A 44,274-nucleotide genomic window follows, 5' to 3' on the forward strand; every position below is an offset into this window, starting at 1 on the left:
AATATTTAGGAAACAAGGCCTATCTAGGGTCTACTCTATCATTTAGAGGTATATCGACTTCATCAATTATTGTAGAGTAGCTGCTCTTTTCGATTGAATCGAGTCTATAAATGACATCGTTATTTTCTATATCAATTGATGAAATTTTTTCTATTTGCTCAAATTGAGCATTATTTAACCCCATCAAGACAATATTCTTATCACCATCCATACTTAGATATTTAATTATTCCATTACTTAAATTAGCTGGCATTTCACCCTGCTCGTACGTGACTATGTACTCTGAGATTGTATTCTCATCAGATAAAACTTGTTCTGCGTGAGCATTAAATAAAGAAAAAGCACTTAAAAATAAAATAGTTTTATTATACAAAATTGACACCTCTTATTATTTAAATTTACCGTCAATAAATTTAGTATCAAAAATAAAAAACCACATCAACAGAAAATAAAGAAGGGCAAAATCAAATCCTTTATGAATTAAAAATAAAATCAACAAGTTCATGAAGGTGATAGGTGAAAATTAATTAAATAATATTCAATTAATTTACCTAAACACAGATCAAAGAGCGTAAACCTGTAAAATTTTACAGTGACTTTATACAGTTATACTATTAAACATAAATAGCCCCTTATGGGTAGATTCTAGGCGTATGGGTTTTATATTAGACAGGAGATTTCCTAGAGCGACTTCAATAATGGGTCCATTATTAGCTATCAATAATTTATCGTTCCCAGGCTCAAAAAGACGATGTATGTGATTGTATGCACGGTGTTGTAGCATACACTTTCCATTGTTCAGCCTTATCAATCAGATAGGAATTATCATCCATTATATTTGGTATTTCATTTGTTTTCTTAAACTGTGGGAAAATGGAAAACTTGATTAGTATCTTTGTTTTTACAATTATCTTCGATGTGGGAGTTTGATGCAATCAATTCAACATTCATTACTAATAAAATAGATATAAATACAAAAACCTTCTATTTCAAACCTTCAGCTTTGTTGAGTATTACAAAACAAATGACACCATTCAGGGGGGGGGAATATAGAATGAAAAATTAAAAATCAAAAACTTTTCTTGAGGTTAAATCAAAAAACAACTTATTATATAATAACAACCATGGCAAACGTAAAAATATAAATTCACATTTATTATGTATAATTATTTATCATTTAAGTAATTAACTTTCAGCATAAAAATCATCATCACTGCCAAAGCGTACTTGGTTCCTTCCATTGCTTTTGGCTTGAAACAGTGCCATATCAGCCTCATCAAACAACTGTTGAATACTGATTGATCGAGTGTTACTCCAACATGCTCCGCCTATGCTGACAGTCACAAACTCACATTCAGCCGCTCTATGAGGTATTTCCAATTCACGTACTGCACTACAGATGCTTTGAGCAATGCTCTTTGCGCTTTCTAACTCTGTATTTGGCATTATGATCGCGAACTCTTCTCCACCTATTCGAGCAAGTAAAGTGTTTTTAGCAGACAATTTTGACGATAATGCCTGACAGACATTTTGCAGACAATAATCGCCAAGTTGGTGCCCGTAATGATCGTTATATTGCTTGAAATTATCTACATCGATGACTAACAAACAAAACTGCTGCTTTAGCTGACGACTTTTTTCAAATGTATCTTGCAAAACTTGCTCATACACTCGCCTATTGGGGATCCCTGTTAATGGATCTAGACTCGCAAGGCGTAATAGCTCATCTTCTCTTGCTTTAAAATGTCGGCTTGTGTGATCTAAAAGGTAATTATAGGTCATGCATAAAGAGGCATTATTTGAACCGTGATCAACATTGAGGTGCTGCGGATTACTTTCATTTTTAGCAATTTTGTCAAATTGTTCCATTAAATCAATGAGTTCATCCTTCATGCCATGCTCACCGAAATTTAGTCCAATTGTTTCGGTCTGTGCTGATACTCGCAATGGGTGAACACGATTAATTAGCCACAAAACACTAAAGCCAATGAGGCAAACCCAAGCGGCGCATACGCCAACACCGAGCAGTTGCACCAAAAATTGCTCTGTGTGTGATTCATGTTTTAATTTTTCAAGAGGCACGAACAAAGCGATTGCCAGAGTGCCCCAGACACCACCGCCAAGGTGGATTGGCACCGCACTTACTACATCATCTATTTTATATTTCTCTAATAAATCACCGAGTAAAACACTGACACAACCTGCTATCGCACCAATCACGATAGCAGATGGCAAGTTAACCAAGTCAGCACTGGCGGAAATGGCCACTAAACCAGTAAGCAGACCATTTAAAACATAGCGTATGCCTTGCATAGAATGTAAGTTCCATGAGAGCAACAGCGCGCTAACACCACCCGCGCAGGCAGACAGCGCAGTGTTCGAAAATACTCTTGCAAGCTCTGAACTAGGTGTATGAACACTTCCGCCATTAAAACCAAACCAACCGATAAAAAGTAAAAATGTGCCCAGTGCAGAGAGCGGTAAGTTTTGACAGTATAATTCTTTCGGTTCACCTTCACTGGTAAAACGACCTAATCTAGGCCCAACGATTATCAGTGCAACCAATGCAATCCAACCACCAACACTATGTACGACTGTTGCGCCAGCAAAATCAATAAAACCGAGCTCTAATAACCAGCCAAGAGGCGCTTGCTCAAAGTGTTTACCATGCCAGATCCAATGCCCAACAATTGGGAATAAAAGTGTTGCAGTTACAAAAGCACAGATAATATAACCAGAAAACCGCATTCTCTCAGCAACTGCACCCGATAAAATTGTTGCAGCTGTGCCGCAAAACATCATCTGAAACAGAAAGTATGCCAATACCGATGGGTCGTCGTAACTATTAAGTGCGAACTGATCTGTCCCAAAGAAACCATTAGCGCTGGCACCGTACATGAGGCCATAACCAATAATCCAAAAGCACACGCCGCTAATGCAAAAATCTGCGACGTTTTTTAGAGCAACATTAATATTATTTTTGCTTCTTACTAGGCCACTTTCAAAGCAGGTGAAGCCCGGTTGCATGAGTAAAACCAACGCTGTGCACAGTAGTATCCACGTAATAGAAATTATTTGTTGGTCTATTTCAATATTTACCAAAGATATTCCGCGTGATAAAGAGTTTCATATAAGGAGCTTAGACAAGCTCTTTATAATTCTCCAAATTAAAATTATGGGACACAATTGAATTACGAGTACTAATTCAGATCTAACATGACGAATAAGGTCTCGTCTTAAAAAACTTAAATTAGATAATTAGACCTGATTTCAGATAATAAGTGCGACAGTCATAGAAAGGGATAGAAGAGGAAGCCAACTGCCGAAAGTGGTATGCTCTTCTCGCCAAAGAAACAAGCGATACTACTATTAGATATCAGCAGTTGACCCAGGAAAGAAGTACCAGATTTATGCCCTTTTGGAACTAGGGGTTTCAACCTCTGAGGTAGCCAAAAAAGTGAAGTGCCACCGTGCAACGGTGTATCGTAAACTGAAAATAAATCAAACGCATGGGCAATATTGCCCTCAGAATGCCCATACTTATTTTGTTAAAAGGCGTATTGCTGCTCGCAAGTATCTGATACCGACTCAGCGCATTGAATATGTTTGCTTTTTACTTAGTATCGATCAGAGTCCTTAGCAAATTCCCAATGTGCTTACAAGCTAAGGCGAAACCGCCAGCCATGAGTGGATTTATAGTTATGTAGCTTGAGATAAATGTCGAGGTGGTAAGCGATATCGTAGAGGCCGAAAAGATAAAGGCGCCAACGATTAAAAATGCGGTAACAATTGATGAGCGTCCAGTAGTTGTTAAAAGTCTGGAGCGATTTGGCGATTGGGAAATTAACACAGTGTTAGGTAAACATGGCGCAGGTGCGATAGTGACCATCTTAGAGCGAAAAGTCGGTTTTATTTAGCGAAGAAAGTGCCATCAAAATCGGCGGAAGCAGTGACAAAACGGTATGGATGTAAGAAAAGTAACAGATGAAGACATTCTGTTCGCTCAATCAAGGATTAACTACCGACCCAGAAAGTGTTTGGGGTTCAAGCCATTATTTTTAAAAAACAAGGTATGGCTGCTTGATATTAAAGAGTGTCACACTTCGGAGTTGAATTCGGTAATTATGAAATAAAAGCTACTATTGCTTGAAAAATTTAAAAAACTTCAAAACAAAGCAGCTCTAAAATCTTTACTATCTGTTTTTAAGATTATGAGAATTATACAATACGGCCATTTTCATCAACAAGCACGATACTACCACCTCCACGGCCGCCACTGACTTTATCCAGTATTTTTTTTGATTTTAAACTTTCAACGTTAGATTTAAAGCTTGCTTTGTTATTTTGATTTTTTAACATAAAAAATTATCCTTAAGATTATTAAAGTTAGAAAGGCCAAAAAATAGCGTTTTATTCGACCTCTCAAGACCATAACATCTTTAATTTTTTTAAGTTACTTTTTAAAGTTATCATCTATAACAATATTGAATCGATAAATTTGAAAAATGATAGATTCAAATCTAGCTATAATGCATATTGTATTGGATTATTATTAAATTTATAAACACCAACTTTAACTAAAAATAAAATTAATTTGTTAACTCTTAAATTTATTGAAAACAAGCCTTTTTCATCTCTGGTCCTGTATAGCTAGCCAATACAAAAAAGCCCTAACATTCTTGCTAAGGCTTTTTTATTTCGATATTAATTGCTATTTACTAGTTATTCTGTAATACACTCTCATAAAAAGCAGCTACACCGAACTAGTGTACTTGATACATTGCAGATGTCGTAGAGATAAGCAAATTAAGCTCACCTTTATCATCTAATCTAACCTTTAACGCATCTTTTGAAGGGCGTCCGAGTAAACCCGGGCTACGACTTATTTTATTACCATTAGAATCTGTAAAAACTATGTTAGAATGTGTGCTTTCGCTCCAGCTATCATCACTTTGCGTCGCGAATATCAACTGTTGATAATTAGTACTCGTTGGGGAAACAGAAAAATCAACAACATACTCGTTAAGTGATTTTTTGTGTACCTATTCCAGATTATCTCCATTCACTTCGTAAATAATGAGCGATGTATTGCTAGTTAAATAATGCGCGTTTTCATCATACAAACACGCAATTTCTAGCTCTGCATCACTGTCTAAATTAAAATACTCTACCTGAACACACCTTTGGTCTAATTTACTTTTCTCAGAAAAACCACCATCGGAGAATGTAAGTAAAGTTAATTCATCAGACGTTACGACCATATTTACAGTATCATTCTCAAAGAGACTAAAATCTTTTATCTGACTTGAAGCTGTAAAATTGGATAATAAAGATTGGTTATTAACATCAACAACTTTAACATAGTTTTGAGTGCTATAAATTGCATCAGCAATGTTATCACCATTAATATCAGCAGCATTCACACTAATAAGTTTGTCATTAGAGTCAATTGGCAACGAATAAGAAATATCATATGTACCAAGATCCATGACGCCTAATGCTGTGCTGTGAGTTTCTGTGTTAGGAACCAACAATTCAGAAATACCGTCGTTGTTAAAGTCCGCCGTATTTTCATTTCTTCCAGCGCCCACAAATAGTCTCCAGTTAAGTTTAAGGCATTACTTTTACGCCATCAGAACCGTAGTAATAAAGGTTCACTGTTTGTGATTTGTCAGTTGGGTGTCCGCCTTACCAAAAGAAAGAAAAGTCCTGAGCACTTCTCGCTGTTTTGTTGTGAACATTTTTCAAGAAGTTATAAAGGGGCATATAATCAGAAGTGATCCGGGTTACACGACTAACATCATATCTATTATCATTGGTATATATTTGACCACCAGAGCGCTTAAGCAAGCCTAACCCTTCTGCATAGGTGCTTATGTAAGCCCTAACGGTTAGGTTATCGAGTATACCTGATGAGTAGTTGCGATTTATCTTAAAGCTAGCTGAACCTATACGCTCGCCAACATAACCTTGTGTATCATGAATTACAGCTTTATACATATTTCTCATAGCACTGCCATCTTCCGTTGGATCTACAGAGTTTGATGTGGTGAATAGAACAAACAGCACACCACTGCCATCCAAATAGATATCCTTTAAGTATGTTGCCTGCAAATGGCATGAGACATTGACTAAAGTACAGTGTCAGAATTTCGGACCTCGCTACGTCTTTAGAAAATCTCCATTATTTAAGCTATAGCCTATTTGAGTCCAAACTCTTCTAATAATCTAACTAACTCTGCGGATTGTCCCTTCAACTTATTCGCCGCGATTTCTGCATCTTGTGTATCGGATAATGACCGTTTACTAGAATCATCCACTTTTACAATCTCTTTCGACATGTCTTCTGCGACTTTGGCCTGCTCTTCTGTGTCTGACGCTATTGATTGAATCATCACTGCAATTTCTTGAGCCCCACCGACAATTTCGTTTAGAGAGCCGCCAGCTTGTTGGGCCAAGTCAACACTATTGTTAACTTGTTCTACACTGACATTCATCGCATTGACGGCAACTTGAGTTTTATCCTGAATTGCTTGCACGGTAGAAGAGACCTCACCGGTCGCTTTTGTCGTACGCTCTGCAAGCGTTCTGACTTCGTCAGCAACAACGGCAAACCCTCGACCTTGTTCACCCGCTCTTGCGGCCTCAATTGCAGCATTTAAAGCAAGTAAATTGGTTTGTTCGGCAATACTACCAATCACACCAATGACATCCCCTATTTGCGCACTTAAATCGCCCAGGCTTGTTATTGTATTCGCTGTTTTTTGTACCTCACTCGCTGCATTGGTAATTTCTTCAACGGTATGCTTAACGACACTGCCCCCTTGATCAGCCAAATCTCGAGCGCTTTCAGCTTGTTCGGCAGCTTCTTGTGCACGCTGAGCGACTTCAGCAACGGTTGCGCTCATGCGTTCGATTTCAGCTGCAATGACTGTCGATTGCTCAGAGCTACTTTGGCTTAAATTGGCTATTCTCAGATTTATTTCTGCGATGTCTTCACCTGACAGTTCAACATTATTGGCCACCTGGTCGACATTGCGTATTAGATTACTCAGAGACGCAACCATTTCATTGGACGCACTGGCCAAACCATCAATTTCATCTTTACCCTCATGTTCCAAAGGCTGCAAAGATAGATTGCCTCGTGCTGTCTGAGTCGCAACATTCAAAACATTGGTAATTCTCGAAGAAATTGAGTTACTTAAAATAAATGCGACCACACCACTACCAACAGCAGCTAAAGTAGTCAGTACAAAAATGACTGTCAGCATGCCGCGCATGTCTTCATCAAGTTTAATCAATGCGCTTTCAGCATCTGCCTTTTCTTCGTTTGTCGACTTATCTAAAATCGCTTCCATTTTTTCGAACAAAACCACTTCGAGCTCATGCACAACGGCAATTGATTTTGTTTTTGCACTCGGGTCAAAACGTTTAAAAACCTCATGCGCTCCCTCATACAGTTCATCGTGAAGCTGTTTGATTTTGTTTAGGTTTGTCACTTCAACTGGTTTTGTCTCTAATGGCCTTAGCAACTCTAAATACTTTATAAACCTTTTCGATCCTTCTTCAAATGCTTCTTTTTCATCTAGCTCCCCAGTCATAAACTCAGTGAGCGATGCTAACATATCGCCTTTTTCATCGACCATTTCCAGGTATAAACGTACACCGGGTAAATCATCAGACACTGCTTCAACAATATCTGTCGTCTTTAGCGCATCGGCAAACTCTTCTTCTTTAAGCCTATCAAGTAATATCTCAAGTTCAGCGCCTACTGAGTTTTCAAGTTCGTCAACAAATTTAAAAGCCCACCTTTCGGTAACTGGGTCATAGACATTGAAAACTTCCCTTTCGGCTCTCGACTTGAATTCGTTAACTATGCGCTCTATCTCTGACATTTTAGCTCTGTCAGACTCAGTTGCTGACTCTAGCGGTTTCAAACTTCTATACACATCCATAAATTCATTGTAATTATCATAAAACTCCGCTTTTTTGCTTTCGTTCCCTACCACATAGTCAAGTAACTCAACATGCATATCACCTATTTCATCCATCAATTGAAGATAGTAAATCGCAGCGGGGACATCATCACTATGTACTTCCTCAGTGACTTCAGACAGTGCGGTAACTTGCATCCAAGTTACCGCACTTGAGATAACCATTAACATAACGATGATGCCAAATGAGAGGTAGAGTTTTTTATCTAGTTTCATGAGATGCAACTTTATTTATATTGTCTAAAAAGACTTCTCACCATAAAAAAGTAACATTAACGAAGGGTATCCTAACCTACTTGCCTTGTGTGACATTAGATAACACGAGTAAAAGCGTCCATGTCGAGTAACTATGCTCGCCATTGTTGTATGAGAGAAATCAGTCAGCCGAGATACATAAAACTTAGTCTAAAAACGCAATGTTTCAAGATCCTAGCTTTTTTAGCAGTTAATTGATGCAGCGAGGAATTAAGAAGATTAACCAGTTGGGTACAAAGCTGAGTATTACAAGAGAAGGGACTTGTGTTCCCTTCTCCCTAATTTTGACACTTAAGTGAGTGCTTTAATGTATTTCCCTGTCTAAGAAGACCTCTATTTTACTGAGAAGTGTTTACTGATACCGAATAAACATCTGAATTTACATAATGAATTGTGTTATACAAAAGCTTGTCATCTTGCCAATCAAAATCACTTGTATCTGATGTAATAAGCAACTTTTCAATTTGTGTTTGCTCATCATAACGATATAGCTGGTATCTACGAGCTTTAGCTTTCTGCCAAAGCCAATTTTTGGCTTGTTTGTCCAAATTAAATCTGTTTTGAACAATAAATGGAATAGCTTGAACTTTTTCAGATGTAACAGGTTTAAAGTCCAATCCGGTAAAATATTTTCCGTTAACATCTTGCCATATTATGTCTTCAGACACTTTGGAAAATGATACAAACTGCCATTTAGGATCTGCACTCAACAATTTATCATCACGAATATCATAATAGTGAACTCGCCACTTTTCAGCGCCTTTTAAGCTAAATGCAATCGTATGAGCATCTTTAACTGACAAGCCGCTAATATCCGCTTGCGGTATTTTTAACTGCTTAACAAGGCCGCTGCCTATAGATATTTTAAACAGAGCATTCTGCGTTAGCGCAAATATAAATTGACCATCATAAGACCACTTTAGGTCTATGAAATATTGAGCCTCCTTAAACTTGGAAAGTACGGCTCTACGCTGGGTTTTAAAATCATATAGCCACACCTGCTCTCTACCCGTAGCTAAACTGACATACGCTATGCTTTTATTATGATGAGAAAATCGTGCGAGGCGCTCGTCTACCGAGGTTGCAGCTATTGTTTGTTCAATATCACTGTTCATAGAGTAATAAGTAATATTACGATCTCGTGCCCCCGTGCTAAACAAATAGCCCTTGCCATCGGAGTGACGACTTAAGCCAAATAATGAATGACTGTTTGAGTAAAGTACGGCTCTATCGCGACCTTTCAAATCGTAACTGACAATTTCATTGGCAGGATAGCCTTCAAGTAAAATAATTCGATTACCCGAATGTTCCCAAACCGCACCGCCTTCATTTTCGAATAAGTGATAAAATTGATTTTCATCTATATCAATTACATACAACCCAGTAGACAATTGCTTGTCCACTGCACTGATCAACAGTTTATTTTCTGTGGGGTGCAAATCGAATTGACTGTAGCCACCTAGTCCAATTAGCGGTTGCTGAAGCCTTGTCGTTTTCCCGCTAGACAGTTGAAAGGTATATAAATAGAAAGGCCCACCTGGGTATGCCGATTCATTAAAAACAAGTAGATCCTCATCATGGGTGAATATAATTTTCCCATAACTACCTGTGCGACAATTGTGTATTAATTTCGGTGCGCCTAACTGTCCATTTTCAAAGCGTCTCATAAAATACTGGCAACTATTTTCGGTGGTAGCTAGATAAACCAGCGCTTTTCCATCTTTACGCCAAACACCGGGCCCCTCCCAAGTTTCTGGGCCATGATCTATGGCTTCTACATCTTCGGTATACAGTGTTTTTAATTTTAAGCTGATATTTCCGTTATGTACTTCTGTAAATAGCAAGTAATTTCCATCAGAAGATAAATGCGGGTTTAACTCTAACCCTGGCTCACGAGTCATCGCATTGACATTTGTTAAGAGTTCAAGTGTTGATTTTTGGTTGTTTTGGAATGTTAGATATATCGCGGTGAGTAAAATGAGTATGAAAACACCTGATACAGGCAACAAAATACTTTTATAATCATTAATCTGAACAGCAAAGTCTTTAGCTTGCGATTGATTAACAGCAATATTTTCTAACATTCTGACAGGCGCAATAAATTGATAGCCTTTTTTGGGATAAGTAACAATATAAATAGGGTTTCTAGGGTCGTCTTTAAGTGCTTTTCTTAATTTTGTGATCACACGATTAACTGCGTTATCAGTCACTATTCGCCCTTGCCACACCTGCTCGATTAACTCATCTCTAGAGACCAATAAATTCGGTTTTGTACAAAAAAAGCGCAACACTTCCGAGACCATAGGTTCAAGCTGTATCTCGTTATTATCAATATTCAAAGTCAGAGTTTTATCACAAAACGTAATTTCATCAATTTGCCAATGCATCACATCTCTTTATTATTCTTAAGTGATTGTATTTTAAGATTAATATTTTTAGGCATTAAAAGTCATAAAAAGTTTTCTTATTATCAGTACTTTAAAAATGTCGAAAAATAAACTGATTTCAATTATTAAAAATTAGGAAATCAGCAATGTGCATTTTATCTAAAATTATTGCGAAAGTAATTGCTTTAATCGCCATTTTATTAGCGATGGCTTTGCCTTGTTCAATTCAAGCTATGGAAGAAGAAAGCATTTCGTTGCCAACAAGTCTTGTAGACTTACTATGTGCTGATGATATAAATATCACTCAGATTACCGATTCGGAATTGTTTTTCAGTCAATTATTACCGTTAATTAAACAACTGCCCAATGAGATAATCTCAAAACAATCAAACAGGATTAGAATAAACTTAAACTTAATTCTACAAGATTCAGAGGCTTTGAACGCCCAGCTACTTGATGCTGAACAGCATGCCAAAACGAACTTCACCGAATATCAAAAATGGTACATTACACAGATACAAACAACTCCCCCTTTGACACTAAGACAATTAATCTCAAACAAACTAAATCCTTTTAGCAATGCGGCACTCTACCGATATGAAAACGACCTGAATAACGCATACAAGCAAACCCGTCAAAAATTTACGCGCCTAATCAATGAGGTGAGGAACACAAAAACACTCAATAACCAGCAATTAATCCAAATTGCGTCGAGTGCCATGGACCTCAAAATTATTAAAAGCGTCTATGTCATTGCACACCCATTAATTCAAAAAAAGTGGCAAGAGGATTTCATAATCGAGCCGGCACGCTTAATCAAGACCGTTCAGGGAGTTGAACACACAGCGACAATCGTAAGACCGAAAAATATCGATAAATCGTACACAACTGCATTTCAATTCACGATTTATGCTGATGAAAGTCGGCATATTAAAACTGCCAAATATGCAGCTTTACGTGGCTATGTTGGTATCGTTGTAAATTCTCGTGGTAAGCGACTAAGTAAAAACAAAATTGAACCATGGGTCAATGAAGGGATAGACGCACATAGGATCATAGATTGGATTAGCAAACAAAGTTGGAGTGATGGTCAAGTGGTGATGTATGGCGGAAGCTATAATGGCTATACACAGTGGGCGGCAGCAAAGTATAAGCACCCTGCATTAAAAGCCATTGCCCCTTATGCAGCAGCGCACCCTGCCCTTGGTTTACCTATGGAAAATAACGTATTTCTTACCGCTAACTACCAATGGGGATTTCATGTCACAAACAATAAAACCATGGATAATAGTGAATATGCTAACAGAGCGCATTGGAGCAACTTAAACAAAACGCTATTTACCAGTGGCCGCGCTTTTAAAGATATAGATAAAATTGAAGGACGCCCTAACCCGTTATTTCAAAAGTTTTTAAGTCACCCGAGTTTTGATGATTACTACAAATCCATGGTCCCTTATGGTGAAGAGTTTGCTGACATCACTCTTCCAGTACTCTCAATCACAGGCTATTTTGATGGTGGGCAAATATCCGCTATTCATTATATGAACGAGCACTACAAATATAATCCAAGAGCCAATCATAGCTTACTCATTGGCCCTTATGATCACTGGACTGCGCAAGCTTTACCAAACAGCCATGTTACAAACTACAAACTTGACCCAGTAGCATTACAAAAAGACACTGAAAAAGTGGTATTTGAATGGTTTGACCATGTTTTAAATAATGCACCAGTCCCCGATCTTGTAAAAAATAAAGTTAACTACCAACTGATGGGAAATAATACTTGGCACCACGTTGACAGTTACGAGCAACTAAACCAGCAAGGTATAGATTTTTACTTAGGCAACCCCTCTAAGAGCAAGTACCAGTCTTTAGTAAAACAAAAGCCAAACCCTATCGCGCAGCATACTCAAGTTGTTGACCTTGCTGATAGAAAAGTACAGCATAATATTGACTATATGAACGTGATACTACCAGAACTGCCTGATGAAACTGGGGTTGTGTTTGTTTCTGACGAATTTGAGCAAGATATGCAATACGCTGGTGCACCGTCAGGCCACGTATTTATCTCAATTAACAAAAAGGACGTAGATATTGGCTTTAATCTTTATCAACTTATGCCTGACGGTCAAACATTTCATCTGGCCCATTATCGAAGTCGAGCCAGTTATGCAAATAACAGCTCAAAACGCCAACTGCTAACACCAAACCAAAAAGCCAAACTCCCGTTAGTGAATACTCGAATGACTGCAAGAAAGTTAATAAAAGGCAGCAAATTAGCACTGGTACTGGATGTGAATAAAAATGAGCACGCTCAAGTCAACATGGGAACAGGCAAGGATGTCAGCGTCGAAACCATTGATGATGCAAAAGAGCCTTTGATATTAAATTGGTTTACAGATTCAAAAATCCACCTTCCCATTACCCTTATGAATAATAGCTCAAAGTAATTAAGGAAGACTAAGGCATGCCTATTGATGCATGTGTATAGAAAAGAGTAAAAGTGAGTCACAAAAAACACCGTATATTTCAATATAGAGGTGATAAAAGAGCCTCAATCTATTTCGTTGAGGCTATCACCGCTTGAGGTCATTTTGGTAATTATTGATATAGCGCTTTTGGTGATTAATACATTTCAGAGTGTATATATGGCGTGCAGCTTTTCAAGTAAGAGAGTAATATTTAGTAGTTGTACCAATAGCCACAACGCTTCTTGCTCTCAAAACGAGAGTTTTTTCCCGTTTTTCTATCAAATTCATACAACGAAACTCGATTTTTTCCTGTCCAATCTTTATTTAAGTTTTTTCTGCGTAAACTAAACATATCAATTAAGTAAGATCCGTCATTAAATTGAACAAACTCACCTGAATTTAATGAACGAGTGTTTAAGTTCATATCAGCAGAAACATGCACTTTGAAAACGCCAGCTGACTTCGAAAAGTTCAGCTTTTTTTCATCGCTCAGTGTTTCCCAGTTGTCTTGGAACGTCTTTGAAATTGAATCAGGTAGCGTGTAACAGATTGAAGAAGGTTGAGCCACCTGAATCACAGGCTCTTTTTTGCCATCTATGGTCAACATCCCAGTATAGATGCGATAAAAGCCTGACTGGTAGCGGTTTATTCGCTGCGCTTCGACTGTTTCATATGGCACTCTATAGTTAATAAACTCATAATATTTTCTATCCATCTGTAGAGTTTTATCAGCGGTCACTTCAGTAAACTCAACGGGTTTAAACCTTGAGCCTGTTAAATTAGGTAAGCCGCACGCCTTGAGCTCTTCTCTCGGAGTGCGATTCAGTACTTTTAAAAATGCTTCGCATACGGTGTAACCTTGGCCTTTGGTGATCCTAAAGTTTGTTAACGGCGCTTTTTGGCCATTAATCTCCGAAATTCGTGCTTGATACACCTTTATTAAGCATTTTATAGTTTGGCATTTGTTACGTACCTGCTTTAGCCAGTTACGCTGTTTTACTAAATAGTTTTCTCTTTCAACACCATATAAAGGCGCACGCATATTGCGATATGCAATACTCATATCTTCGTCTAACTGGAGCAGCGCCTTATCACTACAAATGAGTTTTTCAACCTGTGAAGTCGCTGTGTTGCAATCCAGTTCCGCTGCCATACCTTGGCTGCTGAGCAATAATAACGCCAGCCCAGACATCAGTTTTTTCATTAGAGGTAAATCCTTGAGAGTATATCTATTATTTTAAAGTAGCTTGTATAAATGATAACACATTGAATTATATGAACTAGTCATCTTAAAGATTATCAATAAAAAGTGGTTCAATAGACCATATCAATCCATTTATGAGTGAAACTATGTGCTGTTTTATACGTAAAATAAATAGGATGGACTCACAATCTGAATAAACTCTAAGTGTGCTGGTCTAAGAGAAAATGTAAAAAGGAAAGTTATAGATTAAGATTTGTATCAAAAAGGAGTTACCTCCCTTTTGATACGGTAATTATCAAACGGTTGTCAAAGACACGACCACCATCAAAAAGACCAGTGCAGCAACTAAATATGAAATTATCCCTGCAGTCTTTTTGAAAAACTCCGGCACTTGAGGCCATATTTTTTCTTCAACAGTGGCATGCTTGTAATAGTCATGGCAAGCAATTTGTGCACATATAACATTAGGCACTACCCAAAAAATTACAGATGGAAATTGGAAGCCCAAAAGACCTTGGACTAAATAAAGCAGGCCGTTGAACATCCAAATACTCGCAATTATGAAACCAGCTTTCATCCACATTTTCTTGATAAGATAATAAAGCGGCCCAAAAAACAACACAAAGAAATTTAGCGAAACACTGATCCGCTCTGCGTTTGACAACCCCTTAAACTCAGGGGTTTTCATAATTGAAAACATAGATTGTGAATCAGCACCTAGTTTTTTGAGTAATTTAAAACGTTTTAACCACTTTTCTGACAATTTATATTGCTCAAACTCTGACGATGACTCTGGTGCTGCAGTCGTAGATTCCGGGTTTGTCGATTCTGTGTTTGTTGTTTCACTCATTAATTTCATCCCTTTAAAGTTAACTCTGAAATATTGAATTGCCAGCAGGCAAAAGAAGCACGACGCTCAAAGTTGAGTAATACACGCAATTCCATTTGCTTGTTTTAGATCTGACAGTAGTGATTTCGGCCCTGTGAAGTTCGCACGCCTTTGTAGACGCCTACTTCTATATGAAATCAAAGTTAAATGTACACAATTTAGCCATGATTTTATTAATAAATGTACGAAAATTATGATTTACTTGCATAATTAGATACTTTTCAAGCATTCGAATATAGCAATCTGTGCTTAATAAAAATGTTAAGTTTCTAGGCCTTAAGTAACATATCCAAAAATGCCACGCTTTATAATTACTTGTTTTTTCCATACGCTTGAAACGCCCATAAAGAAGTTTTTTTGACCCCTTGATAATAGAAACGTATCAAGGCTCTAGTTTTTAGCTACTATGACATTTATGAACTATTTTACGTGTATGTTGTTCTTCAAGCGCTTTAATTAATTCGACAAGTATTTCTGATGGTTTTGATTTTTAAATGATTTGATCTTTTTTGAGATTACCTTAAGCATGCTACCCCTATGCCAAATAACAGCAACATCAAGACCCAATTATTTCTTATCCACATTGTAATTTATCATCTAACTTAGAATATTGGCATTACCGACGTGAAATCAAAGGCTCTTATTACTTTAATTTTCACACCTCCCTATATTTTCAGCTTTTGCTTTGGCCAACTATTCCAATATGGTTGGCAAGTAGTAGGCTCTCCCAGCTCCTCAATTTCCCCAAAAGAATATTCAGCGTACTCATACCCAAACGTTTCAGACTTATGGAGCCAGCTTATTCCAACTTCTTTTTCACCAGTACAAGCATAAAAATCCCCTACCCAAGCAGCAGCTTCAGGATGTTTATTTTCTGCGGCCCATAAATAATATTTAAAAGTGTCACTAGAGTTCTTTTTTTCTAAAATTATTCCTATTTGATAACTTGACTCAGAACTATTGTGCATTTTCATAGCTTGCTGTAATAAAAAAACACTTTTGTCAGTATCTTTTTTTATTTTTAAATGTTCCACTCCTAGTTTTAATGATTTATGTCTGTAATGATAATACCATCCTAGAGAGAAAACACTTGCTAAATCTAATAATTGCTGCTCACTTAATTTTTTATGTTCTTGATAGAGTGAGTCAACATTGAGAGTAAAATCTTCCTTACTTGGAGTTTTATTAAGTTTATTTAATAATTCTTTTGCATCTAAAAAATTTTGATCACTTAGTTTTTTAGCAAAATAAATTGCTTTTTCTTTCTCGGCTTCGCTTTTAGCTGTAGTTGCAGTCGAGACTGCATAAGCACTAGCGATTGAATACATAGCATAGGAATAGCCACTATCGGCTGATTTATTCACCCAGTATTTTGATTCTTCTCTCACTTCTAAACTCGATATTTCATCGTAGGCGATATCTAATACGAACTGGCCCCATATGAACATAGCTTGAGGGTCTTCGTTATCAACTTGTGACTTTAAATAAATAGCTTCAGGTGATGGATTGTCTTTGCTTCCAAACTTATGGGTAAAGTGTGTACCAAACAATAATGCCATATCCATTTTACCTTCTTCAAAAGTAAAACAAGTATCAAGAATCATTTTGACATCAGTGCCTTTCAAACTTTTTAAACAGTCACTTTCGGCATAAGCATCAACCGGAAAAAGCCATAGTGAAAAAATAGCAAGGTATTTATACATTAATAATCCGTAAGGGTAAGGGAAGCTAATATCACAACATTACAATTCAAATAGGAAACCTTATAACTTAGTCGCACTATCCCTATATGAATTCTTTAACATTATATTGCCAATTCATGAAGGCAATAAGCAGCAATTGTACAACATTAAACCTCAAAAAAAGAACCCCATCATTATAATAAAGTCTAATATATATTAATATTTTCTTTTCCTGCTAATTTTTTGGGTTTTATGAAATAAAAGACTCGCTTGCCTATGCAAAATCAACTTAATTCTTTCCATTCATATACCATCGTTGCAATGCTTGAAAGTCATATAATGTCTCGCTCTTTGAATCAAAGATTTAAGGTGTTCAATAATTTATCAAGCCGTGACTATCGGTTCGTCTTTAATAGCCGTTAACCCATTACATATTTTTCATACGTAGTTAAGATCGCCTGCTAATAATATGCTTTGAGCAATTGGGACTAAATACACAAAAAACCTCAGCTTTTGCTGAGGTTATCTTGTTATCTAAGACAGGATTGTTACTACTCACCTAAATCAACAACAACTACTTTTCGAATACACCTTGCTGCCTTAATCACAAAAGCGTTAAATAAGCCGCTTTTGTGTCGATGCTAGTACTGAGCTGCACTTTTGTACTAAAGCCTTAATTGTTTTAGTGATGGTTCGTTTACACCGTCAAGTTCAAGTGAAGTCAACGACTTTGATCCTTTTGACGCAACACAGCCCACAAACAGATCTAGTTATAATTACGACTAACTACGGTGCAAGTATAAAGCCAAGGGGCTGAGACACTCACGTTTTTACAACTATGCACCCAAGAATTTGGGTGAGCTGCTCGTGCCCGATCTGCAGCATCATCAACCCCTCTTGCGTACCCTATCCAAGTAGAAGTCCCAGCGAACACATTGGCTGAAAATAATACAGCAAGACTAGTTAATGTAACTTTAGATAAAACGGTTTTTTTCATGGTCATTCCTTTATTTAATGTATTGAACTCAAATTAATTGCTCTTAATGAACATTCACTCAAACCTAGAGTGAAGCTCAATCATAGCAACCAAAAATAATAAGTCCAACATTTTTACTTATTATCGAGGTTAATAAAGAAACCATCGAAACCACCACCAAAAACTTAAGAAACTGATTTATAACAAAAAAAAGGTATAGATTTATCTAAAACTCATAGCAGTAATGAAGCAACCAATCTAAAATATTTAACTTTCAGTACAGATCGCACGTAATCGGCTATAGCTTTAAATCAGCGACTCTGAACATTTTTGGTACTAATTACCCTAATAAAAAATGCACAGGCCGAAAAGCATGTGCATTTATTACTTTCAAAGTAGGTTATAATTATTTATGAGCGCTTTTGTTCTTCAATCCAAGTATTCACTCGTCTTTCAAGTATCGATAATGGCATAGCACCGCCACCTAAAATTGTGTCATGGAAGCCTCTTATATCAAATTTTGCACCAAGTTCATCTTTTGCATGCTGTCTCAGTTCAAGAATTTTTATCATACCCACTTTGTATGAGGTAGCCTGTCCTGGCAAAATCATATATCGGCGAATTTCTGAACGCGCAGCGGTCTCGTTGATTGGCACATTATTCATAAAGTAAGAAATAGACTGCTCTTCAGACCAACCTTCTGCATGAATACCTGTATCAACAACTAGTCTCACAGCACGCCACATTTCATTCGATAAACGACCGAAATCACTGTAAGGGTCTTTATAGGCACCCATTTCTTTCGCTAGCAGTTCAGAATACAGTCCCCATCCTTCAGAGTATGCTGTAAATTGTGCTTTAGTTCTAAACTCCGGGATCCCTTCTAGCTCTTGCGCGATAGACAATTGCATATGGTGACCTGGATTACCCTCATGATAAGCTATCGACTCCATTGTATTTTTAGGCATCGATGTCATATCAATCAAATGGGCATAGTAAACGCCGGGACGAGAACCATCTTTGGTGCCAGGCATATAGTGCTGCGCCGCCCCCGGTTGCTCGCGAAATGCTTCAACTCGCTTAACCACGAGCTTTGATTTAGGTAAGATCCCAAAATAGTCTGGTAGTTTTTTGTTAAGCTCATCTAAATAGGCAATAGAATCATCAATGTACCCTTGCCTGCCTTCATCGTTGTTCTCATAGAAAAACTGAGGGTCACTGCGGAAAAATTCAAAAAACTCCTGTAAAGAGCCTTCAAAGCCAACTTGATCAATAATTTGCATCATTTCGCCTTTAATGCGGGATACTTCATCAAGTCCAATCTTATGAATTTCATCTGCTGTTAAATTGGTTGAGGTTTGATCTGCTAGCCTGTAATTATAAAAAGCCTTGCCATTTGGAAGGCCGCCAACACCATAGCCATCTTGTTGTTTCAAGTTGGCCATATCTTTCTCAAACCAATTTATAAGCGTTGTATAAGATGTTTTAAATTCACCTTGCAACGCAGCTTTCGTTTGCGCAAGCAACGCATCGCCTTGTGTTTGATTAATCGTTTTATCATCAATCAACTTTTGTAGTTTGCGTTTGGCATCTGACCAAAGGGGCGAATCTTTATCACTCTCAATAAATGGGGCACCATTGATGATACTTTTAGATTGGCCAATTACCCCCTCATAAGTAAATTTAGGTGGCCTAATGCCTTTTTTCGCTCTAGATTGAGCCTGACCAAGCAGCTCAATAATTGCGTCAGATCCTTTAACTAGACGAGTGTTGTACGCATGCATGTCTTCAATCGTGTCTACTTTATGGTAATTAATCATAAACTGGACGAAAAATGACTGAATACCGAACATATGATTAAACACATATTCATTTTCAAAAAACTTTGCTTGCTGTTTTTCTTGCTCATACTCATAAAGCCAAAGATCATAAGAAATCTTAGCTTCGGCATCTAATTTACTGTAATCAAATTGTGATCTTAATTCAGCAACGGTGCCTGCCAACCAAGCTAGTTTGCGCTTTGCAGCTTGCTCTGACACATCATCGATTTGGTCATATTTATCTTTTCGACCATAAATCGTCATCATGATTGGGCTCATTTGCATTTCTTGTTCGTACTTTTCTGCAAACCAAGCGTTTAATTTTTGTGTCTCTGCCTCAATCGCACTCTGACTCTGACTCTGTAGTTGTACTGTAGCATTGACTGAGTTAGTACCGGTGCTAGCCTTATTTGCTTGACATCCAGCTAATACTGCCACAACAGAAATTGCAATAATGGATTTGTACACTGTAGGTCTCTCCTTTGAATTTTTTAGCTACAGTAAATAAAAACTACATTAAATCCAATCTATTAGATAAATTTAAATGTAACTAAAAGTGAATTAAGTTACAAAAATGACCCATGTCATTTGTCATCAAATAGTCAATTAACTTTGTCATTTTATCGAACAGAGCTGATATAAGAAGTTATCGCTGCTTCATCAAAGCGACTGCAAGGCCAGAGCTGACAAAGGTAAGGCCCGCCGAAATATTTAATCCCTGTAACACGTTGGGGCTATTTATCAAAAATTTCTTTAGCTGCGTCGAAAAAATGCCCATTGTTCCAAAACCAAGCGTAGTCAGTAACGCAAACCAAGCACCATAAACCATCATTTGAATAGAAACACTGCCTAAGCTTGGATCTATAAATTGCGGTACAAACGCAAGTACAAAAATCCCCGGCTTTGGGTTTAATGCAGCGGAGAAAAAGCCAGTAGCAAAAATGGTTTTATATGATTTCGCCTCGACAGATTCGATAGTAATCAAATTGCGATTAAGAAGCACTTTAACGCCCAACCAGACTAAATAGCTGGCGCCGATAAATTTGACGATGTAAAAAGCAATATTTGATGTCTGGATTAATAACGTCAACCCAGCAGTCGCTGCAAATACATGAAATAAAATGCCCACTCCAGAAGCACTGGCAGAAATACAGGCTGCTAATCGCCCTTGGCTTATCCCTCTCGCGATTGCCAAAATGTTATCTGGCCCGGGAGAAATAACGAGTAAAAGACATGCTGCGGTATATGCAGTGAATACATCGAAAGGAAACATAAACCCATCCTTGTTATTAATTTAGGTAAGAGGGCTTATTGTATTAAAAGTTCAAATATAATTATGACAAATGCAGTAATATTGCCTGACGCTCACTTTTACGCATCTTTTTGACAACTAACAAGAATGAGTTATCGATCATACGTTCTATCTCTCCTTTAGGCACAGTGCCATCAAGAATTACCGTATTCCAATGTTGTTTATTCATATGGTAGCCGGGAATAACAGCATCAAATATATCACGTAGTGCATGGGCTTCATCTGGATCACACTTTAAATTTAACCACCAATGCCCACCTTGCGATTGACGCATTTTTTCTGGCGCGAGCGTTGCAAACATTTTATCTTTTACCTTATATACATCAACGCCCTCACCAAACGGTTGACTGACACTACTAAAAGGCTTTGCTAAAAGATATTCAGTAATTGTTTTAATACAACTCATCGCCTACTCCTTTCCTACAAAACTAACTTGTGTAATATCAAGCAGAGCAATAAGTACAGAGTCTTGATTAAATAGCTGACTATAGTGTTTTGCCAGTACGTTAGCCGCAGCAATATCTTCAGCAGAGGCGTTATAAACAGTCACTACTTTTGAGTGTTCTTTCTTACCTTTGTAATAACCTACTGCATCTACAACACTAAAACCTGCAAATGTGGTTGCTAACTGAGTTGACTCAAAATGCTGCCATTGACTTGCCGTGATATTCCCTCCAGTTGGAATAGATAATCCAAAATACATTTTTAGCCCTTCACTGTGCGCTTTCACTTTAGCAGTTACTATTTCTGCGGGACTTTGTTGTTTTACCTCGCCAGTACTGGCGCAACCAGACAGCAATAAGATCGTAAGGCAAAAGCTCAAGCTAAGCGTTCGCATATTCATTCCTTAAGAGTTATATGGTTTTAGATGTGGAGCAATGATAAACCATACAAGATGGTGAAAAGGCACTCAAGTATAATTTAGAATGGAGGGGCTTAATGAAGCAGCATGACAGTGCTGCTTCGAAATAAATGCTTAAGCGTAATGCTTTAAATATTTTTTAACCTTTTTCATCGCCATCTTTTGTTTTAGCGGTGAAAGGTAGTCAATAAACAAGTTACCGTGAAGATGGTCAATTTCATGTTGCATAACAATGGCTAAAAACTCATCACTCTCAACTTCAACTGGGTTACCCTTCCTATCTTGTGCCGTAACCTTTACAGAAGTAAAGCGCTCAACTTCAGCGTAGTAATCAGGCACAGATAAGCACCCTTCCTGACCCTTTTCTTTGTTTTTACCTTCAGTAATTTCAGGGTTGACCAAAATAAGAGGGTCATTTCTCTCATCTGAAATATCAATAATGACAACCGCTTCTTCTCTGCCCACTTGCGTTGCAGCCAGACCTATACCGTCTCTTGTTGCGTACATGGTTTCCAACATGTCATCTATCAGGGTCTGAATAGACTCAAAATCAGTTACTTTTTTTGCTTTTGTTTTTAATCTTGGATCGGGGGCGGTTAAAATTTCTAGGACTGCCATATTTTACTTGCTTTCCATAATTCATATTGAAAAATTTAAATGATTTTAAGTCATTTTATATGTAAGGGTTAGAGTTGCTAAAAAAGCGTACGCAACCAAGTTGGTGGATCAAACCAACTTTCGCAAAGTTAAAGGAATCATTCTACAAATGCAATCTAAGCGTAAAGTGTCGAGTTTGAACGATTTTAAGCAGTGTATCGCTTACTATACGACTATAATATTGTCCTACTGTAAGCGAACAAAGAAGGCGCGCCACCTGTGTGCCAAAACAGTACCTGTTTATCATTTGGAAGCTCTCGTTTTTGAATTTTATCTACCATAGCTGCAAACGCCCTTCCTGTATAAACTGGATCGAGTAAAATCCCCTCTGATTTAGCCAATAGTTGGATCGCTTCTTTTTCTTGTTCCGTCAAAACACCATAGCCTGTCTCTAAGTAACCTTTATCAAGCACTACATCATCAACTCGATAACTTTGCGCTAAATTTAAAAATGAGCACGTTGAATTTGCAAGCGCTAGTACTTGCTGTTGAAAACTATTCGCTTCGTTTTCAGCTTTATCAATCTGTATGCCTGTAAGCTCATATTTATGTCTCAATAAAGACTTGGCTATCATCAGACCGGCATGTGTGCCACCCGAGCTTGAGGCAAAAAAGATATGGCTTAAATTATCAACACCTATTTGTGTCGAGAGCTCAAAACCTGCTTCTATAAACCCACATGCCCCTAACTCATTCGATCCACCGTATGGGATCACATACGGTGAGTGCCCCGAGGCTTTCAAGGTACCGACGAGATTAGGAATGTCTTCTCCTTTTCGATTTTCTTTGGTGAAGTGAATATGTGCATCAAACAACTCATCAAGTAATAAATTACCATTGAAATTGCCAGGTTTTTCTCCTCCCAATAAAAGGTGACAATCTAACCCCAGTTTCGCAGCAGCTGCGGCTGTTTGCCTGCAATGATTGGACTGTTGAGCGCCTGCCGTTATTACCGTATCACAGCCTTTTTTAATCGCATCTCCGAGTATGTACTCAAGCTTTCTTGTCTTATTTCCGCCAAGCGCAAGGCCAGTCAGATCGTCCCGCTTCATTAATATATCAGGACCACCTAAAATTCGAGTAAGATTTTCTAGTTTAATCACTGGTGTTGGCAGATAGCCTAGTTTGGCTTTTGGTAAGTGTTGCAAGGTTGAGCATTTTTGCATGATGAAGTTAGCTTTACAGTTCATTAAAACACTCTTTTTAACATGGTGTATAATTAGTATGCAACACTTCAAAATATGTGTTTATACTAGAACAGTAAGTTTTATTTATATTAATGATACAACTTAAACTAAATAGTGATTTATAAAAGCATTGTAAAATGGATTACGCCAAAAAAGTCTAAAACTCGTTTTGGAGAATAGTAGATATTTGTACATATTAAAAATTAATAACTAAAGAGCTTAGTGTAACTGTCGATATGTAAACCAATAACAAGTCTTCTGTATAAGGATTATGTAATGAAGATAGCGAACCAAAGTAATTTTCCGCCACCAGCCCCAAATAGCGCATCAAACAAAAATCCTTCATCCATAGATGCTAAACCCATTACTGATGAAGTAAAGACGCTAGCAGCGGCACACGTTCAAAATACATCTCATGACGACCAACATATAATCAATGACCCAAATGTTGGTGAAATGACGCTTGAATCCCATACCTATGACCCTGAACGACTCAACAAAGTCTCCCAGACGTTGTATTTTGGTGGTGTAGCAGACCTATTTAGAGGTATGCAAACACACTACCAATCATTTATGAACGAGTTAAAAAACACAGATCCAAAACTCGCCGAGTCAACAGGCTGGGGATTTTCGATTGATGAAAAAGGGGAATTTGTCGTCAGTGGTGCAATCAGTCACGAGAATAAAAGCTACCTAGAAGAAAAACTAAATGAAAATGAAGACCTACTTGAACTTGCAAAGCAAGTCCCTGCCCTATTCATGCAAGGTTTAGCGTACGACAGAGGCGCTGATGGCAAAGGTCAAGCTTGGGGTAGATTTGATGTCAATGCAGAAAACTTTAAGGACATCATAGATTTTAAAGAAGTATTTGATGAATCTTACAGTTCAATGGGAGACATTAGCTTTTTCAAAGGCAACTTTGATGTTTTAAAATACGCGCAAAATGTGGGTGATCAGCTGCATAATAAAGCTGAAGCCAAATTTGGTTATTAACTTGATATAAAACCGTTAGACCGCGCTAATAAAAAAGAAGCCTCATTTTGAGGCTTCTTGAATTGTTTTATTTAATGTCAAAGTAAAACAGTTTGAAGCTCTTGATGTATTATTTTTCAAGAGTCGATTCGGCTACTGGGCTGCCTAGTAAATCAGTATGAATGAAAATCACGTTTTTGATTTTCACTCTATCCTCAACCACATTACTCCATTTTGTGCAGTCTACCTGACTGGTAAAACACGCACTGACGCGATAGTAAAACTTACCTTTATCAGCTTCAGGAATAACGAACTGTGGCACCTTAACATTACCCACATCTGTCCATGCAAACTGTTCTGCGCTTGAGCAGTTTTCGCTGCAAGTTGCTTTTTGCACTTTATAGAGTGTGGCACCCAAAATACTATTCCAGTTCAGGACATGTGAATCGATGCTAAGCGCTGGCGGTCTTGATGATACAACGATTGAGAGTGTGCGTGTCTCACTACAACCATCTTGGTTACAAGCTTGCAGTGACAAACGGTGTACACCCGTTTTATCAAACGTTATTTGATGGGATGTTGCTGTACTTTGTGATAGCAAAGGCTCAAAATAACCAGGTTGCCAGCTTGGCTCATTTAAACCCAAATGGTAGCTGACAGGTAGTCCATAGCTTGGGTTCATTTTCCAATTTAACGTCACAACATCGTTAGTAAAGACCTCAGTTTTATTGCTGCTGAATTCAAGAGGCATAGGTGGACGTCCAACAACTTCAATACTAGTGGTAGAAGAAGGACTACAATTACTAAATGAATCACAAGCAATGATCCTAAAGGTTTGTGTGCCAAGCTTTTGTATCCCCGTTTCTCCTTCGCGTTTAACGCTCAGATCTTCCAGCCCACTCCATTTTAGGAATTCACCTTCACCGGGTTTTGTGACAAATATAGCATAGAGTAAATGTTCATTATAAAATGCGCCATGAGGACCTTTTGGTCTCTCCCAGGACAATTTAATCGCTTCGCCAGGTAAAATGCGGCTCTTATCCGCTTTAAAATTAGTGATCGCGCCTATCCCATCATGTCCAGATACATCTCTGCCAACAAGAATCACTTCATTCGAATAACCATAGCCATCTTGGCAACGCGTATAACGACATGCTTTCACCCTATATGTGAATCGTGTTGAATTGGTGAGTTCATAGCTTGGGATCAACACTTTGTTTTTAGTATATAAATGATTGCCTTGCCAATGTATAGACTCATCGACTGTTCTTGGGTTAATCCTTCTCCAAGTGGAACCAGAGTCTTCACTTTGCTCAACAATATACCCATAAGCGCCTAAGGTTTTTGTCCAGCTCAGATAAACCTGCTTTTGCGCCTGATTTGGCTGCGCTAACACGGACTCAACACCGCGTAAAATAACGGTATAGCCACGCACATAGCCATCATCTGCGCAATTTGCAAAGCCCTTACAATTTACCCTAAATTCATAACGCCCAGTCGCAAATGCGGTATGACTGCTGCCACCTTGGCTCATAAAGCGAGAACCTACACCACAGTAATATGTTCGCCACCGCTCTTTACCATACGGTGTGTATTCTACTTTGTAGTGGAACTCACCCGCACTTGGCGCAGGGCACTGACCCGTCACTGGGTGCATTAAGTTAGGCTGATCTTTAAGACCCGTTTTTGCAAAATCCGTCCATTCAGTTTTGAGCTCACCAATATAATTAGAAATGTAAATTGAAAAAGAAGGATCATACTGGCCAAGGCCACCATTTTCATAAAGTTGCGCATTATCTAATTGAAAACGCGCGTTTGACCCCAGTAACCTGACATAAAACTTCACATTTTTAATTACATGCTTACTCGAATTTAAATAAAGCTGCTGATCAAACTCAATGATTTCAGATGCATCCACTTCCCATTCATCTCTGACAGTTTTAACTGTTAAGCGACGTCCGTCGACGGAGTTTGGCGCACGAGAAATGATCATCTGTTGCCCCTCTAATCGATGCGCATTAATTGACCCATTGGGATTACGACCAGCATAATAGTAAGCTACAGGATAAATACTGAGGCTCGAATCTGGGTCAAGATGATCAACGCGAATAAGGCCGCGTGCTGTCATCCCGTTTAAACCATACCTTGGATTATACTTATCCCAGGTAGAGTATTTATGCTCCCACTCTATGTAACCCCAATTGCTCAGTGACGCGCGTAAGCTTCTGTTTGCATCAATTGGGCGAGATGCACTGACCACCAACTCATCGGCATTGTTTGGATAAAACTGCACTTTACCCGACTCAAACGTTGGGTCTTCAATTAATGGATTCAGCAGTTGCTCATAAAAACGATTTGATTCTTGATAAGTACCACAGCGATACATGTTGCAGTTTTTGATTCGGTACTTGAAGTTACCTGGATCAAACTTAGCAGATGTAGACTGCGATACCGCCATACGGGCAAAGGCTTGCATCCCCATACTACGCGCATTGGCCATGCGTAAAGAGTTAATGGTGGTCTTTGGCAACACAACATCAGGGCTGGTACTAATGAAGCCGGTGAAGTTTTTGCCATGATAAAGCCTGACCTCCTTCCCTTCAGGGATCATATGCTCCCATGTATTACCATTGTCTATTGACTGCTCAATGATGTAGCCTTCGGTTGCTTTTTCTTCCCAGTATACATTTACGTTTTGTTTTTTATCGTTGTACGCTAAGTTCACAAAACTTGGTTCGAGCACCACATCCGTTTTTTTGTAAATATAGCCAGAGCTTGGACACCCAGCGTAACCTTGGCACTTCAAACGAAAACTATACACTCCACTTACCCGCTTTTCATCGCTCATGTAATGCAGGTTTTTACCTGTATATACAGTTTTCCAGCTGCGTGTTGCACTATCCCAAAGCTCTAGCTCATACGGGGCTTGAGATTGTTTAAAATCAGGCCAGCTCATAAAAAACTCGCCATTGAAACTCGGACCGCCATCATCAATAGCCAAGGAATAATCGTTTTCGTGATCGGCAACTATGTAGTAGCTGTTTGCTGCTGCCATATCTGGCGATGCCAACGCAACATTGCAACACAGTGCTATAACACTTGCCGCGTATTTTAACATTCGCATGTTTACCCTATCCTTGTTTAACCTTAATACCCGTCATTGATTCCACGGTGGGATAATCACGACAATCCATGGTGCCAATAAATTCGACAGGTAACTTATTGGTCGCAGCATTGAGTACGCTCAAATACAGATTTTGACCTGCTAATGTATTGGTATTAAACGCATACTTGTTTCCAGATTCATTCCCGCCACATGCTGGTCGACCATATTTATACCCATAAAAGCTGACAATCACAAAACTACGCTCTACTTGTATGTCTTTAATAAAATAATGTGTTGCATTCGTGGCCCAGCTCAGTGGTGCAAACAAGGTGCAGATTAATATGGCAACCGCCATTAGGTTCAATTTACCAGTCGCAATCATTGCAAATGGCTCCTTTTTATATTTGTTTTATTTGTAAGTTGGGGTTTAGGTTCAAAATACGCAGGTTCTGTAATGACCATCTCGATTTAAGCGGAATACCAATCACTAAAACCCTCTTTATCTATTCGCCAAGATTAAACTTTGTGTTTTTGATATTCGAAAATGAATTACAATCTGCGTTACAATGCGCTCAATACACACACACCTTAGAGGTGACTTCGGTGCACAAAGTCATATGAAGCATCCTACTAGAAGATAAATATACGCAGTATCGATTTCGATAATCATAATAACTGCTGGTACTGCCATCTTTGAGCAATACATACCTTGTTATTTTTTTGGTATTTGGGTCATAAAAACTATCGATACTTTGGATGCCGCTTGGGATGTAAGCCTTCGACCCGTGTGCTAATTTCGATATTATGTCATCCTTAACATATGCATAATCTTCCCACGTCATGTCTCGAGAACCTCGTGTCGTATAATGTGTTTCACATCGATCCTCCCCACCATATTTGAGTAGCCCTGCAAATCTCACCGTTTTAGTACTGCCTTTGCTCATGCCGTCGGCTTTCACTAAGACAGATTTAGCTTGTTCATAGCCTGAGCCAGCGATACACCCCTTGGTTGAGGTCACCTCAATTTGTGCACCTGTATTTAATGCGGTTACTAAACTTGAGTAGGTTGCTCTGCCAGAGTGGGTGGTCAAATCCACTGCCCAGTGGCTTTTTTTATCGGCACTGACGCAGCTTAAGCTGCTATCTGGCTTTGCAGCGTGTGTTTTAAACACGGCTAAATTACCATCAATCATCAACTCTGACAGTGTTGTTGATGCAGTGGCGAATCCGCAAAAAACGGCGGCATTTAGGCAAGCCAAAAAGCGTATTTTGTTGTTCATTATTTTCCGTATAACCTTGTTATATATTTATTTTTAAGCCAAAAGCTGGTTTTAAAATATACAGCCTCTGTGTACTATATTTTTAAATTCTCGGAGTGTTATAAAGCCCGTAGCAAATAGAGTCGTACAATTACGATTGGTCTTAGTTGTTGAATAACTATGGGTGTAGTTCGATTGCATTGACTAATGCCTAAATAACACATGAGACAGCAATACTACGACCATTACATGGTTCAAGGCTCAATTTTTGGCCCTTGTCCCAAACAACACCACCGTAGCCACCAGAGCCGCCGTTGTGGCAACCTGTATCACCTTGTAAGGTTGTACTTGTTGGTCGGATCGAGGCCATGTTGTCATCTTTCATCAACACACTGTGATCATAAAGCTGACTCCGAGAGTTATAAGTACTACTGACACTTTGAATAGCCCCTATTACCCATGTATTTCTATATGCAAAAGAATGGCCTTTGTTTAGGAGCGCATCAATCTCTTTTTTCAGTACTTTATAATCTTCCCAGCGCAGTGCGCGGGACCCCTTGGTTGCTGGTGTTGTTTCACAAAACATATCTAGAATATGCGGCGAGACGCCTTGCGTTACTTTAGCAAAACCCACAAAACGTACTGATTGACCGTTGCTGGCGCCCATTTTGTTGGCTTTAACATTGAGGGCAGCGACCTGTTCATAGCCAGAACCCGCTAAACAAGCATTATTTGAACTGACTTCAATATCTGCGCCTGTACTTAATGCTGTGACTAAACTTGAATACATGGCGCGCCCAGAGTGCGTTTTTAAATCGACAGCCCACTGCGCTTTTTTATCCGCAGCAACACATTCAGGAGAAGTATGTGTTTTGGCAGCCACGGTTGTAAACACGGCAATGTCCCCTTGCACCATCAGTTCCTCTAAAGGGGAGGCGCTTGCAGCAAAGGATGAAATAGACGTAATAACTGTCAACACAGAAAGTGTTTTTAATGGTGTTTTAAGCATTTTTGGTCCTAGATTACACAAACGACTTGGAAAAGGTTCTCTGCAGCAGAGCATTTTTTCATAGAAAGATCCTCACCCCCATCATAAATCACAGTGCCATAACCATCAGATGCACTACAGCCCAGATAGTAGTTTAATGGATATCGTGAAGGTTGAGAAAATACATTGGGATATACAAATGAGCCATCTTTTAACATGACATCATGGCGATAAAACTTGGTTTGCGGGTCGTATTGGCTGGAGGCACTTTGCACTGCTTGTGAAACCCACGCTGTTTGTTGGATATAGTTAGAGGAGACGTTTTCCAAGGCAGCATCAATTTCATCCTTCAATTCAAGGTAATCTTCCCATCGCAACGATCTTGAACCCATTGTATGAGGTGTTGTTTTACAAATTTTATCTAACTCAAATGGATGCTTACCTGTAGAGCGTTTGGCAAACCCCACAAAACGAACTGATTTACCACCACTTGACGCATTGTTGGTTTTAATTTTAACGGATTTGACCTCTTCATACCCAGATGTGCCCAAGCATGCATTTTGAGGGATCACCTCTACATGTGCTTTGGTACTCATGGCAGTCACTAAGCTTGAGTACGCAGCTCGACCACTATGGGAATTTAAATCGACCGCCCAATAGCCCTTTTTATCCTCATTTACGCAATTAGGTTCAGCATGTGATTTAGCAGTATGGGTTTTAAATACGGCCAGGTCGCCTTCTACCATTAATTCATCTAACTGCGAAAACGCATTTACATGGCTTGAAAGCAATAACAGCGAGCTTCCAAGACAGGTTGCTATGGCAGCATTATTGTTCATGTTATTTCCTATTCATAAGAGAGAATAACGCTTAAGTACGTTATTGATTTGGAGGATTTTAGCGTTGAAAACAACAGCTATATTTCGTTAAATAGCATTATAGTATCGTATTAGGTACAACTCTACGCATTAATGAAATTAAAAGATAAAAATAGGGTTTTTGGGACTTAACAAACAACAAGACAAGACATTGATTTACATTAATATATTAAATTGCATGAATACTAACCCCGCACTGTTTATATATTGTTTTTCAGGATAAATCATATTCAGGATATAAAGGTACTTTTCAGCTCCTCCAAAAGATTGAACATAACCACTTGATACTTTTAAAAGTTACAATCTTGATTTTTACGGAAGCCATCTTTACTTAACAAGAAGTATCGTTACTACCTTATGAACTAATTCATGCAATAAAATACACTACTCATACAGTTATTATCGCGGCTGCATGACGTTGTTTGTGGGCCGTAAAATGAATGTAAGGTGCAATAACTTTATTTTCCTGCACCTTAAAATTGAAGGGTAAGAAACTGTATTCAAATAATAAAAGCAAATTTTCAAACCTGTTAAAGCATTATAAATAAATTTATCAAATATCATAAATTCACTTTTTCTCTCAAGTCACTGCTAAAGAACGACATCATTATTACGTCCTTAAAATAACTTAAAAAAAGGAGTAATCTTATGAAGCAGTTCGCTTTCCTATTGATGTGTGCCTGTAGCTTTTTGGCCAATGCCTCTTACCTTGACTATAAATATGAACATCTACCCACTGAACATACTATTTCGTCTTCAACACTCGGTGAAGAGCGTACTGTGTGGGTAATTTTGCCTGAAGGCTACAACGCACCAGAAAATAGCGACAAGCAATACCCCGTTATTTACACCACTGACGGCGAGAACTTGCAATATTTAACGGGTCACAATATGTGGTTCTTACAGCGCTCAAACATGTTGCCAGAAGCAATTTTGGTCGCTATCAATACTCGTCATCACAGAGTGCGCGATTTAACCCCAACAGAACCTAAAAATAGTCCAATTCCAGTCGCAACCGGACAAAGCCACCAACTAAAAGCCTTTATCAAAGATGAGGTTATCCCGTTTATTGATAACACATACCGTACAGGTGACTTTAGAGTGCTGTCTGGTCATTCACTTGGTGGGCTATTCACAATCACTAGCTTATTATCAGAGCATATGCAGCCTTTATTTAAAGGCTATGTCGCCATTGACCCTTCACTGTGGTGGGACGATGGCATTGTTGCAAAGTGGGTTGAAGCTGCAGAAGACACATTTGATGAAAAAGCCTTCTCTGTCTATATCGTGGCTGCACATGAAGAAAACATTCCTCCCGAGCACCAAGCGCTTTACTTGCAGCACATTACAGCAATCGATGACGCCGCAAACAGCCTTCTTGATACAGATGCGATCACCATTCGATACGACATTACCCATGACGAAAACCATCGTTCAGTATTACATGTCGGTGTATTTAGAGGATTAAGAGAAGTCTTTAAATGCTACCCAAGCGTTTGCCCTAAAACAGAAGGTGGTGACTCGGACCAAGACTAATTGGGCACTACACATCTAGTTTAACCAGCTATACATTGAGGTGCCCCTTGCACCTCTTTTACAAAGATATTAACCAATAAACCCATCGTGCTGCTGACCTTCATCACCAATTTCCTCCCAGCAGGCTTTTGAACTCACCCACATGTGCTGAACCACCTTAGCACCCGCTAAATCGTCATTAGCGATTAATCCTACCGGCACGTACATTCTCTGATCATCGTTTTTACCCGGGAGGTTTGATCCGCACTGCGTACAAAAACTACAAACCCAATCGTGGTTGGGTTTGTGCCAAGTTTTGATTTTGTCGGTACCTGTCAGCCAAGCAAAGTGTTGGTTATTAACCACCGCAACTGACACACCATTTCCGCCACTTGCTTTTCGACATATTGAGCAATGACAAACATAGATGTCTGTTATTGGCAAACTAATTTCAAACTGCACCGCATTACAATTACAACTACCTTTAACCATCTTCATCTTATTACATCACATTCTATCTGTTTCTATTGTATAAACATTTTTGCACTTTAAACACGATTGATAACGCCTGATCTTAGCGAACATGCCATTCCTTTTCTAAACTTAGAACACCCAATTTGATAGGCACAGTACTATGGCGTTTAGCACAGGGCTCTTGATCCTACTATTTGTGATTTTCGCACTGTTTATTGGCGCATTTGTACGTCATATTTTAAAAGGCACACAAGTCCCCTACACTGTTGCGCTCTTATTGCTAGGCATTGCAATCGGGTTGCTACAAAGAGCAGACTTGTTTAATGCATACGCCCCAGAATTTGGCCAGAGTTTATCTTTGGTTGCCGAAATAGACTCTCACCTATTTTTATATCTGTTTTTGCCAACGCTCATTTTTGAAAGCGCATTTGCCATGGAGGTGCATTTATTCCGCCGCATGTTTACACAAATCGCTATTTTAGCCGTCCCAGGTTTAATGCTCGCGATTTGGTTAACAGCCGAGCTCATCTTTGCCATTGTACCCGACGGCTGGGGCTGGAGCTGGGCCATTTGCCTGATGTTTGGTGCTTTGATCAGTGCCACAGATCCGGTGGCTGTCGTCGCGCTGTTAAAAGAAGTCAGTTCTCGAAAGCGCCTTGAAACCCTCATTGAAGGCGAGTCGCTACTCAACGACGGTACCGCAATTGTGTTCTTTTCACTCTTTTTTGCATGGGTTACCGCAACTTACAGCGGTGATATCAACGCTGGACTTTCATCGCCTTTGCATGTCACAGCCGAGTTTTTACAAGTCGTATTAGTAGGTCTGGCAATAGGCTTAGCCGTGGGTGGTCTATGTATTATGTGGATAGAGCATGTATTTAACGACCCAATGATCGAGATCTCTTTAACTATTGCGGCGGCCTATTCCGTTTTTTTTATTGCAGAAAACTTCCACGTATCAGGAGTTGTTGCGGTTGTCACGTTAGCCATAATGTTTGCAAGTATCGGCCGAACTCGGATCAGCCCCGAAGTCGCTGGATTTTTACATCATTTTTGGGAAATGATGGCCCACATGGCCAACACACTTATCTTTTTACTGGTTGGCATATTGGTCGCTATCCGTGTACCACTAAATGATATGCAAGCATGGAAAATGCTGGCATTGCTTTACGCTGGTATTTTAATCATTCGAGCAATCTCTATCACCGTTTGTATGCCTGCCCTGACTAGGTTAGGTATTGGTATTAATTTTCCAAAAGCAGCGGTGCTGTGCTGGGGTGGACTGCGCGGTGCGGTGTCATTAGCCTTGGCGCTGGCCGTAGTCGCCAGTGATGTCATACCAAAAGAAATTGGTGATCGGGTGCTGTTTTTATGTGCAGGCATCGTAGTCTTAACCATATTAGTCAACGGCTCCACAATGGGCTGGTTACTTAAAATACTCGGCTTAAACTCATTACCGCCAGCAAAACAAGCAACTGTAGACAAAGCCCAAGGCACAATCAGTAATGAGCTACACGAGATGCTGCCTGTGATGATGACCAACCCATTTTTGCAAGGCGCAGACTGGGAAACCGTAAAGCAAAAATCGCAACTACAAGCACTCAATGAAACTGAATCAAATAATAAAATAACCACAGAAGAACTCAACACCGCATACAAAAGACGACTGCTCGAGACTGAACGCAAACATTATTGGACGCAATTTGAACAAGGGATGTTGAGCAAACAAGCTACTAGCAAATTAGTAGAAGCGGTTGAATCTGCCCTAGACGGAGAACCCCAAATTAGCCCAAGAACCTCCATTTATACGGTATGGCAAACCCCAAAATGGTTGCAACCACTGAGGCAATATTCATGGTTAAACAAGCTTTTATTGACCTTTTATTTTAAGAAACTTGCCTTGGGTTACGATATTGCTCGGGGGTTTATGCACGCACAAGAGGCCCTGCAAAGTCATGTGCAAACCTTAGCGCCCAGCCAGTCTGCTGCCGATTTAGTGTTAAAAGATGTCAAAGATAACAAAACACGTACACTTGAACGTATGAACGAATTACATGATAGCTTTCCAGAAATTATTCAATCCCTGCAGACACAAGCTGCGACTAGGTTGTTGCTCAATCGTGAGCGCGCTGTCATCAACGCACAGCTCAAGCAAGCTGTGTTAGATAAGCCCGAAGCTCAAAGGTTATTGGCATGCGTTGAAGACAAAATGGCCAACCTCCAAAATGAGTCAATCTTCAAAACGACCAAGCAACAACAATTTACTAATGATATTCCTTGGGCTAAGAACTTACCGCTCGCCACACGTGAGAAATTGTCCGCTTTTGTAGAGCATCAGGTTTATGAAGCGCAGCAAGTCATTTGCAACGAAAACCAGCCGCTGTCTAAAGTTGGCGTTATTGTGAGAGGAAGCGTTAAAGAACAGTGGAACGTATCATCAGGTAATGACGTAAAGCACACTTGTACAAATAAAGGGCCCGGCGAATCAATTGCCCTAACCGCATTGTTAAGCAGTACATGCGCAACCGACATCACCAGTGACACCCCTTGTGATATTATGTGGCTACCTTGCGACAAGCTTAAGCAATTAATGCAAAATGATAGCCAATTAACTCAAGTAGTTTGCAAGTTAATGCGAGAATATACTAACTAATTGTTTTAGATATGTCCGTTTCGCTATTACGTTCTAGCTGCTCAATTAACTGCATAACAGAGTGTTGGCTATAGACTTTGATGCCTTTAGATCTGAGCAGTTGTGCAGTGACGCCAGCACCGTTTACTTTCTTACCAGAAAAAGTGCCATCATATATTTTTTCGCTTCCGCAAGATGGGCTACCCTCTGCCAAAACCGCGAATTTTATTTTTTGTTGCAAACAAATTTGCAGCGCTTGATGGGCACCATTTAAAAAGGCATCAGTCACATCGACTCCATCATCTCCGACAACACACGCTTGTTGGTGTATGACATCACGCCCTTCGCCTCCAATAATTTCCGCTGGCGCTCTAGGTATTGGTAAACCGGCCGAGACTTCTGGACAGAAGCCAACAAGCTTAACGTTTAGATCTAACCAACGCTTATCTGACTTATCCAGCGATAAACTACTTCCGTTATACCTTACTTTATTACCCATTAAACAGGCGCTCACAAAGACCTTTTGCATCCATACTCCACATTTAAATACTGCACTGACTTCTATATACCCATAAAATGTACACCGAGTTCATTATAGTAGAGTAGTTATTTAACCCTAAAGAAATATTTATTCTTTAAATAGATAATAAACAACTTAAACCACCTAATTCATAGCATTAAAAAACAACAACATGCAAGCTTGATCCCATTTTGCATACGTATTCAATGGAATGTTCCTCAAAGCGCCTTATATTGTAAAACTCATGTAAATGAGAGGCACAATAATGAAAAATATAATACTACCAATCGTCGCAAGTATTTCGGTACTTGCATCAAACAGCACCTATGCTACGCCTAGTAACACCGGTGCACCCACAACATTTGTTCACCTGTTTGAATGGTCTTGGCCTGATGTCGCCAAAGAATGTGAAACCTTTTTAGGGCCACAAGGCTATGCGGCAGTTCAGGTTTCACCGCCAAGTGAACATATCACCGGGAGTCAATGGTGGACAAGATATCAACCTGTTAGCTATCAACTTATCAGTCGCGGCGGAGATAGAGCTGCGTTCATCGACATGGTATCTCGATGTAAAGCTGCAGGGGTTGATATTTATGTTGATGCAGTGATAAATCATATGGCACACGGCAGCGGTACAGGGGTCGCAGGCAGTCAGTTTGGTAACAAACAATACCCCATCTACAGCCCAAATGACTTCCATCAAACCTGTGCCATTAACCCTGAAGATTACGGCAATAACCCATGGCGCGTGCAGCATTGTGAATTAGTAGGATTGCACGACTTGGACACCGATGCACCTTATGTGCAGTCGCAGCTTGCAAATTACTTAAATGACTTGCTCGATATTGGCGTTGCGGGCTTTCGCTTAGATGCAAGCAAGCATATGCCTGCAAACGACATCGGCGATATTCTAGGTAAACTCAATAAGCAATCTGTGGTGTTCCAAGAGGTCATAGATCAAGGTGGTGAAGCTGTTCAAGCGTCTGAATACTTTCAAAATGGCTTAGTCACTGAGTTCAAATACAGCATTAAACTCAGCGAAACTTTTAAAACAGGTCAGCTTGCTTGGCTTAAAACTTTTGGTGAGCAATGGGGCTTTATGCCAAGCTATAAAGCCGTTGTATTTTCTGATAACCATGACAATCAACGTGGGCATGGCGGTGCTGGCTCTATAGTCACCTTTCACGACGGCAAACTATATGAACTGGCCAATGTGTTCATGCTTGCCTACCCCTATGGCTATCCAAAAGTAATGTCTAGCTATGAGTTTAATGGTGATACCGATGCCGGCGGCCCGACTGTCCCCGTTCATCAAGGTAATAATTTAAATTGTAACGCACAGCAATGGCAATGTGAGCACAGAAAGCCCTTTATTGCAGGTGCAATGCGCTTTAGAAATCACACCAATGATGACTGGTCAGTACAAAACTGGTGGGACAATGGTAATAATCAAATTGCTTTTTCGCGCGGTAATTTAGGGTTTGTGGCCATCAATAGAGAATCAAACAATATGAATGTGAGGTTGGCAACCGGTCTTCCTGCGGGCACATATTGTGACGAGCTTTCTGGCGGTAAAAGTGCGGGATATTGCAATGGCAGAGCAATTACGGTTGATGGCGATGGGACTGCTCAAATATCACTGTCCTCTATGGATGCAATCGCGATCCATCACCAAAGTATTACCACAGATACCCCTAATGACGGCGACGGAGATTGGCAAAGAACCGTTGTATTTATAAAAGCACAAACACAAAGCGGCCAAGATATGTTTGTACGCGGCGGTTTGGACCACAACGCAGCGTCACAGCGTGGATTGCAATGTGACCAAAATCCTGTACTTTGCCAAATTCCAATTAGACACCTAAACCTCAGAAATCAAACCACTGCACCATGGAAATCAGGAGATACCTACCTTGACTGGCAGGCATCTGAACCTAGTCAATCAAATCAAGCCCAAGGGACTGCTTTAGATTGGACAACCAATGTTTGGCCTGCAAATTGGGGAGAAAAGAAAAGCTACGATCTTCATGGATTTGGTGAGTCAGGTCTAAACCAATGGGGCCCGCACTACTGGAAACTGGATGTAGAAATGGATTGCAGTCAAACTTACCAAGGCTGGTTCGAGCTAAAAGCATTTGTCAAAAATGGTCAAGGATGGGAAAGTGATATTATCCAAGCAAACCGACCTTATGCTAGCAATAACCACTTCGCGCAGTGTGGCAAACTAAACGTATTTGAGTTTGGTAAAAACACCCACCTCATACAGGCTCTCTAGTGTTAAGATAACACCTCAAAATTTGTGTATGGCAACCGTTTTTGGTTGCCATTTTGCATACGTATTCAATACGATTATTACCATAAGACCGATATATTGTCTTTCTCAAAGAAATGAGAAATATAAGAATGAAAAATAACCGACTCCCTACCCTAGCTGGACTTGCCTTCATTGCATCTACCAATGTGAATGCATCAGCGCATATCCCTACGACATTTGTACATTTGTTTGAGTGGTCTTGGGCCGATATTGCCACTGAATGCGAGACATTTTTAGGACCACAAGGTTACAAAGCGGTTCAAGTATCACCGCCTAATGAACATATCGCAGGCGATCAGTGGTGGACAAGATATCAGCCCGTCACTTATGAGCTGAACAGTCGAAGTGGTAACAAAACGCAATTTGTCGATATGATAAATCGATGCAAAGCACAAGGCGTGGACATCTATGTCGATGCAGTTATTAATCACATGGCCCACGGTAGCGGTAAAAGTATTACTGGCAAGTCTTATGGCAATAAACACTACCCCATTTACTCTCCTAAAGATTTCCACAAACCCTGTGCTATCAAAGACACCGACTACGTAAATAATGCATGGCGCGTGCAAAACTGTGAACTGGTTGGCCTGCATGATTTAGATACTGACTCTGTCAGTGTTCAGGCAAAAATCGCCGGCTATTTAAATGAACTCACAGGCTTAGGCGTGGCAGGATTCAGACTTGATGCTAGTAAACACATGCCCACTGACGATATCGCTGCAATTTTAAAACAACTCAATGACTCACCGCTTATTTTTCAAGAAGTCATAGATCAAGGTGGTGAAGCAATCACATCAGTGCCGTATCTAAGCAACGGCATGGTCACAGAATTTAAATACAGCGTCCAACTGAGCCATGTTTTTAAACAAGGAAAACTTGCCTCACTGAAGAGCTTTGTTAAAGACTGGGGTTTAATGCCCAGTGAAAAAGCCATCATATTCACAGACAACCACGACAACCAGCGCGGTCACGGTGGTGCTGGAGACATCGTCACGTTCAAAGATAAAACGCTGTATGACCTTGCTAACGTATTTATGCTGGCCTATCCGTATGGTTATCCAAAAGTGATGTCCAGTTACGAATTTAACGGCGATACCGATGCTGGCGGGCCAAAAGTCCCTGTCCATCAATCTGGTAAACTTAACTGCCAAGGCACCTTGTGGCAATGTGAACATAGAAAACCTATGATCGCCGGCGCAATGCGTTTTAGAAGTTACACGGCCGACAATCCAACCATCTCAAATTGGTGGGACAATGGTAATAACCAAATTGCATTTTCACGCGGAGATCTGGGCTTTGTCGCGATTAATCGCGAAGATAAAACAATGCACGCCACGCTTCAAACCGGTTTACTACCCGGCACATATTGTGATGAGTTGAGCATAGATACTAATCAAGGGCCGTGTATAGGGAGATCTATCACTGTAAAGCAAGACGGCACAGCTTTAATACAACTAAAACCTATGGATGCAATCGCAATACATCACCTTGCACGATTGAAGTAGTATGGCCTTGGTGCAAATCGCTATTGTGCGAAAGATTAATGGCACAGCGCGAAGCGCTGACATTCTTGAATATCGTGCGAAAGGTTAATGTGTACTAGCTGATATCTGACTTACTGCTTAAGTGAATAGAGTTAGACTTCATCTGACAGGCAGCTATAAGCAAAAACTTAGTTTCCTTTAGAGTGAGCTTCATCCTCAAGCCACCAGTATGCTTCTGGGCCAAAATATATATCTTTCGCCCAGAACACTTCATCCTCGTGGTAAATCAATTCTTCGTGACCACCAATACTTTCTAAGTGCGCCCACTGACAATTTACCCTAGCTATAGCCTCTGCTTCAGTGATACCAAATAAAGAGACCATCTCATTTACAATTTTTTCGCAAAATTCCTGAGCTTCTGGATCTAAGAAATTGAGACTAAATTTCATTTCTCGCCCTTGATGCCTAACGCCAAGCTGACGTGCCCGAAACCATGGCATACACTTTTGCGAAGCAAAAATGCCACGCGTTACGGGTCACTTTTGAGCGTCTTGTTGAACGAAGCCGCTGCGCGGCAGATTAAACCTACATTTACGGGTTGATATTAAATACTTACTAGATGCCATCTATGTCGGTGGCCTTTAGGAGTCATATCATGAACCCGTCTGAACAACTTCGTTTTAATTACCCTTATCAACAACATCTTACCAATTTAACACTACAAGGCAAGCGCCCAGCCACCATCGATGCCTACAGCCGTGCCGTGCGCCGTGTTGCTGCTTATTTTGACTGCTGCCCTGATAATTTAACCACTCAAGACCTCAAGGCTTATCTTGATCAACTCATCGCCTCCCACTCTTGGAGTACCGTTAAGCTTGACCGCAATGACTTACAGTTCTTTTATCGCCATGTACTCAATAAAGAGTGGCAATGGCTTAATATTGTAAAGCCCCCGCAATCTAAAACACTCCCTGATATTCTCACTGTACCTGAAGTCGCCTCTGTTATTAACCATACTCGACAGCTGCGTTATCAGGTCTTTTTCCTGACGCTTTATAGTATGGGATTAAGGTTAGGTGAAGGCATCTCTTTGCAAGTCTGCGATATAGACTCGGCGCGTATGCAAGTTCATATTCGTAATGCTAAAGGCGGTAAAGACCGGTTTGTGCCTCTGCCTACTCGCACCTTAACTGCGCTGCGCTTTTATTGGCAGACGCATCGTCATCCTACTTTGTTATTTCCCGGCAAAGATGCTAAACCCGACTCTGTGATGGATAAAGGTGGTGTGCAAAAAGCCCTTAAACGCGTGTTGTGTGATTGCAACATTGCCAAGTCCATTAGCCCACATAATTTGCATCATAGTTTTGCTACGCATTTACTAGAGCAAGGCGTAGATTTACGCTCTGTGCAGACGTTACTTGGTCACAATAGCCTTAATACCACCGCCCGTTATACGCGTTTGACCCATATTGCTCGACTCAATACACATGATGCCATCAACCAATTGGCCAATGGATTATGTTTATCTTGGGAGTGCGAATCATGATGCTTACTGATATTTTACGCGCCCACCTTGATGCGTTTGTTGACCAATATTCTACGCAGCTTACCCCTGCCATGTATCAAGCCATTTCTGCGATGTTACGTTGTCGAACTGACACAACCCAGCGTAGTCACTGGCAGTGCCGTGAATGTGTGAATCAGTTATCGTGCCCACTATCTTGTGGTCACAGAAATTGCCCGCAGTGTTTACACAACACCACGTCTGATTGGCTAGCTAAACAACAGGCTAAGTTACTGTTCGTGCATTAATATATGGTGACGTTTACTGTCCCTTATGAGCTGCGTGTTATCGCACAACATCACCCAGATACGCTTTACCGTGCCATGTTTGCTGTGGCGGCTGATGTACTTAAGTCATTTGCTTATCGGGCTAAACATTTACAAGGGGAGATTGGTTTTACCGGCGTGCTGCATACTCACAATCGACGACGAGACTTACATCCGCACATTCATTTTATTGTCCCTGCGGGAGCATTTAATAAAACCACCATGCAGTGGCGTAAAAATCGCACTCGGTATTTGTTTAACGCCTTTAATCTTGCCACGGTGTGGCGAGCTCGGCTATTAGATTACCTGACTCATCGCACATCGCTTACGTTACCATCCAATGTACCTAGCAAGTGGGTGGTTGCTTGCAAACATGTCGGTAAAGGTTTACCTGCCCTCAAGTATTTATCTCGCTATTTATATCGAGGGGTGTTGCCTGATAAAGACATACTCAGTCACGTCGATGGCAACGTGTGCTTTGCCTATCAAGATAGCAAAACCAACACCCGTAAAACGCGCACCTTACCCGCAACTCAGTTTTTATGGCTGATATTACAACATGTGTTACCAAAGGGATTTCGACAAGTACGTGACTATGGCTTATTGCACCCCAATAACAATAAACTCAGGCAACGAATACAAAGCATACTCGCTTTAATTGATGGTACCTTACCGCCAATTAACACAAAGCCACGTAAAGCCGCCAAATTCATTTGCCCCTGCTGCAAAAAGCCCATGCAGTTTATGGGGATTATGGCGCGACCGATAAACTTCAATTTAGAACAACAAACAGGCACCACTTGAAGCAATTGCGCCAAAGGCATTTAGACTCGAAACGAATAACACATAAAAAGGATACAGAGAATAAATAGGAGGAAAGTAAAACTTAGATAATTGATTAAAATAAAGATTTAAATTAGCGAAAGTCGCTAAGGGCTCACTGCGTCCAGTAAAAAACAAGCAGTACTAAATTACTCGCCATATCCCCCTCATTTTGTATCGCTATTTACTATATATAAGTATCACACAGCGTCGCAGGGCTTGTTCAACACCCAGATAAGGTGCCGGCTTCGCGACACCTATCCTTATTTGTTATGTGCGTGCTAACAAGTCATGGTACACAAATGACAAGCATCCAATTAGCTCTTCGACTAACTCATGTAATAATTTAGCTACCGACTCAAAATTTGGCAGTACGTCACTAATAATTATTTCTTTAAGCTCTTGTAAAGATAGATGACGAGTTAACTCCTCGTAAATTTCTGGAGACTCAGAATTTTCAATAAACTCTACAGCACATAGGTTTTTATTGGAGTAACCAGCTTGGTGAGCTACTTTATTTCTAGTTTTCTTGAGAGCATCAATTTGTCTATTCATTTTATTGAGCACTTTGAGAGAGTCTGCTGATTCTAGCTTTAGCTTACTGGTAATTAGTTTCTTCCCATCCCACGCTTCAATTTTTTCATCCGACATAAAAAGTGATGAGCCCGCTAATAAGTACGCTCGATCGACGACACTAGTTAATCTCAATAGGTAGTTTTCAACGTGAAATGCATGATGTTCAGCAAAGCTGAAATCACTTTCCGAATAACAACCTTTTTTCAAATACTCAATCGTGATTTCTATACCCTTGAACGCATTATCAATCTCAGAAACACGACTAAATACACTATATGCGTACTGTTCAATAGGATCAGCAGAATATGTACTTTGACCATCAGATAGTGCTTGTAGTCCTTTTTGTAACACATTTGCTACTAAAGGCATAAAATCTTGAATTTGACTATTTTCTGAATGTTTCATATTTTCCTTTAAGCACATAACCCCCAAATAACGGGCTTAAAAAGTTTGGCTAAAAAGCGAGGTACGAGCAGAGCCAAGCTTTTTAAGTCCTTTCGTTGATTTGTTTGTTAGGTATTGAGTGCCACCAATACCTGTTTACATTTATCACAAAAAACATCTAGATCGAAAGACGATATAGTATTGGGTTGTCCCATACCAGAATGAGTAAAAATGTATAAATAATGCTTGTTTTCAGTTAGTGAAAAATTAATTTGGTTACTTGCTCGGTGTTTTAATTTATTCAATGCAACTTCTAAAGTTAAATCCGTAAGGTTATTATTTTCTGGAAAAAAAGCGTTGCCTTCCTCCATTGAACTAAACTCGGTGGCGTGTTGTTCTGAAGCAGGTTTAAGTATTTTACCAACAGGCAACTTTAACGCATTTTGCAGGTTACTAGAATCCCATGTATTCGCTGATTTCATATCATCGCGACGCCGTAAAATTTCATTTTGTATATGATCTAACGCTTTAAACGCGCTTTCACTAGTAGCTTGGGCGTCATCACGATTTTGTTGGTTCCAGCTTTTTACGAAACCAGCAGAGAGGTTACTGAGATTTCTAATTGAATCTTCTAAACTACGAGGACTATTAACTGATGAGTTTACCATAAAGTGCATAATATTTTTTCTCATAAACAAAAATTCAGAAATACCTAGACATAATGACTCCCACACGGTGCTAGTCTCCGCATTTTCGTGGGTTAGCTTAAAGCCAGAGCCATAATTAGTTTGTCAAATAACTATATAGCAGAGGCTAGCATGACT

Annotated in this window: 33 protein-coding genes and 3 pseudogenes; 9 read left to right on the forward strand and 27 right to left on the reverse strand. The window is 39.6% G+C overall.

From position 1 onward, the window contains the following. Positions 1 to 19: 19 nt before the first annotated feature. Together N477_RS09065 and amt are read right to left on the reverse strand one after the other, a co-directional pair. Positions 20 to 373, reverse strand: a complete 354-nt coding sequence (locus tag N477_RS09065) for a hypothetical protein (RefSeq protein WP_063363823.1) — start codon at positions 371 to 373, stop codon at positions 20 to 22. Between the two features lie 812 nt (positions 374 to 1,185). Continuing rightward, positions 1,186 to 3,102 (reverse strand): ammonium transporter, encoded by a 1,917-nt coding sequence (amt, locus tag N477_RS09075; protein ID WP_196760604.1) that lies wholly within the window; start codon positions 3,100 to 3,102, stop codon positions 1,186 to 1,188. A 266-nt stretch (positions 3,103 to 3,368) separates the two neighbouring features. Here amt and N477_RS25615 point away from each other — a divergent pair. Continuing rightward, positions 3,369 to 4,133: pseudogene (locus N477_RS25615) on the forward strand (IS30 family transposase). An 85-nt stretch (positions 4,134 to 4,218) separates the two neighbouring features. Here the strand turns inward: N477_RS25615 and N477_RS25990 are convergent. From N477_RS25990 to N477_RS09100, 5 genes are all read right to left on the reverse strand, one after another. After that, on the reverse strand, positions 4,219 to 4,359 hold the full coding sequence (locus N477_RS25990; RefSeq protein ID WP_155731851.1) for a hypothetical protein: 141 nt from the start codon (positions 4,357 to 4,359) through the stop codon (positions 4,219 to 4,221). Between the two features lie 683 nt (positions 4,360 to 5,042). Beyond that, entirely contained in the window at positions 5,043 to 5,591 is a 549-nt protein-coding gene (locus tag N477_RS09085; RefSeq protein ID WP_063363826.1) for an FG-GAP repeat domain-containing protein, read from the reverse strand. Between the two features lie 97 nt (positions 5,592 to 5,688). Next, positions 5,689 to 6,084, reverse strand: coding sequence for a hypothetical protein (locus N477_RS09090; RefSeq protein ID WP_063363827.1), 396 nt, complete (start codon positions 6,082 to 6,084; stop codon positions 5,689 to 5,691). A 116-nt stretch (positions 6,085 to 6,200) separates the two neighbouring features. Beyond that, on the reverse strand, positions 6,201 to 8,210 hold the full coding sequence (locus N477_RS09095; RefSeq protein ID WP_063363828.1) for a methyl-accepting chemotaxis protein: 2,010 nt from the start codon (positions 8,208 to 8,210) through the stop codon (positions 6,201 to 6,203). 377 nt (positions 8,211 to 8,587) lie between these two features. Then, positions 8,588 to 10,636, reverse strand: a complete 2,049-nt coding sequence (locus tag N477_RS09100) for a winged helix-turn-helix domain-containing protein (RefSeq protein ID WP_063363829.1) — start codon at positions 10,634 to 10,636, stop codon at positions 8,588 to 8,590. A 146-nt stretch (positions 10,637 to 10,782) separates the two neighbouring features. Here N477_RS09100 and N477_RS09105 point away from each other — a divergent pair, with 146 nt between their 5' ends. Then, positions 10,783 to 13,086 carry a CocE/NonD family hydrolase gene (locus N477_RS09105; RefSeq protein WP_081216601.1) on the forward strand — a complete coding sequence of 768 codons (2,304 nt, stop codon included), beginning with the start codon at positions 10,783 to 10,785 and terminating at the stop codon, positions 13,084 to 13,086. Between the two features lie 232 nt (positions 13,087 to 13,318). Here N477_RS09105 and N477_RS09110 read toward each other — a convergent pair whose 3' ends face one another. From N477_RS09110 to N477_RS09155, 10 genes are all read right to left on the reverse strand, one after another. Then, positions 13,319 to 14,311, reverse strand: a complete 993-nt coding sequence (locus N477_RS09110) for a lysozyme inhibitor LprI family protein (protein ID WP_063363830.1) — start codon at positions 14,309 to 14,311, stop codon at positions 13,319 to 13,321. A 295-nt stretch (positions 14,312 to 14,606) separates the two neighbouring features. Next, positions 14,607 to 15,161, reverse strand: coding sequence for a hypothetical protein (locus tag N477_RS09115; RefSeq protein ID WP_063363831.1), 555 nt, complete (start codon positions 15,159 to 15,161; stop codon positions 14,607 to 14,609). A 704-nt stretch (positions 15,162 to 15,865) separates the two neighbouring features. Beyond that, positions 15,866 to 16,903 carry a sel1 repeat family protein gene (locus N477_RS09120; RefSeq protein ID WP_063363832.1) on the reverse strand — a complete coding sequence of 346 codons (1,038 nt, stop codon included), beginning with the start codon at positions 16,901 to 16,903 and terminating at the stop codon, positions 15,866 to 15,868. Positions 16,904 to 17,648: 745 nt separating this feature from the next. Beyond that, a complete protein-coding gene (locus N477_RS09125; RefSeq protein WP_063363833.1) occupies positions 17,649 to 17,879 on the reverse strand; it encodes a hypothetical protein in 231 nt (76 codons plus the stop codon). Positions 17,880 to 18,268: 389 nt separating this feature from the next. Then, positions 18,269 to 20,146, reverse strand: a complete 1,878-nt coding sequence (locus N477_RS09130) for a DUF885 domain-containing protein (RefSeq protein WP_063363834.1) — start codon at positions 20,144 to 20,146, stop codon at positions 18,269 to 18,271. 178 nt (positions 20,147 to 20,324) lie between these two features. Further along, positions 20,325 to 20,951: a LysE family translocator gene (locus tag N477_RS09135; protein WP_063363835.1), complete on the reverse strand. Its 627-nt coding sequence runs from the start codon at positions 20,949 to 20,951 to the stop codon at positions 20,325 to 20,327. A gap of 61 nt (positions 20,952 to 21,012) precedes the next feature. Further along, complete coding sequence (locus N477_RS09140) at positions 21,013 to 21,396, reverse strand: MmcQ/YjbR family DNA-binding protein (protein ID WP_063363836.1); 384 nt, start codon at positions 21,394 to 21,396, stop codon at positions 21,013 to 21,015. 3 nt (positions 21,397 to 21,399) lie between these two features. Then, positions 21,400 to 21,828 carry a DUF3574 domain-containing protein gene (locus tag N477_RS09145; protein WP_063363837.1) on the reverse strand — a complete coding sequence of 143 codons (429 nt, stop codon included), beginning with the start codon at positions 21,826 to 21,828 and terminating at the stop codon, positions 21,400 to 21,402. Between the two features lie 138 nt (positions 21,829 to 21,966). Continuing rightward, positions 21,967 to 22,470, reverse strand: coding sequence for a peptide deformylase (gene def / locus N477_RS09150; protein ID WP_063363838.1), 504 nt, complete (start codon positions 22,468 to 22,470; stop codon positions 21,967 to 21,969). 212 nt (positions 22,471 to 22,682) lie between these two features. Next, positions 22,683 to 23,699, reverse strand: coding sequence for a D-cysteine desulfhydrase family protein (locus tag N477_RS09155; RefSeq protein ID WP_231098162.1), 1,017 nt, complete (start codon positions 23,697 to 23,699; stop codon positions 22,683 to 22,685). A 273-nt stretch (positions 23,700 to 23,972) separates the two neighbouring features. On the opposite strand from N477_RS09155, the gene N477_RS09160 reads away from it, so the two are divergent. Then, positions 23,973 to 24,689: a hypothetical protein gene (locus N477_RS09160; RefSeq protein WP_063363839.1), complete on the forward strand. Its 717-nt coding sequence runs from the start codon at positions 23,973 to 23,975 to the stop codon at positions 24,687 to 24,689. A gap of 109 nt (positions 24,690 to 24,798) precedes the next feature. Here the strand turns inward: N477_RS09160 and N477_RS09165 are convergent, their stop codons facing one another. The 5 genes from N477_RS09165 to N477_RS09185 form a co-directional block, all read right to left on the reverse strand. Next, a complete protein-coding gene (locus N477_RS09165; RefSeq protein WP_063363840.1) occupies positions 24,799 to 27,792 on the reverse strand; it encodes a hypothetical protein in 2,994 nt (997 codons plus the stop codon). 7 nt (positions 27,793 to 27,799) lie between these two features. Then, the gene (locus N477_RS09170) at positions 27,800 to 28,156 is read right to left on the reverse strand and encodes a hypothetical protein (protein WP_063363841.1); all 357 of its coding nucleotides are present in this window, start codon (positions 28,154 to 28,156) and stop codon (positions 27,800 to 27,802) included. Positions 28,157 to 28,346: 190 nt separating this feature from the next. Then, complete coding sequence (locus N477_RS09175) at positions 28,347 to 29,054, reverse strand: hypothetical protein (protein WP_063363842.1); 708 nt, start codon at positions 29,052 to 29,054, stop codon at positions 28,347 to 28,349. Between the two features lie 190 nt (positions 29,055 to 29,244). Next, a complete protein-coding gene (locus tag N477_RS09180; RefSeq protein ID WP_063363843.1) occupies positions 29,245 to 30,042 on the reverse strand; it encodes a hypothetical protein in 798 nt (265 codons plus the stop codon). 8 nt (positions 30,043 to 30,050) lie between these two features. Further along, positions 30,051 to 30,860 (reverse strand): hypothetical protein, encoded by an 810-nt coding sequence (locus tag N477_RS09185; RefSeq protein ID WP_063363844.1) that lies wholly within the window; start codon positions 30,858 to 30,860, stop codon positions 30,051 to 30,053. 687 nt (positions 30,861 to 31,547) lie between these two features. Here N477_RS09185 and N477_RS09190 point away from each other — a divergent pair. Further along, on the forward strand, positions 31,548 to 32,435 hold the full coding sequence (locus N477_RS09190) for an alpha/beta hydrolase (protein WP_063363845.1): 888 nt from the start codon (positions 31,548 to 31,550) through the stop codon (positions 32,433 to 32,435). 69 nt (positions 32,436 to 32,504) lie between these two features. Here N477_RS09190 and N477_RS09195 read toward each other — a convergent pair whose 3' ends face one another. After that, positions 32,505 to 32,912, reverse strand: coding sequence for a GFA family protein (locus tag N477_RS09195; RefSeq protein ID WP_231098163.1), 408 nt, complete (start codon positions 32,910 to 32,912; stop codon positions 32,505 to 32,507). 136 nt (positions 32,913 to 33,048) lie between these two features. Here N477_RS09195 and N477_RS09200 point away from each other — a divergent pair, with 136 nt between their 5' ends. Beyond that, positions 33,049 to 35,541: a cation:proton antiporter gene (locus tag N477_RS09200; RefSeq protein ID WP_063363847.1), complete on the forward strand. Its 2,493-nt coding sequence runs from the start codon at positions 33,049 to 33,051 to the stop codon at positions 35,539 to 35,541. Here N477_RS09200 and N477_RS09205 read toward each other — a convergent pair. Beyond that, on the reverse strand, positions 35,534 to 36,049 hold the full coding sequence (locus N477_RS09205; RefSeq protein ID WP_063363848.1) for a DUF523 domain-containing protein: 516 nt from the start codon (positions 36,047 to 36,049) through the stop codon (positions 35,534 to 35,536). The two genes, N477_RS09200 and N477_RS09205, sit on opposite strands and share 8 nt — an antisense overlap. Before the next feature lie 256 nt (positions 36,050 to 36,305). Between N477_RS09205 and N477_RS09210 the strand changes: the two genes are divergently transcribed. Next, positions 36,306 to 38,315, forward strand: coding sequence for an alpha-amylase (locus N477_RS09210; RefSeq protein WP_063363849.1), 2,010 nt, complete (start codon positions 36,306 to 36,308; stop codon positions 38,313 to 38,315). A 128-nt stretch (positions 38,316 to 38,443) separates the two neighbouring features. Continuing rightward, a pseudogene (locus tag N477_RS09215) lies at positions 38,444 to 39,853 on the forward strand (alpha-amylase); the annotation flags it as partial. 173 nt (positions 39,854 to 40,026) lie between these two features. On the opposite strand, the gene N477_RS09220 reads toward N477_RS09215, so the two are convergent. Then, a complete protein-coding gene (locus N477_RS09220) occupies positions 40,027 to 40,287 on the reverse strand; it encodes a hypothetical protein (protein WP_063363851.1) in 261 nt (86 codons plus the stop codon). A gap of 206 nt (positions 40,288 to 40,493) precedes the next feature. Here N477_RS09220 and N477_RS09225 point away from each other — a divergent pair, with 206 nt between their 5' ends. Together N477_RS09225 and N477_RS09230 are read left to right on the forward strand one after the other, a co-directional pair. Then, on the forward strand, positions 40,494 to 41,384 hold the full coding sequence (locus tag N477_RS09225) for a tyrosine-type recombinase/integrase (protein ID WP_063363852.1): 891 nt from the start codon (positions 40,494 to 40,496) through the stop codon (positions 41,382 to 41,384). Beyond that, a pseudogene (locus N477_RS09230) lies at positions 41,381 to 42,472 on the forward strand (IS91 family transposase). Before N477_RS09225 ends, N477_RS09230 begins: the two are co-directional and overlap by 4 nt. Before the next feature lie 288 nt (positions 42,473 to 42,760). On the opposite strand, the gene N477_RS09235 reads toward N477_RS09230, so the two are convergent. After that, on the reverse strand, positions 42,761 to 43,471 hold the full coding sequence (locus N477_RS09235) for a Cthe_2314 family HEPN domain-containing protein (protein ID WP_063363853.1): 711 nt from the start codon (positions 43,469 to 43,471) through the stop codon (positions 42,761 to 42,763). A gap of 107 nt (positions 43,472 to 43,578) precedes the next feature. Next, positions 43,579 to 44,184 carry a hypothetical protein gene (locus N477_RS09240; protein WP_155731852.1) on the reverse strand — a complete coding sequence of 202 codons (606 nt, stop codon included), beginning with the start codon at positions 44,182 to 44,184 and terminating at the stop codon, positions 43,579 to 43,581. Positions 44,185 to 44,274 lie beyond the last annotated feature (90 nt).

Origin of the sequence: Pseudoalteromonas luteoviolacea H33-S (assembly GCF_001625695.1) — a bacterium.
Lineage (GTDB): Bacteria > Pseudomonadota > Gammaproteobacteria > Enterobacterales > Alteromonadaceae > Pseudoalteromonas > Pseudoalteromonas luteoviolacea_B.

Coding starts and splice junctions, on each gene's coding strand:
- N477_RS25990 (WP_155731851.1), bottom strand. CDS start 4,359: ATGTTAAAAAATCAAAATAACAAAGCAAGCTTTAAATCTAACGTTGAA.
- N477_RS09095 (WP_063363828.1), bottom strand. CDS start 8,210: ATGAAACTAGATAAAAAACTCTACCTCTCATTTGGCATCATCGTTATG.
- N477_RS09100 (WP_063363829.1), bottom strand. CDS start 10,636: ATGCATTGGCAAATTGATGAAATTACGTTTTGTGATAAAACTCTGACT.
- N477_RS09105 (WP_081216601.1), top strand. CDS start 10,783: ATGTGCATTTTATCTAAAATTATTGCGAAAGTAATTGCTTTAATCGCC.
- N477_RS09110 (WP_063363830.1), bottom strand. CDS start 14,311: ATGAAAAAACTGATGTCTGGGCTGGCGTTATTATTGCTCAGCAGCCAA.
- N477_RS09115 (WP_063363831.1), bottom strand. CDS start 15,161: ATGAGTGAAACAACAAACACAGAATCGACAAACCCGGAATCTACGACT.
- N477_RS09120 (WP_063363832.1), bottom strand. CDS start 16,903: ATGTATAAATACCTTGCTATTTTTTCACTATGGCTTTTTCCGGTTGAT.
- N477_RS09125 (WP_063363833.1), bottom strand. CDS start 17,879: ATGAAAAAAACCGTTTTATCTAAAGTTACATTAACTAGTCTTGCTGTA.
- N477_RS09135 (WP_063363835.1), bottom strand. CDS start 20,951: ATGTTTCCTTTCGATGTATTCACTGCATATACCGCAGCATGTCTTTTA.
- N477_RS09140 (WP_063363836.1), bottom strand. CDS start 21,396: ATGAGTTGTATTAAAACAATTACTGAATATCTTTTAGCAAAGCCTTTT.
- N477_RS09145 (WP_063363837.1), bottom strand. CDS start 21,828: ATGCGAACGCTTAGCTTGAGCTTTTGCCTTACGATCTTATTGCTGTCT.
- def (WP_063363838.1), bottom strand. CDS start 22,470: ATGGCAGTCCTAGAAATTTTAACCGCCCCCGATCCAAGATTAAAAACA.
- N477_RS09155 (WP_231098162.1), bottom strand. CDS start 23,699: ATGAACTGTAAAGCTAACTTCATCATGCAAAAATGCTCAACCTTGCAA.
- N477_RS09160 (WP_063363839.1), top strand. CDS start 23,973: ATGAAGATAGCGAACCAAAGTAATTTTCCGCCACCAGCCCCAAATAGC.
- N477_RS09165 (WP_063363840.1), bottom strand. CDS start 27,792: ATGCGAATGTTAAAATACGCGGCAAGTGTTATAGCACTGTGTTGCAAT.
- N477_RS09170 (WP_063363841.1), bottom strand. CDS start 28,156: ATGATTGCGACTGGTAAATTGAACCTAATGGCGGTTGCCATATTAATC.
- N477_RS09175 (WP_063363842.1), bottom strand. CDS start 29,054: ATGAACAACAAAATACGCTTTTTGGCTTGCCTAAATGCCGCCGTTTTT.
- N477_RS09180 (WP_063363843.1), bottom strand. CDS start 30,042: ATGCTTAAAACACCATTAAAAACACTTTCTGTGTTGACAGTTATTACG.
- N477_RS09185 (WP_063363844.1), bottom strand. CDS start 30,860: ATGAACAATAATGCTGCCATAGCAACCTGTCTTGGAAGCTCGCTGTTA.
- N477_RS09190 (WP_063363845.1), top strand. CDS start 31,548: ATGAAGCAGTTCGCTTTCCTATTGATGTGTGCCTGTAGCTTTTTGGCC.
- N477_RS09195 (WP_231098163.1), bottom strand. CDS start 32,912: ATGAAGATGGTTAAAGGTAGTTGTAATTGTAATGCGGTGCAGTTTGAA.
- N477_RS09200 (WP_063363847.1), top strand. CDS start 33,049: ATGGCGTTTAGCACAGGGCTCTTGATCCTACTATTTGTGATTTTCGCA.
- N477_RS09205 (WP_063363848.1), bottom strand. CDS start 36,049: ATGCAAAAGGTCTTTGTGAGCGCCTGTTTAATGGGTAATAAAGTAAGG.
- N477_RS09210 (WP_063363849.1), top strand. CDS start 36,306: ATGAAAAATATAATACTACCAATCGTCGCAAGTATTTCGGTACTTGCA.
- N477_RS09220 (WP_063363851.1), bottom strand. CDS start 40,287: ATGAAATTTAGTCTCAATTTCTTAGATCCAGAAGCTCAGGAATTTTGC.
- N477_RS09225 (WP_063363852.1), top strand. CDS start 40,494: ATGAACCCGTCTGAACAACTTCGTTTTAATTACCCTTATCAACAACAT.
- N477_RS09235 (WP_063363853.1), bottom strand. CDS start 43,471: ATGAAACATTCAGAAAATAGTCAAATTCAAGATTTTATGCCTTTAGTA.